Source organism: Photobacterium pectinilyticum, from assembly GCF_024357955.1.
Classification (GTDB): Bacteria; Pseudomonadota; Gammaproteobacteria; order Enterobacterales; family Vibrionaceae; genus Photobacterium; species Photobacterium pectinilyticum.
Genome location: NZ_JANEYT010000012.1, coordinates 12,727 through 70,397 on the forward strand (window position 1 = coordinate 12,727; position 57,671 = coordinate 70,397).

At 51.5% G+C, this 57,671-nt stretch carries 56 protein-coding genes, 3 tRNA genes and 1 pseudogene (1 of these 60 running past the window's edge); 38 read left to right on the forward strand and 22 right to left on the reverse strand.

The window, feature by feature from the left end:
* Positions 1-7 precede the first annotated feature (7 nt).
* The 9 genes from NHN17_RS07370 to hemB all read left to right on the forward strand — a co-directional run bounded on the left by NHN17_RS07370 (position 8) and on the right by hemB (position 8,307).
* Positions 8-83, forward strand: a tRNA-His gene (locus NHN17_RS07370).
* Between the two features lie 126 nt (positions 84-209).
* Positions 210-286 (forward strand) — tRNA-Pro (locus NHN17_RS07375).
* A gap of 99 nt (positions 287-385) precedes the next feature.
* Positions 386-461, forward strand: a tRNA-His gene (locus NHN17_RS07380).
* 528 nt (positions 462-989) lie between these two features.
* A complete protein-coding gene (locus tag NHN17_RS07385) occupies positions 990-2,708 on the forward strand; it encodes an ABC transporter ATP-binding protein (protein ID WP_255041574.1) in 1,719 nt (572 codons plus the stop codon).
* A gap of 92 nt (positions 2,709-2,800) precedes the next feature.
* On the forward strand, positions 2,801-4,357 hold the full coding sequence (locus tag NHN17_RS07390) for an ABC transporter substrate-binding protein (protein WP_255041575.1): 1,557 nt from the start codon (positions 2,801-2,803) through the stop codon (positions 4,355-4,357).
* A 68-nt stretch (positions 4,358-4,425) separates the two neighbouring features.
* The gene (locus tag NHN17_RS07395; RefSeq protein WP_255041576.1) at positions 4,426-5,403 is read left to right on the forward strand and encodes an ABC transporter permease; all 978 of its coding nucleotides are present in this window, start codon (positions 4,426-4,428) and stop codon (positions 5,401-5,403) included.
* 3 nt (positions 5,404-5,406) lie between these two features.
* The gene (locus tag NHN17_RS07400; protein ID WP_255041577.1) at positions 5,407-6,348 is read left to right on the forward strand and encodes an ABC transporter permease; all 942 of its coding nucleotides are present in this window, start codon (positions 5,407-5,409) and stop codon (positions 6,346-6,348) included.
* 64 nt (positions 6,349-6,412) lie between these two features.
* A complete protein-coding gene (gene tatD / locus NHN17_RS07405) occupies positions 6,413-7,210 on the forward strand; it encodes a 3'-5' ssDNA/RNA exonuclease TatD (RefSeq protein WP_255041578.1) in 798 nt (265 codons plus the stop codon).
* A 47-nt stretch (positions 7,211-7,257) separates the two neighbouring features.
* Positions 7,258-8,307, forward strand: coding sequence for a porphobilinogen synthase (gene hemB, locus NHN17_RS07410; protein ID WP_255041580.1), 1,050 nt, complete (start codon positions 7,258-7,260; stop codon positions 8,305-8,307).
* A 100-nt stretch (positions 8,308-8,407) separates the two neighbouring features.
* On the opposite strand, the gene asnC is transcribed toward hemB, so the two are convergent.
* Complete coding sequence (gene asnC, locus NHN17_RS07415) at positions 8,408-8,869, reverse strand: transcriptional regulator AsnC (RefSeq protein WP_255041581.1); 462 nt, start codon at positions 8,867-8,869, stop codon at positions 8,408-8,410.
* A 119-nt stretch (positions 8,870-8,988) separates the two neighbouring features.
* Between asnC and NHN17_RS07420 the strand changes: the two genes are divergently transcribed.
* From NHN17_RS07420 to NHN17_RS07430, 3 genes are all read left to right on the forward strand, one after another.
* Positions 8,989-9,348, forward strand: a complete 360-nt coding sequence (locus NHN17_RS07420; RefSeq protein WP_255041583.1) for a hypothetical protein — start codon at positions 8,989-8,991, stop codon at positions 9,346-9,348.
* Between the two features lie 60 nt (positions 9,349-9,408).
* The gene (locus NHN17_RS07425) at positions 9,409-10,179 is read left to right on the forward strand and encodes a class I SAM-dependent methyltransferase (RefSeq protein ID WP_255041584.1); all 771 of its coding nucleotides are present in this window, start codon (positions 9,409-9,411) and stop codon (positions 10,177-10,179) included.
* An 81-nt stretch (positions 10,180-10,260) separates the two neighbouring features.
* On the forward strand, positions 10,261-10,749 hold the full coding sequence (locus tag NHN17_RS07430) for a hypothetical protein (protein ID WP_255041585.1): 489 nt from the start codon (positions 10,261-10,263) through the stop codon (positions 10,747-10,749).
* 351 nt (positions 10,750-11,100) lie between these two features.
* Here NHN17_RS07430 and NHN17_RS07435 read toward each other — a convergent pair whose 3' ends face one another.
* The 4 genes from NHN17_RS07435 to hemC are packed head-to-tail and all read right to left on the reverse strand — an operon-like array spanning position 11,101 to position 15,212.
* Complete coding sequence (locus NHN17_RS07435; protein WP_255041586.1) at positions 11,101-12,288, reverse strand: heme biosynthesis protein HemY; 1,188 nt, start codon at positions 12,286-12,288, stop codon at positions 11,101-11,103.
* Positions 12,285-13,520 (reverse strand): uroporphyrinogen-III C-methyltransferase, encoded by a 1,236-nt coding sequence (gene hemX, locus NHN17_RS07440; RefSeq protein ID WP_255041587.1) that lies wholly within the window; start codon positions 13,518-13,520, stop codon positions 12,285-12,287. The genes NHN17_RS07435 and hemX overlap by 4 nt, the downstream gene beginning before the upstream one ends.
* Entirely contained in the window at positions 13,513-14,280 is a 768-nt protein-coding gene (locus NHN17_RS07445) for a uroporphyrinogen-III synthase (protein WP_255041588.1), read from the reverse strand. Before NHN17_RS07445 ends, hemX begins: the two co-directional genes overlap by 8 nt.
* Complete coding sequence (hemC, locus tag NHN17_RS07450; protein WP_255041589.1) at positions 14,280-15,212, reverse strand: hydroxymethylbilane synthase; 933 nt, start codon at positions 15,210-15,212, stop codon at positions 14,280-14,282. Before hemC ends, NHN17_RS07445 begins: the two co-directional genes overlap by 1 nt.
* Before the next feature lie 411 nt (positions 15,213-15,623).
* Here hemC and NHN17_RS07455 point away from each other — a divergent pair, with 411 nt between their 5' ends.
* Complete coding sequence (locus NHN17_RS07455) at positions 15,624-18,182, forward strand: class I adenylate cyclase (protein ID WP_255041590.1); 2,559 nt, start codon at positions 15,624-15,626, stop codon at positions 18,180-18,182.
* A gap of 74 nt (positions 18,183-18,256) precedes the next feature.
* Here NHN17_RS07455 and cyaY read toward each other — a convergent pair whose 3' ends face one another.
* Positions 18,257-18,568: an iron donor protein CyaY gene (gene cyaY, locus NHN17_RS07460; protein WP_255041591.1), complete on the reverse strand. Its 312-nt coding sequence runs from the start codon at positions 18,566-18,568 to the stop codon at positions 18,257-18,259.
* Between the two features lie 78 nt (positions 18,569-18,646).
* Between cyaY and lptM the strand changes: the two genes are divergently transcribed.
* Genes lptM through yigB form a run of 6 tightly spaced genes read left to right on the forward strand, consistent with a single transcriptional unit; the run spans position 18,647 to position 23,251 of the window.
* Positions 18,647-18,766: an LPS translocon maturation chaperone LptM gene (lptM, locus tag NHN17_RS07465; protein ID WP_255041592.1), complete on the forward strand. Its 120-nt coding sequence runs from the start codon at positions 18,647-18,649 to the stop codon at positions 18,764-18,766.
* Between the two features lie 26 nt (positions 18,767-18,792).
* Positions 18,793-20,046, forward strand: coding sequence for a diaminopimelate decarboxylase (lysA, locus tag NHN17_RS07470; RefSeq protein ID WP_255041593.1), 1,254 nt, complete (start codon positions 18,793-18,795; stop codon positions 20,044-20,046).
* A gap of 14 nt (positions 20,047-20,060) precedes the next feature.
* Entirely contained in the window at positions 20,061-20,891 is an 831-nt protein-coding gene (gene dapF / locus NHN17_RS07475) for a diaminopimelate epimerase (RefSeq protein WP_255041594.1), read from the forward strand.
* The gene (locus NHN17_RS07480; RefSeq protein WP_255041595.1) at positions 20,888-21,592 is read left to right on the forward strand and encodes a DUF484 family protein; all 705 of its coding nucleotides are present in this window, start codon (positions 20,888-20,890) and stop codon (positions 21,590-21,592) included. Before dapF ends, NHN17_RS07480 begins: the two co-directional genes overlap by 4 nt.
* Positions 21,589-22,500: a tyrosine recombinase XerC gene (gene xerC / locus NHN17_RS07485; RefSeq protein ID WP_274126252.1), complete on the forward strand. Its 912-nt coding sequence runs from the start codon at positions 21,589-21,591 to the stop codon at positions 22,498-22,500. The genes NHN17_RS07480 and xerC overlap by 4 nt, the downstream gene beginning before the upstream one ends.
* A gap of 28 nt (positions 22,501-22,528) precedes the next feature.
* Positions 22,529-23,251 carry a 5-amino-6-(5-phospho-D-ribitylamino)uracil phosphatase YigB gene (gene yigB, locus NHN17_RS07490; RefSeq protein ID WP_255041596.1) on the forward strand — a complete coding sequence of 241 codons (723 nt, stop codon included), beginning with the start codon at positions 22,529-22,531 and terminating at the stop codon, positions 23,249-23,251.
* A gap of 94 nt (positions 23,252-23,345) precedes the next feature.
* Here yigB and NHN17_RS07495 read toward each other — a convergent pair whose 3' ends face one another.
* From NHN17_RS07495 to NHN17_RS07515, 5 genes are read right to left on the reverse strand one after another with little or no spacing between them, the layout of a single operon-like run.
* A complete protein-coding gene (locus NHN17_RS07495) occupies positions 23,346-23,801 on the reverse strand; it encodes a DoxX family protein (protein WP_255041597.1) in 456 nt (151 codons plus the stop codon).
* A complete protein-coding gene (locus NHN17_RS07500; RefSeq protein ID WP_255041598.1) occupies positions 23,795-24,583 on the reverse strand; it encodes an HvfC/BufC N-terminal domain-containing protein in 789 nt (262 codons plus the stop codon). Before NHN17_RS07500 ends, NHN17_RS07495 begins: the two co-directional genes overlap by 7 nt.
* On the reverse strand, positions 24,561-25,430 hold the full coding sequence (bufB, locus tag NHN17_RS07505; protein WP_255041599.1) for an MNIO family bufferin maturase: 870 nt from the start codon (positions 25,428-25,430) through the stop codon (positions 24,561-24,563). The genes NHN17_RS07500 and bufB overlap by 23 nt, the downstream gene beginning before the upstream one ends.
* Entirely contained in the window at positions 25,431-25,691 is a 261-nt protein-coding gene (locus NHN17_RS07510) for a BufA1 family periplasmic bufferin-type metallophore (protein WP_255041600.1), read from the reverse strand.
* Positions 25,692-25,738: 47 nt separating this feature from the next.
* The gene (locus NHN17_RS07515) at positions 25,739-26,005 is read right to left on the reverse strand and encodes a BufA1 family periplasmic bufferin-type metallophore (RefSeq protein ID WP_255041601.1); all 267 of its coding nucleotides are present in this window, start codon (positions 26,003-26,005) and stop codon (positions 25,739-25,741) included.
* A gap of 338 nt (positions 26,006-26,343) precedes the next feature.
* On the opposite strand from NHN17_RS07515, the gene uvrD reads away from it, so the two are divergent.
* On the forward strand, positions 26,344-28,515 hold the full coding sequence (uvrD, locus tag NHN17_RS07520; protein ID WP_255041602.1) for a DNA helicase II: 2,172 nt from the start codon (positions 26,344-26,346) through the stop codon (positions 28,513-28,515).
* Between the two features lie 121 nt (positions 28,516-28,636).
* Here the strand turns inward: uvrD and ggt are convergent, their stop codons facing one another.
* The 3 genes from ggt to rarD all read right to left on the reverse strand — a co-directional run bounded on the left by ggt (position 28,637) and on the right by rarD (position 32,110).
* Positions 28,637-30,406, reverse strand: a complete 1,770-nt coding sequence (gene ggt, locus NHN17_RS07525; protein WP_255041603.1) for a gamma-glutamyltransferase — start codon at positions 30,404-30,406, stop codon at positions 28,637-28,639.
* Positions 30,407-30,527: 121 nt separating this feature from the next.
* Positions 30,528-31,184, reverse strand: coding sequence for a LysE family translocator (locus NHN17_RS07530; RefSeq protein WP_255041673.1), 657 nt, complete (start codon positions 31,182-31,184; stop codon positions 30,528-30,530).
* Positions 31,184-32,110 (reverse strand): EamA family transporter RarD, encoded by a 927-nt coding sequence (gene rarD / locus NHN17_RS07535; RefSeq protein ID WP_373689548.1) that lies wholly within the window; start codon positions 32,108-32,110, stop codon positions 31,184-31,186. The genes NHN17_RS07530 and rarD overlap by 1 nt, the downstream gene beginning before the upstream one ends.
* A gap of 243 nt (positions 32,111-32,353) precedes the next feature.
* On the opposite strand from rarD, the gene recQ reads away from it, so the two are divergent.
* From recQ to NHN17_RS07560, 4 genes and pseudogenes are all read left to right on the forward strand, one after another.
* The gene (gene recQ, locus NHN17_RS07540) at positions 32,354-34,198 is read left to right on the forward strand and encodes an ATP-dependent DNA helicase RecQ (RefSeq protein ID WP_255041606.1); all 1,845 of its coding nucleotides are present in this window, start codon (positions 32,354-32,356) and stop codon (positions 34,196-34,198) included.
* Between the two features lie 311 nt (positions 34,199-34,509).
* Positions 34,510-34,795, forward strand: a pseudogene (locus NHN17_RS26035) (DUF3630 family protein).
* A 118-nt stretch (positions 34,796-34,913) separates the two neighbouring features.
* Positions 34,914-35,609, forward strand: a complete 696-nt coding sequence (locus NHN17_RS07555) for a 7-cyano-7-deazaguanine/7-aminomethyl-7-deazaguanine transporter (protein ID WP_255041612.1) — start codon at positions 34,914-34,916, stop codon at positions 35,607-35,609.
* An 88-nt stretch (positions 35,610-35,697) separates the two neighbouring features.
* A complete protein-coding gene (locus NHN17_RS07560; RefSeq protein WP_255041613.1) occupies positions 35,698-36,144 on the forward strand; it encodes a GNAT family N-acetyltransferase in 447 nt (148 codons plus the stop codon).
* Between the two features lie 244 nt (positions 36,145-36,388).
* Here the strand turns inward: NHN17_RS07560 and elbB are convergent, their stop codons facing one another.
* A complete protein-coding gene (elbB, locus tag NHN17_RS07565; protein ID WP_255041614.1) occupies positions 36,389-37,039 on the reverse strand; it encodes an isoprenoid biosynthesis glyoxalase ElbB in 651 nt (216 codons plus the stop codon).
* Between the two features lie 324 nt (positions 37,040-37,363).
* Here elbB and polA point away from each other — a divergent pair, with 324 nt between their 5' ends.
* Positions 37,364-40,135, forward strand: a complete 2,772-nt coding sequence (gene polA, locus NHN17_RS07570) for a DNA polymerase I (RefSeq protein ID WP_255041615.1) — start codon at positions 37,364-37,366, stop codon at positions 40,133-40,135.
* 187 nt (positions 40,136-40,322) lie between these two features.
* Entirely contained in the window at positions 40,323-40,370 is a 48-nt protein-coding gene (gene spfP / locus NHN17_RS26125) for a small protein SpfP (RefSeq protein ID WP_438616993.1), read from the forward strand.
* A 725-nt stretch (positions 40,371-41,095) separates the two neighbouring features.
* Here spfP and yihA read toward each other — a convergent pair.
* Positions 41,096-41,752, reverse strand: a complete 657-nt coding sequence (gene yihA, locus NHN17_RS07575; RefSeq protein WP_255041616.1) for a ribosome biogenesis GTP-binding protein YihA/YsxC — start codon at positions 41,750-41,752, stop codon at positions 41,096-41,098.
* A gap of 158 nt (positions 41,753-41,910) precedes the next feature.
* On the opposite strand from yihA, the gene NHN17_RS07580 reads away from it, so the two are divergent.
* From NHN17_RS07580 to hemN, 6 genes are all read left to right on the forward strand, one after another.
* On the forward strand, positions 41,911-42,528 hold the full coding sequence (locus NHN17_RS07580) for a c-type cytochrome (protein ID WP_255041618.1): 618 nt from the start codon (positions 41,911-41,913) through the stop codon (positions 42,526-42,528).
* A 220-nt stretch (positions 42,529-42,748) separates the two neighbouring features.
* Positions 42,749-42,985: a hypothetical protein gene (locus NHN17_RS07585; protein ID WP_255041620.1), complete on the forward strand. Its 237-nt coding sequence runs from the start codon at positions 42,749-42,751 to the stop codon at positions 42,983-42,985.
* Positions 42,986-43,403: 418 nt separating this feature from the next.
* Positions 43,404-44,045, forward strand: a complete 642-nt coding sequence (locus tag NHN17_RS07590) for a class I SAM-dependent methyltransferase (protein ID WP_255041622.1) — start codon at positions 43,404-43,406, stop codon at positions 44,043-44,045.
* On the forward strand, positions 44,045-44,584 hold the full coding sequence (gene yihI, locus NHN17_RS07595) for a Der GTPase-activating protein YihI (protein ID WP_255041623.1): 540 nt from the start codon (positions 44,045-44,047) through the stop codon (positions 44,582-44,584). The genes NHN17_RS07590 and yihI overlap by 1 nt, the downstream gene beginning before the upstream one ends.
* Before the next feature lie 3 nt (positions 44,585-44,587).
* Positions 44,588-45,073 (forward strand): DUF2489 domain-containing protein, encoded by a 486-nt coding sequence (locus NHN17_RS07600; protein ID WP_255041624.1) that lies wholly within the window; start codon positions 44,588-44,590, stop codon positions 45,071-45,073.
* Positions 45,074-45,224: 151 nt separating this feature from the next.
* Positions 45,225-46,598, forward strand: coding sequence for an oxygen-independent coproporphyrinogen III oxidase (hemN, locus tag NHN17_RS07605; protein ID WP_255041625.1), 1,374 nt, complete (start codon positions 45,225-45,227; stop codon positions 46,596-46,598).
* A gap of 87 nt (positions 46,599-46,685) precedes the next feature.
* Here the strand turns inward: hemN and NHN17_RS07610 are convergent, their stop codons facing one another.
* Entirely contained in the window at positions 46,686-46,814 is a 129-nt protein-coding gene (locus NHN17_RS07610; RefSeq protein ID WP_255041626.1) for a hypothetical protein, read from the reverse strand.
* A gap of 43 nt (positions 46,815-46,857) precedes the next feature.
* On the opposite strand from NHN17_RS07610, the gene NHN17_RS07615 reads away from it, so the two are divergent.
* Positions 46,858-47,064, forward strand: a complete 207-nt coding sequence (locus tag NHN17_RS07615) for a hypothetical protein (RefSeq protein ID WP_255041627.1) — start codon at positions 46,858-46,860, stop codon at positions 47,062-47,064.
* A 29-nt stretch (positions 47,065-47,093) separates the two neighbouring features.
* Here the strand turns inward: NHN17_RS07615 and glnG are convergent, their stop codons facing one another.
* The 4 genes from glnG to glnA form a co-directional block, all read right to left on the reverse strand.
* Entirely contained in the window at positions 47,094-48,509 is a 1,416-nt protein-coding gene (gene glnG, locus NHN17_RS07620; protein ID WP_255041628.1) for a nitrogen regulation protein NR(I), read from the reverse strand.
* A 10-nt stretch (positions 48,510-48,519) separates the two neighbouring features.
* The gene (gene glnL, locus NHN17_RS07625) at positions 48,520-49,569 is read right to left on the reverse strand and encodes a nitrogen regulation protein NR(II) (protein ID WP_255041629.1); all 1,050 of its coding nucleotides are present in this window, start codon (positions 49,567-49,569) and stop codon (positions 48,520-48,522) included.
* 120 nt (positions 49,570-49,689) lie between these two features.
* Entirely contained in the window at positions 49,690-50,244 is a 555-nt protein-coding gene (locus tag NHN17_RS07630) for a DUF4124 domain-containing protein (protein WP_255041631.1), read from the reverse strand.
* A gap of 122 nt (positions 50,245-50,366) precedes the next feature.
* On the reverse strand, positions 50,367-51,776 hold the full coding sequence (glnA, locus tag NHN17_RS07635; protein WP_255041632.1) for a glutamate--ammonia ligase: 1,410 nt from the start codon (positions 51,774-51,776) through the stop codon (positions 50,367-50,369).
* A 485-nt stretch (positions 51,777-52,261) separates the two neighbouring features.
* Between glnA and typA the strand changes: the two genes are divergently transcribed.
* Positions 52,262-54,091, forward strand: a complete 1,830-nt coding sequence (gene typA / locus NHN17_RS07640) for a translational GTPase TypA (RefSeq protein ID WP_255041633.1) — start codon at positions 52,262-52,264, stop codon at positions 54,089-54,091.
* Between the two features lie 91 nt (positions 54,092-54,182).
* Complete coding sequence (locus tag NHN17_RS07645) at positions 54,183-54,713, forward strand: AAA family ATPase (RefSeq protein WP_255041635.1); 531 nt, start codon at positions 54,183-54,185, stop codon at positions 54,711-54,713.
* Between the two features lie 9 nt (positions 54,714-54,722).
* Here NHN17_RS07645 and NHN17_RS07650 read toward each other — a convergent pair whose 3' ends face one another.
* Complete coding sequence (locus tag NHN17_RS07650) at positions 54,723-55,364, reverse strand: DUF2959 domain-containing protein (RefSeq protein ID WP_255041636.1); 642 nt, start codon at positions 55,362-55,364, stop codon at positions 54,723-54,725.
* A 65-nt stretch (positions 55,365-55,429) separates the two neighbouring features.
* Here NHN17_RS07650 and NHN17_RS07655 point away from each other — a divergent pair, with 65 nt between their 5' ends.
* The 3 genes in view from NHN17_RS07655 to NHN17_RS07665 are tightly spaced (at most 43 nt apart) and all read left to right on the forward strand, a layout consistent with a single transcriptional unit that may run on beyond the window.
* Positions 55,430-56,407 (forward strand): virulence factor BrkB family protein, encoded by a 978-nt coding sequence (locus tag NHN17_RS07655; protein WP_255041638.1) that lies wholly within the window; start codon positions 55,430-55,432, stop codon positions 56,405-56,407.
* A complete protein-coding gene (gene dtd / locus NHN17_RS07660; protein WP_255041639.1) occupies positions 56,404-56,841 on the forward strand; it encodes a D-aminoacyl-tRNA deacylase in 438 nt (145 codons plus the stop codon). Before NHN17_RS07655 ends, dtd begins: the two co-directional genes overlap by 4 nt.
* A gap of 43 nt (positions 56,842-56,884) precedes the next feature.
* A protein-coding gene (locus NHN17_RS07665) for a bifunctional GNAT family N-acetyltransferase/hotdog fold thioesterase (protein WP_255041640.1) crosses the window boundary here: on the forward strand, positions 56,885-57,671 show its 5' portion. 134 nt of this gene lie beyond the right edge of the window; only the first 787 of its 921 coding nucleotides appear in the window; it begins with the start codon at positions 56,885-56,887; the stop codon falls past the right edge of the window.

The window sequence follows — 57,671 nt, forward strand, 5'->3', positions numbered from 1 at the left end:
AACAATGGTGGCTATAGCTCAGTTGGTAGAGTCCCGGATTGTGATTCCGGTTGTCGCGGGTTCAAATCCCGTTAGCCACCCCATTATTAAAGACTTCATTATTGAAGCATTTGTCGTGAATCGCCTAGTTTGATAGTGCATCATGGCTCTTGGAATAGCGGACCAGAGGTTAACCCTCTTGGAGCAAAGCCAAGTAAAAAGAATTTTGTCGGTGAATAGCGCAGCTTGGTAGCGCATCTGGTTTGGGACCAGAGGGTCGGGGGTTCGAATCCCTCTTCACCGACCACTCTTCGAAAGCCTCGTCAGAAACGGCGAGGCTTTTATACATCCTATAGATGTATTCGGTTAGTAGGAATTTAGTCCTTTTAACTAACCACAAACAATGGTGGCTATAGCTCAGTTGGTAGAGTCCCGGATTGTGATTCCGGTTGTCGCGGGTTCAAATCCCGTTAGCCACCCCATATTGGAAAGCCCCGTCAGAAATGACGGGGCTTTTTTCGTTTTTGTGATTTTCCCCTTCCTTTAACCCCTTCAGTAAAAGTGTGATCTGCTGTCAATAATGTCTATTCTCAGCTTAGATCTCTGGCATGTGACTATTTCACGAGATATAGGTTTACATTAAGGTGTTGAAATGGTTTATGTTTCTACAATGTTAAATGGGGCGTTCTTGCTCTCTGTATATTTATGCAAAATTTAAAAGTGTTAGCTATATCATATAACTGTAATTACAGCTGCTTTCACTGCTAAATGCGGATGTTGTGTATAGGGGTTATATCTGTTTTCTCTCTTGTTTTCTTACTCTTCCTCCATTTTATGTGATTATTTATTCTTTTTTTATTCGTTTTCCTGGTTTTTACTTGCGCGTTGTTGATTTATTGTGAAATATTTGACAGATTATGTCCTGAACATACATTCAGCAAATTATGCTGAAAGAAGGGATTCAATTTTTCAGACAGGGCAGAACGCTGCCAAGCAGTTGGGGTCTGGTAATGGCTTTATTGGAAGTGAAAAACCTGCGTATCGAATACCCATCACGACATGGGGTTCATGCTGCAGTGAAGTCGCTCTCGTTTTCAATTGAACGAGGCGAGATTGTCGGTGTGGTCGGTGAGTCCGGCGCCGGTAAGTCGACCGTGGGCAATGCAGTCATTGATTTGCTTAGCCCGCCAGGACGAGTTGCGAGTGGAGATGTTTACCTCGATGGTGAGCTTATCTCGGGGTTGAAGCCGGAGCAAATGCGCTCAGTGCGCGGATCGAAAATTGGTTTTATTTTTCAGGATCCGATGACCTCGCTTAATCCACTCTTTACGGTTGAGCAGCAGCTGACCGAAACGATTGTGACAAATCTGAAGGTGAGCCAGAGTGAAGCGGTGAAACGGGCCATCAACTTGATGGAACAAGTCGGGATCCCGCAGCCAGAAATACGTATCAAACAGTATCCGCATCAGTTTTCAGGTGGTATGCGTCAGAGGGTAGTGATTGCTATTGCCTTGGCTGGCGAACCGGATTTAATCATTGCCGATGAGCCAACCACTGCGCTGGATGTGTCGATTCAGGATCAGATCCTGAATCTTATTCGCGAACTGTGTCGGAAGAAAAACGTCGGTTGTATGCTGGTGACCCATGATATGGGTGTTGTTTCCAACGTGACCGATAGGGTTGCTGTGATGTATCGCGGTGATTTGGTGGAAATCGGTGATACGGAGCAGGTGTTGTGCCGCCCGAACCACCCGTATACACAAAGCTTAATTTCAGCTGTTCCGCGTTCCGATATTAAACTCAAGCGTTTCCCGCTGGTAAGCTATATCGAAGACGCGAAGGAAATGAGCCAGCTTGATGTGAAAAATCATTGGCTGGGCCAAAGTGAAGATCAACGTCGTTATACCGGTGCCTTGCTGCAGGTTGAGAATGTTAATCTACGCTTTGTTACCAAGGATTCATTTTTCGAAAGCCGTCGTGAATACGTCCAGGCGAATAATGACGTCAGTTTTGAGATCTTTGAAGGGGAAACGTTCGGGTTGGTGGGAGAGTCGGGTTCAGGTAAGTCGACGATAGCCCGAGCGATCACTGGCTTGTATCCGCCTAACTCCGGTAAAATTACCTTTGAAGGTGTCGATCTTACTGCACTCAAAAATGAAGCCGAGCGCCGTCCGCTGCGTCGCCAGATGCAGATGGTGTTCCAGAACCCTTATACTTCAATGAATCCGCGAATGAAGGTTGCCGATATCATCGCGGAACCTATTCGTTTCCACCGACTGACTGAAAATGAAAGCCAGACTCGTCAAATCGTTAATGATCTGCTTGACCACGTAGGTTTAGGTAGTGCATCTGGTGTGAAGTACCCGCATGAATTTTCGGGTGGCCAACGCCAGCGGATTTCGATTGCACGGGCATTGGCTACCCGCCCCCGCCTATTGATTTGTGATGAACCGACATCGGCATTAGACGTGTCAGTCCAGGCACAAATTCTTAATCTACTCAAAGATCTCCAGGATGAGCTGAATTTGACCATGCTGTTTATCAGTCATGATCTCCCGGTGATCCGCCAGATGTGTGATCGCATCGGTGTGATGCAGAAGGGCACCTTGCTAGAGGTTGCCCCGACCGAGCAGTTGTTCACTGCACCACAGCATGAGTACAGTCGTCAGCTGATCTCTCTGATGCCTGAGTTCAAGGGCATGAGTCAGGAAGGACTGAAGTTAGCTTAATCATTTCATGCCGCTGTCTACAGCGGCATAGGACACAACAAAAGCAAATACAACAGCAAGGGAGTTACCTCCCCGCATAAAGGAGCTATGCAATGAAAACCCTCAAGACCAAGTTGGCCGTGGCCTTAATGGCTGCCGGCCTGAGCTTTAGTGCCGCCGCAGCTGACATCAAAGTCGCCTATGATGCTGATCCAGTATCACTTGATCCGCATGAGCAATTATCTGGTGGCACTCTGCAGCTATCGCACATGGTCTTCGACCCATTGGTGCGCTTTAAGCAAGATCTCGACTTTGAGCCACGCTTGGCAACGAAATGGGAGCGTGTTGATGATGACACTTTCCGTTTTCACCTACGTCAAGGCGTGAAGTTCCACTCAGGTAATACCATGACGGCAGATGATGTCGTGTGGACTTTCCAGCGTCTGAAAGATTCACCTGATTTCAAAGCGATTTTCGACCCTTTCTCTGCGATGGAAAAAGTGGATGATTACACGGTTGATCTAAAAACAACGGGTCCATACCCGCTTGTTCTACAAACAGCGACATACATCTTCCCAATGGACAGCAAGTTCTATACGGGCACCACAGAAGACGGTCGTGATAAAGCTGCGATTGTTAAGCACGGTAACTCGTTTGCATCGACGAACATGTCTGGCACCGGCCCATTTATCGTGACGAGTCGTGAGCAAGGCGTGAAAGTAGAATTTGAACGTTTTGATGGTTACTGGGATACCGCCTCTCCAGGCAACGTTGACACTATCACTTTGCAGCCTATCAAAGAGAATGCCACTCGTGTTGCAGCACTGCTTTCTGGTGGTGTCGATATGATTGCTCCTGTCGCACCTAATGATCACAAACGTGTTGAATCTTCGAAGGACTTGGATTTGGTGACCCTACCAGGCACACGTCTTATCTCGTTCCACATGAACCAAAATAGCAACGAAGCGCTGAAAGATGTCCGTGTGCGTCAGGCGATTGTTCACGCGATCAACAACGACGGTATCGTACAGCGTATCATGCGAGGCTTCGCGACAACGGCCTCTCAGCAGAGTCCGGTTGGTTACGCTGGCCACAATGAAGCGTTAGATGTCCGTTTTGATGTTGCTAAAGCGAAAGAGTTAATGAAAGAAGCGGGCTATGAAGATGGCTTCACTTTAACCATGATGGCACCAAACAATCGTTACGTGAACGATGACAAGATCGCCCAAGCTGCCGCCCAGATGCTTTCTAAAATCGGGATCAAAGTTGACCTTAAAACGTTGCCAAAAGCGCAATACTGGCCGGAATTTGATGTCTGTGCGGCTGACATGATGATGATCGGTTGGCACGCAGATACAGAAGATTCAGCGAACTTTACCGAGTTCCTAACAATGACGCGTAATGAAGATACTGGTCGCGGGCAATACAACTGTGGCTATTACTCAAACGCCGAGGTGGATGGTTTGATTGAGGCATCAAACGTTGAAACTGATCCAACCAAACGTTCTGCTCAGCTGAAGAAAGTTGAAGAAATTCTGTATAACGATGCGGCATACGTTCCGTTGCATTGGCAAAACCTAGCGTGGGCTGCAAAGTCTAACGTGAAGATCGCGCCGATTGTGAACGCAATGAACTTCCCGTACTTCGGTGATCTGGTAGTTGAAGAGTAATTCTTCACTGCAACAACGTCAGGCCAAGGTTGGCCTGACGTTTCTTTAGTTTATGAAAGGGATAAGAAATGTTTACGTTTCTGGTTAAGCGCCTGTATCAGGCACTGATAGTGATGTTTGTGATCAGTCTGGTCGCGTTTGCAATCCAGGATAACCTTGGCGATCCGCTGCGTGAGTTGGTGGGGCAATCTGTCTCAGAGGCAGAACGACAAGCACTTCGTGACGAACTGGGCCTGAATGATCCATTTGTGACTAAATACGCTCGCTTTGTTGGTAATGCGGTTCAAGGTGACTTAGGGACATCTTACTTTTTTAAACGTCCGGCACTGGACGTGATAATGGATAAATTGGTGGCGACGCTCGAATTGGTATTTGGCGCCTCCGTGATTATCGTCTTGCTCTCGATACCACTGGGTGTTTATTCTGCGATTAACCCCAAAAGCTTTTTTACCAAAGTGATTATGGCCTTCAGCAGTGTGGGTATATCCATTCCGGTTTTCTTAACCGCTATTATGCTGATGTATGTATTTTCAATAGAGCTCGGTTGGCTACCTTCGTTTGGACGAGGCACTACCACTAGTCCATTAGGTTGGGAATCGGGTTTGTTTAATTTAGATGGACTGGCGCACCTTGTTTTACCATCGATTGCTCTGGCATCGATTATGCTGCCGTTGTTTATTCGCCTCGTGCGCTCTGAAATGCTGGAGGTTTTGAGCTCGGAATATATCAAGTTTGCCAAGGCGAAAGGATTAGCGCTGAACAAAATTTATTATCAGCATGCGCTGAAAAACACCATGTTGCCAGTGATCACTGTCGGTGGTGTGCAGATCGGTACTATGGTTGCTTATACCATTTTGACCGAGACGGTTTTCCAATGGCCGGGAACGGGTTTCTTGTTCTTAGAAGCAATTAACCGGGTCGATACCCCTCTTATTACGGCATATGTGATTTTTGTTGGTTTGATATTTGTGGTCACTAATACCATTGTGGATCTGCTTTACGGTCTGATTAACCCGACTGTTAACCTGACTGGAAAAGGAGCGTAATCGATGTCAATGACTCAAACGACAACACCTAGCCGCTTGCAGCGCTTTCTAGATTCTGATTTCATCTATCACTTCAAGCGCGATAAAGTCGCGATGCTGAGTTTTGCGGTCTTTTTAGCATGCGCACTGAGTGCCGCTTTCGCTCCGTTGCTAGCACCGGTTAACCCTTATGATCCAACCGCCATTGACATCATGGATTCTGAGATGGCACCAATCTGGATGGAATATTCAGACCCGCGTTTCTTGCTCGGTACCGATCCGCAAGGGCGCGACATTTTATCGACCATTCTTTATGGCATGCGCATCTCATTGATCATCGGTATTTTGGCGGTTGCTGTACAGATGGTTCTGGGCGTGGTTATTGGCCTTAGTGCGGGTTACTTCGGCGGCCGTATTGATAGTTTCTTAATGCGCTTTGCCGATATTCAGCTATCGTTCTCTACCATGATGGTGGCGATCATTGTTTCGGCTATCTTCCGCGCTGGTCTTGGTACTCAGCTATATAGTCAGTATGCAGTGGTGATGCTGGTGGTGATTATCGGTATTGCTGAGTGGCCACAGTATGCGCGAACCATTCGCGCTTCCGTATTGGCTGAAAAGAAAAAAGAGTATGTTGAAGCGGCGAAAGTGATGGGCTTCAAGGCGCCACGGATCATGTTCCGCCATATTCTGCCTAACTGCTTGTCACCGATTTTGGTTATCTCAACCGTACAGGTTGCCAATGCCATCATGTCTGAGGCTGCCCTCTCCTTCCTTGGGCTCGGGCTGCCAGTGGACCAACCGTCGTTGGGCTCGCTGATAAGTATCGGCTTTAACTATATCTTCTCTGGCTCCTGGTGGATCACCGCTTTTCCTGGGATGGTATTGGTTGTGTTGGTGTTGGTCATCAACTTGCTAGGTGACTGGTTGCGTGATGTGTTTAACCCGAAAATTTACAAAGGGTGATAGCAAAACGTAGCGATATTCATTAAGTTGTTCCCATTGCTTAGAAAATTAAGTGGGAACAGCGATGATTGATATCGGGGTCAACTTGACTAACAGCCGGTTTGATAAAGACCGCCACGAGGTCGTGGAGCGCGCCAAAACAGCGGGTGTCCACGGCCTTATTCTTACCGGTACCAGTATCGAAGAAAGCCGACAGGCGGTGGCAATGGCCCGTCAGTGGCCGGGCTATACTTACAGCACCGCAGGGGTGCATCCCCATGATGCCAAAAGTGTCCAAGACTTGGCGCTGACCGATCTCCGCGAACTGGCTGCTCACCCTGAAGTGGTGGCCATCGGTGAATGTGGACTCGACTTTAATCGGGATTTCTCTCCAAGACCGCAGCAGGAAGCCGTATTCGAGGCCCAGTTGGCGTTGGCTGCTGAGCTTAATATGCCTGTTTTCATGCACTGCCGTGATGCCCATGAGCGCTTTATGGCAATTCTCAAGCCGTGGCGCGATAAGTTACCGGCAGCAGTATTGCATTGTTTCACCGGTACCCAAGAGGAGCTTCGGGACTGCTTGGCGCTGGACTTGCACATCGGGATCACCGGTTGGGTCTGTGATGAGCGCCGCGGCACCGAGTTGCGTGAGATTGTTGCCGACATTCCAGATAACCGCTTGATGGTGGAGACCGACTGTCCTTATCTGCTGCCGCGGGATTACCGGCCCAAGCCAAAATCGAGCCGCAATGAACCCAAGTTTCTGCCCCATATCGCGTCCGTGATTGCAGAGTGTCGCGGTCAGCAACCTGAGCAAGTGATGGCCAATGCGTTTGTTACCACCCAGGCATTTTTCAATATCGGATCAACAGCCACCGAATGAGGGTGGTATGATCCACATAAGCGATTTAACCCAAAAAGGAGTATGCAGTGTCTGTATCTATCCAGGGCGCGTTTCCGGCACGCCGTATGCGTCGTATGCGCAAGCATGATTTTAGTCGCCGTTTAATGGCCGAAAATCAGATTTCTGTGAATGACCTGATTTACCCAATGTTTATCCTGATGGGTAAGAACCGTCGTGAAACCGTCGATTCCATGCCGGGGATAGAGCGTCTGTCTATTGATCTTATGCTTCAGGAAGCCGAGTACCTGGCTACGTTGGGTGTCCCTGCGATAGCCTTGTTCCCAGTGGTATCGCAGGACTTTAAGTCAACCTGTGCTGCGGAAGCCTTCAACCCGGAAGGTCTGGTCCAGCGAGCAGTCCGTCTGCTGAAAGAGCATGTGCCACAGATAGGCGTGATCACCGATGTTGCCCTCGATCCGTTCACCATCCATGGGCAGGACGGCATCATCGATGAAGACGGCTATGTGATCAATGATGTCACCACCGAAGTGCTGATCAAGCAAGCCTTGTCTCATGCTGAAGCGGGTGCTGACGTTGTTGCTCCGTCGGACATGATGGATGGCCGTATCGGTGCAATCCGCGAAGCGCTGGAAGAAGCCGGTTATGTTCATACTCAAATCATGGCTTATTCTGCTAAGTATGCGTCTAACTACTACGGCCCGTTCCGTGATGCGGTCGGCTCGTCAGGTAACCTGAAAGGTGGTGATAAGAAAAACTATCAAATGGATCCGGCCAACAGCGACGAAGCACTGCATGAAGTGGCCATGGACGTCAACGAAGGCGCTGACATGGTGATGGTCAAGCCGGGTATGCCATATCTGGATGTGGTGCACCGGGTGAAAAATGAACTGCAGGTACCGACCTTTGCCTATCAGGTCTCGGGTGAGTACGCGATGCACATGGCAGCGATCCAGAATGGTTGGCTCAAGGAGCGCGAAACTGTGATGGAATCCTTGCTGTGCTTCAAGCGTGCGGGCGCCGACGGTGTCCTTACCTACTTTGCTAAATCAGTTGCCGAGTGGTTGGCAGAAGATGCCGCTGCCCGCCAGACTGAGCTGGATAACCTAAGCGAATAATCTGAAAGAAGAGTAGGTAAGTCTTTACTTATCGGCTGTGATAATCAGGGCCTGCACTATGGTGCAGGCCCTTTTGTTAGCGCTGAATAATCGCAGATGGTCAGGGGTGGACGTTGCGGTTGATTGGGTTTTGCAGCGAGATCAGGGTCTCGGTTGACTGGACTTCGTCGATTGCCTGCAGCTTATCAATCAGCACGTACTGCAGCTCTTCTATCGATTTGCACATCAACTTGACGAAGATATTGTACGCCCCGGTGGTGTAGTAGGCCTCGACCACCTCGTCAAGCTCATTGAGCTTGGTCAGTGCCGAGTGGTAGTCCCGTGCTGCGTTGAGGTTGATACCGATAAAGCAGCACACGTCGTAGCCGAGTAGCTTGGGGTTGATGATCACTTCGGTGCCGGTGATGATTTCAGCTGCACGCATTTTTTCGACCCGGACATGGACGGTAGCAGGGCTGACGTTGAAGCGCTTGGCCATTTCGGCATAGGGGGTACGGGCATCGCTCATCAGGGTATTGAGGATTTCCCGGTCGAGATCATCAATTCGAATTTGGCTGGTCATGGTGGAAGCAATCCTTGGTTTATACGTGCTTGGTCATATCTTATACTGACACCACGCTATGTCGCTAAATTATATTAAAAAATAGCCGTTTGGCTAGTTACTGTCCCTTATGCGCTTGATTGTTATTTTTTCTTCTCAGCGGGTTACCGCTCAAGGCGTCGACCTACGATACTTTAGTGATCCATTCTTACCACAAGGGCATTCGCTGGACGGATGGTTTTCAGGCCGGGCTGGAGTCGGCCGCCAGTATGCAAGGGGGTCGCTCCATGTTAATTATATGGACAGTAAGTGCTATCAGTCACCGGCTTATCTCAATGAAGATGGGCAAGCAGACGGTAGATGAATGTGTCGAGAATGAAGCGAACCTTGCCAAGCTCGGTGAATTGGAAATGGATTATGCCCTGGGCTATGTGTTTGGCTACCCACAGCCGTTGCCTAAGCTGGTTGCTCAATTGAGCCAGCGTAAAGAGGTGTTATAATCCGCAACTTAATGCCTGCCGTGTTTGGCTGGCAGGTGCTGTATTTACCGGAGTGTGTGTGTGCAACTAGCCTTAATTTCTGAGTCCCCTGAGCGTCAACATGAACTTGATCTGTTGGCTGAACGCTGGGGACTATCCCATGACCCAGACAGCGTGTTTGCATTGGTCCTGACAACTGAGCGGCTGGAGCTTCGCAAGCTTGATGAGGCTAAATTGGGCGCGGTATATGTCGACTTGGCGAGTGGCGCCGTGGCACATAGGCGTAAATTCGGTGGTGGCCGGGGTCAGGCGATTGCCAAAGCGGTGGGTCTCAAGGGAGGCGTGACACCAACCGTGGTTGATGGTACGGCAGGATTGGGACGCGACGCGTTTGTTTTGGCCTCGCTCGGCTGCAAGGTACAGATGGTCGAGCGCCACCCAGTAGTGGCTGCGTTGCTGGACGACGGTTTGGCCCGCGCCAAAGCGGATAGCGAAATCGGTGGCTGGATCAGCGAGCGGATGACACTGCTGCATGCCTCGAGCCATAACGCGCTGGAGTTGCTGGCTGCCGATCCGGATTTTGTGGCCCCGGATGTGGTGTACCTTGATCCGATGTACCCACACAAGAAGAAATCGGCGTTGGTGAAAAAGGAAATGCGGGTGTTCCAAACTTTGGTCGGGGCCGATCTTGATGCTGATGGTTTGCTGGCCCCAGCGTTAGCTTTGGCCACCAAGCGGGTGGTTGTCAAGCGGCCGGATTATGCCGAGTTTTTAGCAGGGCAAAAGCCTGCGACAGCCATCGAAACCAAGAAAAACCGCTTCGATGTGTATGTGAAAGCAGCAATGAAGTAGCAGTTGGCGGTTAGCAGCGGTATATTGTAATGAGAATAGTTACTCCGGCCTGACAGGGGTCGGACGGCCGGAGATGAGGGAATGGCAAAGTCGTTATGTAAATATCGCCGGGTTGAGATCACGGCCCAGTTTTCCACCATTAGCCGGATGGTCAGTACGGCTAATTATATGTGCAGTAGCTGTGCCCGTGTGGCCTCGGAAAAAGGCTACCTGTGTAAGCCTAGTGCCCTGAAGCGTCCGACAGATATGGCTCATGTGATCAAACCGAGTTTGGCGGCGGTCGAAGCGGTAGCCGTTGATACGGCGGCGGTTTCCGAGGTGACCAACGTGTCCTCTTTAGCGAGGGCTTCTGCCCCGGCCCCTGTTTTGGCTACCAAGCTGGATACGCCAGTGCCAGTTATTGCTTCGCACCCAGCGGTGGTTGCGTGCCGTAAAGTGGCAAGGAAGAAAGCCAAGCAGCTTAAAAAACTGAAGAAACTGGCAAAGAAGCAGAACAAGCAGTTGAAGAAGGCCATCAAGGCGACCCGTCGCTATCACAAGGCTATAGAGAAGGCTCAAGCTTCGGTGTAGCGAGCTATTGACGGGTATAAAAAAACCTCCTGGCGGAGGTTTTTTTGTTCTGGGCAATTATGATTCTTTGATCAGTACTGCTGTCATCAGGCAGGTGATCACAGAAACAATGATGCCAGAAACGATTAACCAAGGAAGCATATCCATAGTTAGGTATCCATCTGTTGAGCAACATGAGCCCCTATTGAAACCTGTTTACAAAATGCTAGCAATGGGATGGATATAGCTTGAAACGCCTGTTAACAAATGGAAACGAATATTCGCTCTGGGACACATAATTCATTGTCTTTAAGTATAAAAAAGCACCCTCTTGGGTGCTTTTTAATTGCTGGATGTTATGTTGCTTTTTTGTTAGCTTTTGGCGGGTAGTGCCAGAGTCAGGGCTTGTCGTGACAATGCGGCAGCGCCTTGTTTGTCATCTAGCTGCTCCATCACTTCAACCAAATAGCCGTAGTCAGCGACATCGCTGCGCAGAGCGATGGCTTTCTCGAAATGCTCTTTAGCTTCTTCCAGCTTGCCTTCACGCATAAACAATTGGCCTAGTGCGCTATGGGTGCTCGGGTTGTTGCTATCATAGCGGAGTAAATCCTGCAGGCGAACAATTGCTGGGTGGCTGTCGGCCAGTTTTAGGGTCGGGATAAGGTTGATCAACGACTCGTCAATGTTCTTTTTCAAGGCATCACGCAGCACGGTATAGGCTTCACTGTCGGCGTTGTATTGGCTCATTAGTTTGACGAAACACGCCACGAGATCCGGGCGTTGCTTGGCCTTGCGGCTCAAACTGTTCCAGTGACCCATCAGGCCTTCACTGCCTTGTTGCTTAGCGATGTGGCGCATGATGCCGCATTCGGCTTTCGCTTCGAGTTTGGCTGCCTCTTCAGTATCTACCACACCAGATTTCTCCAGTTGAGGAAGCAGTGCTAGCAAGGGTTTCCAGTCTTCAAGACGGACGTAGCAGTCTTTCAATAGGGTCAGTAGCACGGGGTTGCGGCTATGGTCGTGCTTGATATCTTGCAGAGTGGCAACAGCCTGCTCAAATTGCTGCTGGCGGAACTGAAGCTTGGCGCGGGTCAGGGCAACAGCCAAGCTCTGGCCATCAAGGTCGGCAGCCAGTCTCAGGTATTCGTCCCGTTGGCTGGCATCGCCTTGGCCTTGTGCGGCTTCGGCTGCTGCTAAGTAGTTCAGCAGTGGTGCATCGCTGTGCTTGGCTGACTTGACCACCAGTTTTTCAGCCTGTTTCCAGTCACCTTCGATCACCTTAGTCAGGCCTTCAGATGTCTGTAGGCGGGCTTTGCGGGTTTTACGGCCTGAGAACCAGCCGCGGGTCGAGCTACCCAGTGAGAACAGGCGTTTGAGGATATTCTCCAGCAGGAAAAAAGCACCGAACAGCACGACCACGAGGATGATCAGTGTCGTCAGGCTCATTTCCACGGTTTGGTTGGCCGCCGAGATAAGCACATAACCTTGGTTTCCGGCCAGCATCGGGCCGACAACGATGCCGGCAATCAGTGCGGCGACCAGCAATAGCAATTTGATCATGCAGGGTTCTCCTCTGTGCTAAGCGGTTTCACCTGCTGGCGTAGACGATCGCTGATAGTATCGGTGATCAGTGCTTGCGACTGCAGCTTGCTCGGGTAGTCGGCTTCGATGTTTTCTTGGCCGAGTGCCTCGAGTGTGGCGATGAAGCTCTGAACGGCAGGATCGTCCATATTATAGAACTGCTCAGCCCAGTCTTTGGCCATGGCCAATGACGTGATATATAGCTCGCCCTGCTCGCGGTATACCGACTTGATCGCGGTTTCCAGCTTAGACTTGATGTTTTCCTGCAGGTAGAAGTCTTGCTTCGGAGTCAGCAAAGGGATAACACTGCCATCGCGCTGGCGGTAGGTGATGAAGTGATCGCTGAAGTTCTTCAGTGAGGTCATCATGTTTTGCTTCCAATCGTCGACGGAGGTAGACACTTCGGTGGTCTCTACAACTTCGGCTTCTGGCAGAATAGCGTTGGCCAATGGTAGCTTGCCAATTTCTTCCTGGAGGCTAGTAAGGCGCAATACCAGGCCATCACGGTCAATACGGGCAACCGCTTTCAGTGCTGTGATATCAGTATGCATCGCCTGGCGGATAGGCGTTAGGCTTGGATCGTTAAGCTCAGCGATACGGTGATCGGCAGATTCGAGCAAAATAGTCGCACTGGCGGTGTCATGTTCCAGCCACAGTTTTCGGCCCGCCATCTTGACCAGGTAATCGGCCTCCGCCAGCAGCCAGTCGTTTGGACGGCGGCCTTTCATTTCTGATAGGGCCATCTGCAAACCGGTAATCGACTTTTCCTGCTGCTCAATCGACGTTTCGGTGCGCTGCAGGCTGGAATTAACTTGGCTTAGGGTTTCTTGCTGGGATGTTTTGAGAGATGACTGAAGCTGGGATTGAAGTTGTGAGACTTCTTGCTGCAAAGCCGCCATTTGGCTGTTTTGGGTTTGGGTCTGTTGGTGCCCGTGGTAGTAAAGACCGGCACCGAGAGCGATGACCAAGGCGATAGCAATTGCACCGGTTTTGCTGCCACCCGGCTTTTCGCTCGGTTGACTGGCTGGTGCTGCGGCGGCCGGTTGTGCTGGCTGCTCTGCTTTTACCTGTTTTTCAGGAGTTGGCTTTTTCTCAGCGGCTGGCTTTGGCGCTTGCGCTTTGGCGCTTGCTTGTCCTTGCTTATTGGTATTGTTTGCTGCGGATTGTTGTTTATCTGCAGGGTTTTCATTATTGGTTTTTTTATCAGTCATCCGATTTTCCCATTGTGCCTATTTTGCTTAGGGTCGTGAACAGCGGGCCATTGGCCGCACTTCCCACATTGGAAATTAAACGAAAACCAAGCCCATGGGCTTGATCGGCGATTCGCTGGCTTGGTACGAATAGCTGGCAGTTAAGAAACCAAGCCATAGCGCTGTCTGGTATAAGCTTGACCAGTTGGTCAAGTTGCTCACTGCTGGTGACGACCAGGGTGTCAACTTTGGCCTGCTGCCAACTCCGGCTCAAGGCCGGGCCATCAAGCGGTAACCAGTTGCGCTGGTATGTCTCGCAATAGGAGACATCTGCCCCACCTTGGCACAGGCGCTGGTAGATCAATTCGCGCCCGCCATTGCCGCGTAAGATGAGCACTTGTCGCTCAGCTACATCAGACAATATTGGCAAGGCCAACAGTCCCTCACTGTCGCAACGCCCGGACGGGGACAAAACAGTTTGTCCTGTATAGTCTTGCAGCGCTGCGGCGGTTTTCTGGCCGACCGCTATATAATGCACGTTTTTTGGCCAACTGGCACCTACTGACATCATGTAATTGTGCGCTAGATTGGCGGCGTGAACACTGACGGCAATCAGAAAATCGCCATTTTTCAGGTGAGAGAGTGCGTTAGGTAGGTGCTGAAGTTGCTGCCCCGGCTGAATTTCCAGCAGGGGCTGCGCAATTGCGTTGATCCCCGCAGCGATCAGCTGCTGTGTTAGCTGGTGGCATTCTGGTGCCGGGCGGGTGATCAGTATGGTCATCAGGCGTTGCCGTAAAGCTCGTCGAGAATAGTCTTGGCCCCATCGGCCAACAGCTGATCGGCGAGTTCAAGGCCCAATTTTTCGGCGTCATCGCGAGGGCCGCGGACTTCACCGCGAACAATCTGGCTTCCGTCAGGCTCACCGACCAGAGCGCGCAGCCAGATCTGATCGCCTTCCAGTACCGAATAGCTGCCGATTGGTACCTGGCACCCGCCTTGTAGGCGGTTGTTCATGGCGCGCTCGCACAATACGCGGGTTTCCGTATCTTGGTGGTTCAATGCAGCCAGTAGTTTGCATACACGCTCGTCGTCAAGGCGACATTCAATGCCAACAGCGCCTTGGCCTACCGCCGGTAGGCTGGTTTCCGGGGCAATGGCCTCGCGGATACGATCTTCCATTTTTAGGCGCATAAGGCCAGCACAGGCAAGGATGATGGCATCATATTCGCCGTCATCCATTTTGCGCAGGCGGGTGTTGACGTTGCCGCGCAGATCTTTAACCACCAGATCAGGACGTTGGGCACGCAGCTGGCATTGGCGACGCAAGCTTGATGTCCCTACTACGGCACCGGCTGGCAGTTGCGCCAGATTTTCATAGTGGTTGGAGACAAACGCATCACGTGGGTCTTCTCGCTCACAGATGGTGACGAGGCCCAACCCTTCAGGGAACTCTACCGGGACGTCTTTCATTGAGTGTACGGCAATGTCGGCACGGCCTTCCAGCATCGCCACTTCGAGTTCTTTGACAAATAGCCCTTTGCCACCCACTTTTGCCAACGGAGTATCGAGAATAATATCGCCTTTGGTGACCATAGGAACCAGTTCGACTTCCAGGCCGGGGTGGGCTTGCTCTAGAGCTGCTTTGACAAATTCGGCTTGCCACATTGCGAGTGGGCTCTTGCGCGTGGCAATACGGATTGGGGTATCGGTCATAGGATCGGGTCCATATATGTAATTGAGCACTATTATTATTGTTTCTAATCCTACCACTACTGGGCAGGGATGGTAATTGATGTGTGGCTGCGAGTGCGTTGGGGCAATATTGTCTTGCTATAAACTGCAATTAATGTGATATTGGTCACATATGTTCTCGGTGGTATACAGATAACCGATCGCAAAGTGGCGGTTTGGTGAGCTTGTACTAATTTGTGAGAAAGTGACTACGGAAAGGTCCGCTGGCAACATTTCAGTCCATTAATAACCTGTCATAAAACGGCGCTATCTTTACGGTTAATACAAAAACTGTTAGATTGATCACGTTTTTACTCCTGGTTCGAGCCATCTCAACCGCTTTAATGACAAGATTTGGGCCGCTCTTAAGCTGGTAGCTCTTGGAAGAGTAATTTGCAGAACTATATTGAAACGCTTAAAGGTAGATTAGATAAGCTCAATGAGCTAAGACTCGAGCGGGCGCGTGCCGCCATGACACCGCAGTCTGTACAGGTGTTCAATCTGTTGCCTATCTTACTTCACTATAATCACCCGGCGGTACCTGGCTATCTTGATCAGGAAGTATCGGTGGGGATTGCGTCTTTTACTGCCACCAAACAGCAGCAACAGTTGATCGATGACTGTGGTTTGGCCAGTTCTACTCCGATTTATACTCCTGCAAATGATATGCACCCTATCCAGGGGCTTTATGCGATGGGCAGTACCGCCTCGTTGGGGCAGAGTCTAACCAGCGATCTTGATATTTGGGTCTGCATCCGGACCGACATGCCAGCTGAAAACCGTCAGGCTCTCGATGCCAAGTGTGCGGTGATCTCTGAATGGGCCATGGCCCAAGGAGTTGAGGCAAACTTCTTTCTGATCGACGAAAACCGCTTCCGTGAAAACTTCTCTGAGCAGATGACCGGTGAAAACTGTGGTTCAAGCCAGCATTTATTGCTACTTGATGAGTTTTACCGTTCAGCCGTTAATCTGGCTGGCCAGCGCCTGCTATGGTTTATGGTGCCGCCGGAAATGGAGGAGTGTTACGATGATTACATCTGCTATCTTGAAAATGGCGGGTATATCCATCGTGATGAATGGATAGATTTTGGCGGTGTGTCCCGCATTCCGGCCGAGGAATATTTTGGTTCCAGCTTGTGGCAACTCTATAAAAGTATCGACTCGCCGTATAAGTCAGTACTAAAAGCCATCCTGCTTGAAGCTTATTCTTGGGAATATCCTTATACCCAACTGCTTAGTGTTGACGGTAAACGGCGTTTCTTCTCCATTGACCGTACAGAATTCTGCATGGATGCCTATTACCTGATGCTGGAGAAGGTGACCCGTTACCTTGAGCGTATCAATGATCACCGTCGTCTGGATCTGGTTCGTCGTTGTTTTTATCTCAAGACCCATGAAAAGCTGACCCGCGCGCCTGCGTCTGGCTCGGTACCGTGGCGCCGTAAGGTGTTGCAGGAGCTGACCGACGAATGGCAGTGGCCGCAAGAGGTACTTGTAGAGCTCGATCGTCGCCGCGACTGGAAGGTCGAGCAGGTCAAGAGTGCGCACAACGAACTGCTCGATGCCTTGATGCTCAGCTACCGTAACCTGATCCGTTTTGCCCGCCGTAATAACATTACCTCGGCAATCAGTCCGGAAGATATCAGTATTTTGGCCCGTAAGCTGTATGCGGCATTCGAGGTACTGCCGGGCAAGGTGACCTTACTCAACCCGCAGCTGTCCCCGGATTTGCATGAGCAGGATTTGAGCCTGATCCAGGTACCGGCCGGGCGAACTAATACTGCTGGATGGTACCTCTACAAGCAGTCGCTCGATCCGATGGCTATCATGGGCCGCCCGGCACTGGAGCATAACCGCTACCTCAGCAAGTTGGTGGCATGGGCCTATTTCAATGGACTGTTGACTGAATCGACCTGCCTGCACAACGTAATACGCGACTCAGCGGTTGATATCGACAAGCTTTACCAGCTGGTCAGTGATATCCGCAATACTTTCCCAATCCGTCGTCCGCAACCGAGTTTGCAGGCGCTGTCGAGCCCGTGTGAAATTCGCCAGCTTGGCCTGTTTGTCAATTTGGAGAACGACCCTACCACCCGGCTGCGTAACCGCTCGGTCAAATTTGATTTCAAGAATACTGATATCTTCAGTTATGGCCCAGACCAAATGTGCTTGGTCGGTAGTGTCGATTTGGTGTACCGCAATTCGTGGAACGAAGTGCGTACCCTGAACTTCACCGGTGACAGTGCCATGCTGGATGCATTGAAGACGGTATTGGGCAAGATGCACCAAGATGCGTTGCCGCCGGAGTCGGTGGACGTATTTTGTTACAGCAAGCACATGCGTGGCTTGATCCGCAACTTGGTGTACCAACTGGTGGCCGAGTGTATCGAGATGCGCCTCAAGCCAGTTGAGCAGGAAAAGCGTCGCCGTTTTAAGGCGATCCGTATTGCCCGTCAGACCCACGGCCTGTTCTTTGAGCGTCGCGGCGTGTCGGTGCAGAAACTGGAAAACTCCGTCGACTTCTACAGCTGTATCTCGACCAACAAACTGCTGGGCTCGGCTAATTTGGTGATGGGCAAGACCGACGAGCCACATCCGCCGGAAATTGTCGATGCTTATGCCAGCGAAGGTTTGATCCAGTTTTTCTTCGAAAATTGTGATTCAGGGTTCAACATCTATATTCTGGATGAGTCCAACCGTATTGAGGTTTATCGCCAGTGTAGCGGTGACAAGGATGAGATGGTGCATGGGGTGAACCGTTTTTACACTTCGGCCCATGATCGTTTTAGCTATAGCGCTAATTTTATCAATTTCAACCTGCCGCAGTTTTACGACATTGTCCATAGCGAAAATGGCGCGCCGCAGGTACTACCGTACAAGAGCGGTCAGCAGCCGTCGCGACGACCGGAGGTAACTCCTCAGCCGTTGATGAACGCCAACTTTTCGCGCTAAGTCGCTGAAAATAAGCAAAGAAAAGCGGGAGCCTAGGCTCCCGCTTTTTTGTTTGGGCAGGTTGATGATTAGGCTTACCAATCGACAGCTTCACCGGCGTGTAGTGAGCATTCTTTTTTGACCAGGGCGATAAGTTCGTTGCCACTACGGGTACAGTGCCACTCGCCATCCTTGTACTTGAAGTGATAACCGCCTGATTTTGATGCCAGCCAGATTTCATGTAATGGCTCTTGGCGGTTAATCACAATTTGGCTGCGGTTTTCAAATTCCAGTGTCAATACGTTGCCAGTGGTCTCGTATTCGATGTCGACACCAGATTCGTCGATGCCTTCTTCGATGCTCATCAGCACTTCATCTGCTAACTTATGAAATTCTGTATCATTCATCCCCGATCGTCCTATTGCTTTTCCTAGTGTGGGTGCGATTATAGAGGGCAATGAAATGATAATCACTGGCTTTCAAAAATGCGTAAAGGTTTATTAGCAATTTTGGTGTTGGGCGTACTGGCCCTTACCGGTTGTGGTCAGAGTGGGGCTCTCTACATGCCTGACGACAGCGAGCAGCAGCAACAGAACGATCAATAAACGGTTCAGACAGGGAAGAGACTACATTGGATTATTTTAATTATCAGCAAGATGGCCAGCTATGGGCCGAAGAGATTCCACTGGCCGATTTGGCTGACCGTTTTGGCACACCGCTCTATGTCTATTCGCGTGCGACGCTCGAACGTCATTGGCATGCTTTTGACCAAGCGGTGGCCGAACATCCCCACCTGATTTGTTATGCCGTAAAGGCAAACTCCAATATCGGCGTGCTTAATGTACTGGCGCGACTGGGTTCCGGTTTCGATATCGTTTCGGGTGGCGAGCTCGAGCGGGTAGTCGCCGCGGGTGGCGATCCGGCCAAGGTCGTGTTCTCCGGGGTCGGTAAGACCGCCGCGGAAATGAAGCGGGCCCTGGAACTTGGCATCAAATGCTTCAATGTAGAATCCGAACCTGAGCTGGAGCGGCTTAATCAGGTTGCCGGTGAGTTGGGCAAGGTAGCGCCGGTATCACTGCGTATTAATCCGGATGTCGATGCCCAGACCCATCCGTATATTTCAACTGGCCTGCGCGACAATAAATTCGGCATTGCCTTTGAGCGAGCGCCAGAAGTGTACCGTTTGGCCCATCGCCTGCCGCACCTAGCTGTAACGGGGATGGATTGCCATATCGGCTCGCAGTTGACAGCCATTGACCCGTTCATTGATGCCACCGACCGCCTGCTGGCATTGGTTGATACCCTTAAAGCCGAAGGCATTGTTATTCATCATCTTGATGTGGGTGGCGGCTTGGGTGTTACCTACAGCGATGAGCGTCCGCCTCAGCCTTCGGAGTATGCCAGAGCGTTGATGGCGCGCCTGACCGACCACCGTGACTTGGAGCTGATTTTCGAGCCGGGCCGGGCGATTGCTGCCAATGCTGGGGTGATGTTGACGCGAGTGGAATACCTCAAGCTTACCGAATACAAGAACTTTGCCATCGTCGATGCGGCGATGAACGACATGATCCGTCCTACCCTTTACCAAGCGTGGCAAGATATCGTGCCAGTTATCCCGCGTAATGGTGAGAAGGTGTCTTATGATCTAGTCGGCCCTATCTGTGAAACCGGTGACTTTATCGGTAAAGATCGCGAGCTGTGCCTAGAGACTGGTGACTTGCTGGCGGTACGTTCGGCAGGGGCTTATGGTTTTGTGATGTCGTCGAACTACAACACCCGCGTGCGCGCAGCGGAGATCATGGTTGATGGCGGCCAGGCCCACGTAGTGCGTGAACGCGAAGAACTCGCGCAGCTGTGGCAATCAGAGCAGCTGTTGCCAGAATAACGAGAAGGAACAACATGCAGGTTAATTTTTCGAAAATGCATGGGCTAGGTAACGATTTTATGGTCGTCGACTGTGTGACCCAGAATGTGTTCTTCTCGCCGGATGCGATCCGGCGTTTGGCTGACCGCAACCGTGGGGTTGGGTTTGATCAGCTATTGGTGGTAGAGCCGCCCTATGATCCCGAGACGGATTTCCATTACCGGATCTTCAATGCCGATGGTAGTGAGGTGGAGCAGTGTGGTAATGGTGCCCGCTGTTTTGCCCGTTTTGTCTGGATGAAGGGGCTGACCAACAAATACCATATTTCGGTCAGCACCAAAGGCGGTAAAATGGTACTCAAGCTGGAGAACGACAACCAGGTCTCTGTGAATATGGGGGTGCCTGAGTTCGATCCGGGTAAAATTCCTTTTCGTGCCAATCAAAGCGAGAAAACTTATATCCTGCGGGCGGGTGAAAAAACCGTATTTTGCGGGGCCGTCAGCATGGGCAACCCACACTGTGTCACAGTGGTGGATGATGTCGAGACTGCAGCGGTCGAGACCTTGGGGCCGATCCTTGAATCCCACGAGCGTTTTCCTGAGCGGGTGAATGCCGGCTTTATGCAGGTGATCAATCGCAACGAAGTGAAGCTGCGGGTTTATGAGCGTGGTGCTGGTGAAACCCAGGCATGTGGTAGCGGGGCTTGTGCCGCGGTGGCGATTGGCCGGATGCAGGGGCTGCTGGACGACAATGTGAAGGTGTCGCTACCGGGGGGGGATTTACAAATCCGCTGGCCGGGAGAGGGCAAGCCTTTGTATATGACAGGTGCGGCAACGCATGTGTTTGATGGACAAATTGTATTATGACCGATATATCTCAGCTTGACGTTTGTGCCCCCGATGAGGATGCCGTCTCGTTGAACGAGCAGGAGGTAGCGGACTTTTTGTTGGCTAACCCTGACTTCTTTGCCCGCCATCCAGAGTTGTTGAGCCGGATCCAGGTCCACCATGCCGACCGTGGCGTAGTGTCTCTGGTTGATGTCCAGCTTGAGCGCTTGCGCAGTAATGTTGGTGAGTTGGAAGAGAAAATTACTGGCTTGGTTGGGGCGGCGACCCACAACAGCCAACTTTTCCATACCTTTGCCAAGGCCCAGCAACAGTTGTTCCAGACTCATAATATCTACCAGGCATTGTGTGTACTGGAAACACTGGCCGATGAGCTGAATCTTGACATCAGCCTGCGTCTGTTTGATAGCCTGGATGATAACCTGTTCCTTGACCGCCGCAGCTTCGAGAGCTTCAGCCGTTCGCGGCTGTCATCGCGCCCGGTCTATCTGGGTCGGTTGCGGAAGCTTGAAGCGGATCTGCTGTTTGACCAGCCGCCGCAGCTGGGGTCGTTCTTGATCTTGCCGCTTGGCAATGACAGGCCGTTTGGGGTACTGAGCTTTGCCAGTGTCGATGGCGGTCATTTCCAGCCGGAGATGGACACCTTGTTTGTCGAGCAGTTGGCCATGGTCCTCGCCAAGCTGATCCACCACTGGGAATATACCCGTGAGGTGATTGAGTGAGCTTGCCAGCTGGCTTGGAAAAGCCGCTGCAGCGATTTTACGAATACCTGCGCAGTGAACGGGAGCTTAGCCTTCATACCCAACAAAACTACAAGCGCCAGCTGACAACGTTGGCCGAGCAGCTGGTGGCGTTGGGCGTCGATAACTGGCAGGCCGTCGATGCCGGTTGGGTCCGCCAGTTGGCCTCCAAGGGGATGCGAGATGGTCTTAAGGCCAGCAGCCTGTCGATGCGATTGTCAGCACTACGTAGCTTTTTCGATTACTTGGTCCGGCAAGGTGTCCTCAAGGCTAACCCGGCTAAGGGGGTGTCTGCACCGCGTAAGGCCAGGCCGCTGCCGAAGAACCTGGATGTTGACGAGATGGATCAGTTGCTCAGCGTCGATGAGGACGATCCCTTGTCTATACGCGATCGGGCGATGATGGAACTGATGTATGGCGCTGGCTTGCGCTTGTCGGAGCTGGTGAGTCTCAATGTCAAGGATGTCAGCCTGCGCAAAGGCGATTTGCGGGTGATCGGTAAGGGCGACAAAGAACGTGTTGTACCGTTTGCCGGGCTGGCCCGCGAATGGGTTGGACACTGGCTGAAGGTGCGGGGCCAGTTGGCTGCGGCTGGCGAGCCCGGGTTGTTTGTGTCCAAACTGGGCCAGCGTATTTCTAACCGCAATGTCCAGAAGCGGATGGCGGAATGGGGCCAGAAGCAGGCGGTATCGAGTCATATCAACCCGCACAAACTGCGCCATAGTTTTGCCACCCATATGCTTGAGTCCTCGGGGGATCTGCGGGCGGTTCAGGAATTGCTGGGCCATGCTAATCTCTCGACCACCCAAATCTATACCCATTTGGACTTCCAGCACCTGGCACAGGTGTATGATGAAGCCCATCCCCGAGCCAAACGCAACAAGCGTTGAGCTGGGGTGTTTTTGAGAGTAGCCGCTGATGCAGTTTTACCGACCTTTTTCCGCGCCCAAGGCACTGACCTTTGATCTTGACGATACCCTCTATGATAACCGACCGGTGATACGCCGGGCTGAGCAGTCAATGCATGATTGGTTGGCGGTTAACCACCCGCGGTTGAAAGGGATAGGGGGAGCTGGTTGGCTGCAATTGAAAAAGCGTCTTGCCAAAGCCGATCCCATGCTGCGCCATAATGTGACTCAATGGCGGTTTGAATTGCTCAAGATTGGCTTTATGCAGCTGGGCTATTCCCTTTCAGCTGCGGAACAGGCCGCTGGCGAAGGGGTCGCGGTGGTTCTTGAGGTCAGAAATCAAGTGGATGTCCCTGCAGAAACGCACCGGGTATTGGCGATGCTCAAGCAACAGTTGCCGCTAGTGGCGATTACCAATGGCAATGTCGATGCGGAAAAAATCGGGCTCGCGCAGTATTTTGATGGGGTGCTGATGGCGGGCCGTGATGGATTAGCCAAACCTGAGCCCGATTTGTTTGTCAGCGCGGCGGTAGATCTAGGCATCCCCCCGAGTGATATTCTCCATATTGGCGATCACTTGGTGACCGATGTCGGTGGCGCCAAGCAAAACGGTTTCAAGGCCTGCTGGTTCAATGATCAGCTCCGTGTGCTGAGTCGTGAGCCACGCGCCAAGTGGCTACCGGATGTCGAAATCAGCCAGCTGTCACAGCTGTTGGCATTGGTGTCTGAGTGAGGCAAACCCACATATAGCCGGTTATTTGAGCGATCAAAAAAGGGACAGCATGCTGTCCCTTTTCTGTCTTTATCTGTTTCGCCCTGAAATAGGTTTACTGCAATAAAGACTGCTTCGGCTTGCTGCTGATGAGATGGTCGACAGAAATCATCCCGGCGCCCCAGAACACGTTGATCAGCATCATCATGCCCCATAACTGGTGGTCGAAGAAGCCCTTCTCCCACAGCAGCGGGTAGGACACTACCGCAATGATATTGAATACGAACAGTGCCAGTGCCATTGGTCGGGTGAACAAGCCGAGTGCCAAGAAAACGGGCAGGATCAGCTCGGCTGCCGTGCCCGAATAGGCGGCGAATTGCCAGGGGAACAGGGGCACTTGGTATTCATACTCGAACAGGTAAAGGGTGCTGTCCCAACTGCTGTATTTCACCATCCCGGACTTGAAAAATACCCATGCCACCCACAGTCGGGTGAACAGCAGGAACAGAGGGATCAGGGGCTCGGTGATCCGCTGGGCCGTGATATCGATTTGTTTGAGAAAATTCAGCATGCACACTCTCCCTCAGGCAAGCCGTGGATACGGGTGAAAAGTTGTTGTTGGATCAGCTCGCCTAGAATGGCCAGCATGGTACCGTCAGCGTCGCCCAATGCACGACCTTGCTGGCACAGGTGTAACAAAGCTGTCGCCGTCGTGGTTGTTGCCATCACCAGCATACCTTGTGAGCGGTGCTGGATAATGACCGACTCCGGCTGATTCATATCAATCGGCTCAACCTGATCATCGGTGATCATCTGCCACAGGCTGGCGACAGGGTAATGGGCATCGAAGCTGTAGATAGGCTCAGCAACTTCCATTACCAACTGAGGCAGGTTGTCCTCGGTGATCAGTGTTAGTTGCTCGAACGGAAAATCTGTACTGACCGGAGCATGCTGGCTAGCTCGGTCGACAAGCCACTCCAACTGGGCCAGTTCGGCTAGATAAGGAACCGCCTCAATTACTGACGGCTGGCCGGAAATTGTATCGGCAAAGCCGTCGCCGTAATCGGTCACATTGCCTTCCCCTAGCGGGTAGGCCAGTACATGCTGGCGGGCGAGTTGGGCGAAACACTCGTCACCGACCACGGCCTTGCAGCATGGATAGGAGGCTTCCAGCACTTCCGACAGGCTGATAATAAAGTTGTTACGGTAGATTTGTATCAGTTGTTCCGGGGCAAACTGACCGGTCGTAACGGTTTCATTAGCAGGGCTTGGCCGGTAGTGCAGCGCTTCGGCGAAATCCTGTTGTAGTTTATGTAGTTGGTGCGGCTTTTTAGGCTGCGGAGATCCCATCATTGGCCTCCTCCGCAATAATGTATCGCGCCTTGTCGGCTTCCCCAAGTAGCACGTCGAGCGCAGGAATATCGAGATCCCATTCAATCAGCGTTGGCACCCCGCCAAGCGCGGTGAAGTGCTGGCGTACCCACTGGCGATAGAGTTGCCATACTGGTTCGCTAACGGGTTTGCTGTGGGTGTCTATCCATATTTCGCCTTGTTCGAACTGTTTGACGGTAAAGCCCGCCAGGTGGATCTCTTTAACCGTGCGAGGGTCAATAGCATCCAGATAGGTTTGGCAATCGAAGCCGTGGTTGAAACTGCTGACGTAGATGTTGTTGAGGTCGAGCAGCAAACCGCATCCGGTGCGTTGTTGGACAGCTCGCAGAAATTCCCATTCCGGAATCGTGGAGTGGTTGAAACTCAGGTAACTGGATGGGTTCTCGACCAAGAGCTGACGGCCGAGCGTGTCTTGTACTTGTTCAACCTTGTGGCAGAAGTGGGCCAGTGCCTCCTCGGTATAGGGCAGGGGCAACAGATCATTGAAGTACTGACCGTCAACCGAACTCCAGCTGAGGTGGTCGGATACCGCAATCGGGTCTATTTCATCCACGAGCTGCTTGAGCCGGGATAGGTGCTGTTTATCCAGCGCATCGGCAGAGCCGAGAGACATCCCGACCCCATGGCAGCTGATCGGGTAGTGGTTGGCAATGTCCCTGAGTTGCTGGCGGGCCGTCGAGTGAGGCGTAAAAAAATTCTCGCTGTGGATTTCCAGCCAGCTGATATCTGGCTTGTCGGCGAGAAATTGATGGATGTGGGGGGAGCGAAGCCCCACCCCTACCATCTTGTCAGGAGACAACCTGCTCAATTACTCGGCCTCTTTAGAACTACCGGCCAAGCGATCGCAAAGGCCTTTAGGCACCATGACGAAAGCATCTTTCTGGCCATCGGTTTTCGAGGTGCCGGCACAAGAGCTGGTTTTGGTCGCACAGTCATTTTTACCGGCTTTGACCACCCCGTAGCATTTTTCCTTTTCTGCCGCGACGGCCACAGAAGGTGTTAGTGCCGTACCCGCAAGGGCAAGTAAACCAGAAACCGCAGTAGCAACAGCAAGATTAGACTTTTTCATAATGATTCCTTCATTTGAGTGTTATCAAGTTGGTAGGTGATTAAAGGTTATGATGAGCTGGTTGAGCCGCCAGCAAGACGATCACACAAGCCTTTAGGAACCATCACGAATGCATCTTTCTGGCCGTCGGTTTTTGAGGTACCGGCACAAGAGCTGGTTTTGGTGGCACAGTCATTCTTGCCTGCCTTGACTACGCCGTAGCACTTTTCTTTTTCCTCAGCAGCGACCGCGGCGGTGGTGGTCATGGCGGTTCCGGCTAGTGCAATCAGGCCTGTTACTGCAGTCGCGAGTGCAATGTTGGTGGTCTTTTTCATGTTTAATCCTCTTAAATACGCTGACTGTTGCAGGAAAATGCAACGTTTCCTTTTGGGTTAACTGACACCTTGTTGGTGCTCTCGGTACATAAGAAAGGGCGAGTTAGGAATAACTTTCATGCTTTCTTAATTTTTTTAACTTTTCGTTAACTTTGTGTAGTTCCAAGCATAGAACAAAACAATCTGGCAAGAGGTTGATAAGGTGAAATTTTTGTCACGCTTTATTGATGGGTTTGTCATCTGTTGGCTGGGTGGTGTGGCAGAGGGGAGGTTTCTCGCATCACGGTGGGCTTTGTGGTTATAATCATCACCATTGTATAAATAACCAGTAGAGAGCGATGGACGTTTCACTTCTGTTAGATGGCCTAAATGACAAGCAACGCGAGGCGGTGGCGGCACCGTTGGGTAACCACCTGGTTTTGGCCGGCGCCGGGAGTGGTAAAACCCGGGTTTTGGTCCATCGCATTGCCTGGTTGATGACGATAGAGCAAGCCTCGCCTTACTCCATCATGTCGGTAACCTTTACCAACAAGGCAGCCGCTGAGATGCGCGGCCGGATCAATGAGTTGATGCACGGTTCGTCGGCAGGTATGTGGAACGGCACCTTCCATGGCCTGTGTCACCGCATGCTGCGCGCCCACTATTTGGATGCCAACTTGCCGGAAGATTTCAATATCCTCGATTCTGACGATCAGATGCGTTTGATGCGCCGTTTAATCAAGGCCCAGAATCTTGACGAGAAGCAGTGGCCGGCCCGCCAGGCAGTGTGGTATGTCAATGGCAAGAAAGACGAAGGTCTGCGTCCACAGCACATTGACTCGTTCAATGACCCGGTCGAGCAAACCTGGCTGCGTCTTTATACTGCCTATCAGGAAGCATGTGATCGTGCTGGTTTGGTCGATTTCGCCGAGTTGCTATTGCGTGCCTTCGAGTTGCTGCAGCGTAGCAAGCATATCCGTGAACACTATCAGGCTCGCTTTAAGCACATTCTGGTGGATGAATTCCAGGATACCAACAACATCCAGTTTGCCTGGTTGCGCCTGATGGCCGGTCCGGACTGTAATGTGATGATTGTGGGTGATGATGACCAGTCAATTTACGGCTGGCGTGGCGCCAAGGTGGAGAACATCCAGCGCTTCCTCAATGATTTCAAGGGGGCTAGTTCGATCTTCCTTGAGCAAAACTACCGTTCGACCGCTAACATCCTGAAAGCGGCCAATGGCTTGATCGCCAACAACAACGAGCGAATGGGCAAGAATCTGTGGACCGATGGTGCTGAAGGTGAGCTGATCTCTATTTATTCGGCCTTCAACGAGCTCGATGAAGCCCGCTTTGTGGTTGGCAAAATCAAAGAGCTGCGCGATCAGGGCGGAGCCTTGAGCGATGCAGCCATGCTTTATCGTAGCAATGCCCAGTCGCGGGTATTGGAAGAAGCGTTGATCCAGTCGGGAATGCCGTATCGGATTTATGGCGGTATGCGTTTCTTCGAGCGTCAGGAAATCAAAGATTCCCTGTCGTATTTGCGACTGATTGCCAACCGTAATGATGATGCCTCGTTTGAGCGGGTAGTGAATACCCCGACCCGTGGCTTGGGCGATCGCACACTGGAAACAATCCGCATGACAGCCCGTGACCGCGGAGCGACCATGTGGCAAGCCAGTGTTGCCTTGCTGGAAGAGCAAGTGCTGGCTGGCCGTGCAGCCAATTCGCTGCGCCGCTTTATCGAACTGGTCAATGCTCTGGAAGATGATACCCGCGAGCTGCCGCTGTATCAGCAAACCGATGAAGTGATCCGTAATTCTGGCCTACGTGCGATGTACGAGCAGGAAAAAGGCGAGAAAGCCCAGGCACGAATCGAAAACCTTGAGGAACTGGTCACCGCAACCCGCCAGTTCGAGATCCCGGAAGAAGCCGAGGAGATGAGCCCGTTGTCGGCGTTCTTGTCCCATGCTGCGCTGGAAGCGGGCGAAGGTCAGGCTGATGAGTTCGATGATGCTGTCCAGCTGATGACCATGCACAGTGCCAAGGGGTTGGAATTCCCGGTGGTATTTATGGTTGGCGTCGAAGAAGGGATGTTCCCGAGTTCGCGCACTACCGAGGAAGTGGGCCGCTTGGAAGAGGAGCGCCGCTTGTGCTACGTGGGTATGACCCGTGCTATGCAGAAGCTCTACATTTCCTATGCGGAGATGCGTCGTTTGTACGGCAAGGACAACTTCCATAAACCGTCGCGTTTTATCCGCGAGATCCCGGAAGAGTTTATCGAAGAAGTACGGATGAAGGCCAAGGTGTCACGACCTGCCAGCAGCGGTCGCTTCAGCCAGACCCAGGTCAACGATAACTTTAACCAAACGGGTTATACCCTTGGTCAGCGGGTCAAGCACCCGAAATTTGGTGAGGGGACCATCATCAACTTTGAGGGAAGCGGTGCCCAGAGCCGGGTACAGGTAGCCTTCAATGGTGAGGGCATCAAATGGTTGGTGACCCAATATGCCAAGCTTGAGCCGATGTAAACGCTCAAAAGAGCAATCGCTGGTTCGATGTTAGTCAAATGACGAAAACACAACCCGTGGCATCTGCCACGGGTTTTTTTATGCCGGTTTACTCAGTGGTGCTGTGTATCCAGCGGTGATCTTATTTTGCGATGACTTTGCCTTCTCGGCGCGGATCGGCAGCACCGGTCAGGTTTTTGCTGTTGAGCTTGATGGCCTGAACACCAGAGTTGAGCTCCTTGACCTGTACCTCGAAGCCGAGGGTTTCCAGCTGTGGCGCCCAGCTTTCTGCATCGGTACCGGCTTCCAGCTCAAACGGGCCGAAGCGGTTGTTCATGTTAGGCAGGTTGATGGCTTGTTGCAGCTCCAGCCCCCAATCGAGGTGGGCGACTAGGGTCTTGGCAACGTAACCAATGATTTGACTGCCGCCCGGTGAGCCGATAGCCAGGTAGGGCTTGCCTTTTTGCATCACGATGGTCGGTGCCATGGAGGATCGGGGGCGCTTGCCGGGCTCGACCCGGTTGGCAATCGGCTTGCCGTTGTCATGGCTACGGAAGGAAAAGTCGGTCAGCTCGTTGTTGAGCAAAAAGCCGCGCACCATTACCCGGGAGCCAAACCCGTTCTCGATGGTGGTGGTCATGGAAATCACGTTACGGTTCTTATCGACGATTGAAAAGTGACTGGTCGAGGGCAGCTCGATTGATTCATCCATGGCATAGCGCATGGCGTGATCCCACTGCGGGGTGCCCGCTTCGGCTTTGGCCAAGGTTTTGTCCGTGTTGAGCAAGGCTGCCCGCTGTTGGAGGTAGTCACCCGCTAGCAACCCCTTGGTGGGCATTGGTACATAATCGCTGTCGGCCATATAGTGACCGCGGTCGGCAAAGGCGAGGCGGGAGGCATCGCCGAGCAAGCGCCAGCTGGTCAGGTTGTCCGGCCCCAACTCCGCAAGCGGATAGTGGCTGAGCATTCCCATGATCTGACCCAGCGTCAGGGCGCCAGAGCTTGGTGGCCCCATCCCGCAGATCTCGTACTGGCGGTAAGGCGCGCAGATGGCAGGCCGCTCCTTGACCTGATAAGTGGCGAGATCCATGGTGCTGAGGACGCCCGGGTTGCCAGGTGCCGTACGTACCGCCTTGACGATATCTTTGGCTATCTCGCCGGTGTAGAAGGCGCTGGCTCCGCGCTCGGCGATTTGGCGCAAGGTATCGGCATATTCCTGGTTCTTCAGCGTTTGGCCGGCCTGAATCGGTGAGCCATCGTTATTGAAGAAATAGGCTTTGGTTGCCTCGAAGCGTTGCAGGTGGGTTTGGTCTTTTTCGACCAGTGACGCCAACCTTGGGCTGACGGTGAAGCCGTCTTTGGCAAGCTGGATCGCTGGTTCGAACAGTTTCTTCCAATCCAATTTACCGTGACGCTGATGGGTATACCACATCAGTCTGACGGTGCCCGGGGTGCCGACCGAGCGGCCACCGACGACGGCATCGAAGAATTGCAGAGGCTGGCCCTTGTTATCCTGAAATAGCAGGGGAGTGACGGCGAACGGTGCCGTTTCTCGGCCATCAAAGGTGGTAAGGGCTGCCTTTTTTTGATCCCAATACACCATAAATGCTCCGCCACCGATACCGGAGGATTGGGGCTCGGTCAGGCCCAGTACCAATTGGGTGGCGACCATGGCATCGATAGCGTTGCCGCCCTGACGTAAAATGTCAGCGCCGGCTTCACTGGCGTATGGATTGGCAGAGGCGATCATCCAGTCTTTGCCCGTCACTGCTTTCTGTTCGGTGAGTCCGGTGGCAGCTTCCGGGGCGAGTTGATCCGTACTTTGTTGGCTGTCTTTGGCAAAGGTGGATGTCGGCAGGGTCAGCAGGCAGGCTGACAATAGGACGACCCGGTGTCGGTGATTCCATTCCATGGGGGAGTACTCCTTACTTAAGCTGTAGCTAGCCTAAGTAAGGTAAGTGGTGGTGTCTAACGGTTGACTGTTTTTTGTGCAGCGGGTCAACCTGTGTGAGGCATTCTAGTCGTCGCGTTGACTACGCGATAATGCTGATCAGGATCAGGCTACCGATAAGGGTGAACAAGGCGCCACAGGTGGCATCAATCCATGGTGTCCATCGCTGCAGCTTTTGTTGTAGGCGAGCACCGGTCAATAGCCAGGCCAGCAGGGCAAACCACAGAAACGAGGTTCCCCACAACAAGCCGATTGCCGTCGCTTTGCCACCCAAAGACATACTGGCGGGCACCAAGGTTGATAATAAGCTGATAAAGAAAACCAGAGCTTTGGGGTTGAGGATATTGGTGGTAAAGCCCTTGGCCAGTGCTTGTTTACGGTTAGCAAGCACTTGCTTATCTTGTTTGGCTGTTTGTTGTTCTGCTGGCTGATAGCGCTGCTGGTAGTGTTGCCACGTGCCTTTGAGCGCGCCGATCCCAAGCCACAGCAGGTAACTGCCGCCAGCAGCTTGCAGCAGTGTAAATAACATAGGGTGCTGGTGGATGAGCAAACTCGCACCGGTCAGGCTGAGGATAGAATGGAGCAGGATCCCCAATGACAAGCCGAGGGCGATCATAATCCCGGTCTGGCGGCCGTAGCGGCCGGCATTTTGTACCACCAAGGCGAAGTCGGGCCCCGGACTCATCAGGGCGACGATATGGACAGTTACCAGAGTGGCGAGGGTGGTCATTTCATTGATCATGCTTGCTTAGCCTTGCTCTTTTGTTGTTTGCGGGTATTGCGATGGTGTCTCAGACCGTCTGAACTGAATAAGATCAGCGCCGCCCAGATAAAGGCAAAGGTATAGCCTTTATCGACAGTAAATTTTTCGTCATAGACAGTAATCGCCAACAGGAACATCAGGCTCGGGCCGATGTACTGGAAAAAGCCTAGCGTTGAGAGCTTGAGCTTGGTGGCTGCACCAGTAAAGCACAATAGTGGCACAGTGGTGACTATGCCGGCTGCCATTAGCAGCAGATTAGTGGTCATCGGGTTGACGGACCAGTCCGATGTTGGACTGGTGGCAAAAAGAAAGACGTAGCCGAGCGCCAGAGGCAACAACAAGCTGGTTTCCATAAACAGCCCCGTGGCCGCATCAAGGTTAACTTTTTTGCGCAGCAGGCCGTAGAGGCCGAAGCTAGCAGCTAATGCCAGTGCGATCCACGGTAATGAGCCGAACTGGATCAGTTGGACTGCCACACCAGTTGCTGCCAGTGCTACAGCAACCCATTGCAGCGGCCGTAGGCGCTCGCCGAGGAAAAGCATCCCGAGCAAGACATTGAGCAGTGGGTTGATGTAATACCCCAGGCTGGCATCGAGCATGTAGTTGTTGTTGACTGCCCAGATGAAAATCAGCCAATTTCCTCCGACCAGCAATGAGGTTGCCAGCAATAGCATGACCACTTTCGGTCGACCTAATACGGCCCGTACTTGCCCCCATCCCTTGCTAACCATCAATATTAGTGCAAGAAACACGAACGACCAGATCACCCGGTGGCTGAGGATCTCCATTGCACTTACATGCTGGAGGGACTTGAAATAGATCGGGGCGACACCCCACATGGTGTAGGCCGACAGGGCGAGGATGACGCCGCGCTGGGTCCGGGTATTTTGCGCTTCCATGATTACCTGAAAAGTTGGTGCCGAGCTGGCAGGAGAGAAATAAATATTCAGTTGTGTATGCAGGCGCAGTATAAATCGTGATCGATCCCAATACTATTGTCTTTTTCATCAGCAAACTCAGCCTCGGGCTACGGAAATGAATTGAACCAGGGGTGACTCCCATCGGCGATCTGAATGGTATAGAATAGCCAGCCTTGTCCATCTTCAGGTGCCCCGTGTCGGGTCACCCGCGCCAATGAGAACGTTATGCCAGCAAGCCAGCCGTGCAAGACCGAAAGCCCTATGACCTGTGAACAGGTGCTGCAGGATGTGTTCGGCTACCAGCAGTTCCGCGAGGGTCAGCAATCTGTTATCGAGGCGGCGGTGTCCGGGCAGGATTGTTTGGTGATCATGCCGACCGGTGGCGGCAAGTCGCTGTGCTACCAAATTCCGGCCTTGTTGCGTGATGGGTTGACACTGGTGGTGTCTCCCTTGATTTCCCTGATGAAAGATCAGGTGGACCAGCTTAAGGCCAACGGGGTGGCTGCCGCCTGTATAAATTCCACCATGTCGTGGGAAGAAGTACAGGGTACCTTTCAGGCGATGGAACAAGGCCAGATCAAGTTGGTTTATGTCTCGCCAGAGCGCCTGCTTGGCCGTGATTTCTCCGAGCGGCTGGCCAGCTTGCCATTGAGCATGGTTGCCGTGGATGAAGCGCACTGTATCTCGCAGTGGGGGCATGATTTTAGGCCGGAATACGCCGCTCTTGGCAGTATGCGTCAGGCATTTCCCGATGTACCAGTGATCGCCCTGACGGCAACAGCGGATGATACCACTCGGCAGGATATCATTGCCCGTTTGGCCCTACAGGCCCAGCATACCTATCTCGGCAGTTTCGACCGGCCGAATATCCGTTACACCCTGCAGGAAAAATACAAGCCGATGGCCCAGCTGACCCGCTATTTAGCTGGGGTGCGCGGCCAGTGCGGTATTATCTACTGCAATAGCCGCAAACGGGTGGAGCAGATCAGCGAAAAGTTAAATGAGAGTGGGATCCGTGCTGCTGGCTATCATGCCGGGATGGGTCATGACGAGCGAGCTTGGGTACAGGAAGCTTTCCAGCGTGATGATGTGCAAATTGTGGTGGCGACGGTGGCATTCGGCATGGGGATCAACAAGCCCAACGTCCGTTTCGTGGTTCATTATGATATCCCGCGTAACATTGAATCCTATTATCAGGAAACCGGACGGGCAGGCCGAGACGGCTTACCGGCTGAAGCGATCCTGTTTTACGACCCGTCAGATTTAGCCTGGCTACGGCGCTGCCTGGATGAGAAAGAAGACGGTGCCCAGAAGTTGGTGGAAAGCCACAAGCTCAATGCCATGGGAGCCTTTGCCGAGGCCCAAACCTGTCGGCGGCAGGTGTTGCTCAATTACTTTGGTGAAGCGCGGGAAGAACCTTGCGGTAACTGCGATGTGTGTCTCGACCCGCCCAAGCATTTTGATGCCTTGGAAGTGTCGCAAAAGGCACTTTCCTGTGTCTACCGGGTTAACCAAGGTTTCGGTATTACCCATGTGGTGGAAGTGCTGCGCGGCATGCAGAACCAGCGTATTCGTGAATATGGCCACGATAAACTGAGTACTTATGGTATTGGCCGCGAGCATAGCCATGAGTTTTGGGTCAGTATTTTACGCCAGCTGATCCACCGTGGTTTCCTGACCCAGAACATTGTCCGCAGTTCGATATTGCAGCTGACGGCCAAAGCTCGCGAAGTACTGCGCGGGGAAATCCCCCTTGAGCTGGCCGTGCCGAGGCTGGATATTGCTGCCCGCAGTGCCAAGAGCGACAAAATGGCCAACCGCCAGTACGACAAAAAGCTGTTCGCTAAACTACGTAAGCTACGCAAGGCCATTGCCGACGAAGAAGATTTGCCGCCGTACGTGGTATTCAATGATGCCAGTTTGATGGAGATGGCTGAGCGTTTGCCGACTTCGGCGGGTGAGCTGCTGTCGGTCAATGGTGTTGGCCACCGCAAGTTGGAAAAATACGGCAACGTCTTTTTGGGACTGATTGAAGATCATCTGACTGCAGGTGAAGAGGTCGGTTTCTGAACCGTTTTCTAAGTCGGTGGGTGTGAAACAGGCAAAAAAATACCGGACAATCTGCGCCCGGTATAAAATGCGTATTAGATACAAACAGGGGCTTGGCCCCAGCATGATCTGTTCGCTACAAAACAGCTTGCGTATTTGGTGAGAATGTTAAATTCACCGATTGCTTACCGGGTCTCCCCAATCAGCAACACTTTCATAAAACCATGAACCTCCCCCCCTTGGCTAGGGGCTAGTTATTGCTTGATACTCACAGAAACAATTGGTTACAGGAAATTTCCTGCAGCTAAGCATTGCTAAAAGGAATACGCGCTATGGCAATAAGTTCGCACTATTGGTGTCGACGGTTGGATACCGCAGTAAGACTGTTAGAGCTCGGCGGGCCTGAGTTCGACTATGATAGCTTTACCGAAGTGGCAGATATGTTGCTTCAGGGGCTGGGGATCACGGTTAGACTTGCATGTATGGCTGGTGGACTTTGAAGGCTGCCGTTTGCTGCTGAAAGGTGAGCACTACAGTGGCCAGATGTGGCTAGAAGGGCTCGACAGTGAAGCACAAGAAACACTGTTATTCCTCGCTGGATTGCTGGGTGAGCGGTGATACTCTAGGCAAAGCGGTGGTTTGCTGTATAATCCCCGCCTTCGGTTGCTACTGGCGGTGTGAGAGCTGGCGGTAGTGTTTTGGGTTCCCTCTCCCCCAATGACAAAAAGGTCTGACAATGACGACTTCTCAATTTTTGCCTGTGCAGCAGCGCAAGGCCCTTTCTTTTTTGGTGGTTTTCCACCTGTTGATCATCGCATCAAGCAACTATTTGGTTCAGCTTCCCTTTACAGTCATGGGATTGCATACCACATGGGGCGCCTTTACCTTTCCGTTTATCTTTCTTGCGACTGACTTGACGGTACGTATTTTCGGTGCGGCAATGGCAAGGCAAATTATTCTCAGGGTAATGATGCCAGCGCTGGTGATTTCCTATGTGCTGTCGGTTCTCTTCTATCAAGGGGAGTATCAGGGCCTAGGCCACCTCGCTGAGTTCAACTTGTTCGTTGCCCGGATTGCGATTGCTAGCTTTATGGCTTACCTGCTGGGGCAAATCATGGATGTGTCGGTGTTTAACCGGCTGCGCCAGACCAAGCAATGGTGGGTCGCCCCGAGTTGCTCGACCTTGTTCGGTAATGCCCTCGATACCTTAGCCTTCTTCGCTATTGCATTTTATAACAGCCCAGATGCATTCATGGCAGAGAACTGGGTCGAGATCGCTCTGGTGGATTATGGTTTTAAATTGCTGATCAGCCTTGGGTTGTTTGTGCCTATGTACGGGGTGTTGCTCAATTACCTGATTAACAAGCTGACGACCGTGCCGCCAGCCCGACAGAGCAGTGACAAGCAACCGCGCAGCACCTTGGGCGTCTAGCTTTCCCTTATCAGGGTTTCGCACCATAATAAGCACAGTTTAAGGCCAGCATTGCTGGCCTTATTCAGTTTGGTATATAGGAGGAATTATGCATATCCGTGAGGCCAGTACTGAAGAAGCCGTAACGGTGTTGGTCGCGATCACCGAGTTTGCTCGCCCCGCTACCGAAGACGAGCTAAAGCAGAGACTCCGTGTCCACCGGGCTTTGATTTTAGTGGCTGAGATAGATGGCGAATTGGCTGGGGTCAAGATCGGTTATCAGCTGTCGGAGGATTGTTTTTACAGCTGGCTGGGTGGCGTTGCACCAGCTGGACGCCGTAGTGGTGTGGCACAGGCCCTGCTCGAGGCTCAGGAGGCATGGGTACTGGCTCAAGGTTATCAGACGCTGAGAGTGAAATCCCGAAATCGGTTTCCAGCCATGTTGCGCTTATTGTTGAGAAATGGTTATCAAATCGAGCACTTAGAAAAGAAAGACGGTATTGAAGACTTCAGGTTGCATTTTGTTAAACAACTAAATGACAATAATTCTCAATAAAATGCTTGCATCTCAAATGAGAATGGTTATTATTAGCTTGCGCTCAACGAGAAAGGTTTAAACCGGTTCTCATTGAAGGCACGACATTGCTCACATTGCTTCCAGTGTACTTTAGCTAGGGTGGGTTTTTAGTGTAGGGCTAAAAACGGCTATCCCTTCTGCTAAGCGGCAGCTACTTCCGGCTTCTAGCTGGAGAGTAGTGCCGCTTTTTCTTTATCTAGCGCTGATTGCCTGATCGGCGGCCTTAGGCGATCTTCACCAACTCCCTGACCAGCTTATTGATCCCTTCTGCGGCTTCAGACACGCTGCCCGCTAGCATATACGCAGGGGTAGTCAGCAGCCGGCGCTTCTGATCCAGGACGAAATCATCGACCGGGCATTTGATATGTTCACCGCCCATTTGGTTGAAAGCTTTTGACGTATCGGGATCCGTACCTATCGTCCCTTTGGCTCCCGGACCGTAGATCAGTGGGATCATTGCAGGTGCGATGCAAAGGTAACCGGCGGGTTTCTCTTCCTCGGCAAATTGCTGGCAGACCCGTTTGACCTCAGGGTGGATGGAGCACTCACTACCCTTGAAGGCAAAGTCTGACAGGTTTTTGGCTGCGCCAAAACCGCCGGGGAGCAGTAGAGCGTCATACTGGCTGGGATCCAACATGGCCAGATCATCGATTTGACCACGGGCGATCCGGGCTGCTTCGATCAGCACATTGCGTGTTTCCGCCATTTCTTCACCGGTCAGGTGGTTAATCACATGGTGCTGATCCATATTCGGGGCAAAGCAATGCCAACTCGCCCCTTCTTGTTCGATAGCCAGCAGGGAGAGGACGGCTTCATGGATTTCGGCACCGTCAAACACCCCTGAGCCGCTCAAAATAACTGCAATTTTCTTCATAATGGCTCCCTTTATCGTCAGATTTGTCTATTTTTACTCTCAGTTCATCTTATTTAAGAACGCACTGTTAACTTTTTCCACAATTAACGATCATTGCTGGATCGTGGATCAAATGAGCTATATAAGTCTAAGTTGTTGTATTTTATTTGTTTTATTTGTGTTTTTTTTGATTATTAAAAAATTGATCAACACTTAAAAATGAACTACCAACAAACTTATCCACAGATGTAGGGCCTTGATTGGAAAACAGCAGTTAACAGTTGATGGTAGTCATGGCATCCTAGGGTCCTCACTCTTTCATCCCCCGGATATAAGACTATCTTTATGGCAACTATCCCAGAAAACCCACTTATTCTGATTGATGGATCATCTTATCTTTATCGTGCCTACCATGCTGCGCCTAACTTCACTAATTCAGACGGTGAACCAACCGGTGCAGTCTACGGTGTGGTAAATATGCTGCGCAGTATGCTGCGCCAGTTTTCCACCGAGCACATTGCCGTCATCTTTGATGCGAAAGGAAAAACATTCCGAGATGATATGTATCCGGAATATAAGGCCAATCGTCCGCCGATGCCGGATGATTTGCGTAGCCAGATCGAACCCCTAAACGCCGTTATCAAGGCTATGGGCTTACCGCTGATTTCGATCCCCGGGGTTGAGGCCGACGACGTGATTGGTACCTTGGCCAGTCAGGCATCAAAAGCCGGTATGCCGGTCTTGATCAGTACCGGTGATAAAGATATGGCTCAACTGGTTGATCAGAACGTTACCCTGATCAACACCATGACGGATGTGGTGATGGATCCGGCCGGGGTTGTTGATAAGTTTGGTATCGGCCCTGAGTTGATCATCGACTACCTTGCCCTGATGGGAGACAAGGTCGATAACATTCCGGGAGTACCGGGCGTTGGTGAGAAGACGGCCAAGGCCTTGCTGACGGGGATCGGCGGTCTGGATGCGCTATATGCCAACCTCGATGATATCCCGCCATTGGGTTTCCGTGGTTCGAAAACCATGCCGAAAAAACTGCAGGACAACAAAGAGGCAGCATACCTGTCTTACGAGTTGGCAACCATCAAGCTGGATGTTGAGCTCGATGTGACGCCAGAGCAGTTGGTGAAAAGCACACCGGATACCGATGCGCTGACCAAGTTGTTTGGCCAGCTGCAGTTCCGTCGTTGGTTGTCCGAAATGCTCGACGGCAGTGACGGCCGTATTGTTGCCGATGAAAAAGCGGCATCGCCTGCGGCAGACAGTAAACCGGTGGCACCGGTAATAGACCGCAGTGGTTATGAAACCGTATTGGATGAAGCGGCGTTTAATCAGTGGCTGGAAACACTGAACTCTGCTGACGTTGTTGCGTTTGATACTGAAACCGACGGCCTCGATTACATGACGGCAAACTTAGTGGGTGTGTCGTTCGCGGTCGAAGAAGGCAAAGCGGCTTATGTGCCGGTTGCCCATGACTACCTTGATGCGCCAACCCAGCTGGACCGTGACTGGGTGTTGGCTCAGCTTAAGCCATTGCTGGAAGACCCCGAGCGTGCCAAGGTGGGCCAGAACCTCAAGTTCGATGCCAGTATTCTTGCCCGCTATGGTATTGACATGCAGGGGATCCGTTTTGACACCATGCTGGAGTCTTACGTATTCAACAGTGTGGTTGGCCGTCATGACATGGATAGCCTGTCGCTGCGCTACCTTGAGCACAAAGCCATTAGTTTTGAAGACATTGCCGGCAAGGGCAAGAAACAGCTGACTTTCAATCAGATTGATTTGGAGCAAGCCGGCCCTTATGCGGCAGAAGATGCCGATATTACCCTTCGCCTGCATAACCTGCTGGTTGAAAAAGTGAATGCCGATGAAAAGCTCAAGTCGGTGTTTGAAGACATTGAAATGCCATTGGTACCGGTATTGTCGCGTATAGAGCGTACTGGTGTGCTGATTGATAGCATGCAGCTTGGCGCACAGTCTACCGAGATCGCCGTCCGTCTTGATGAGCTGGAGAAGCAGGCTTACGAGATCGCAGGTGATGAGTTTAACTTGAGCTCGCCAAAGCAGTTGCAGGCTATTCTGTTTGAAAAGATGGGTCTACCGGTGCTGAAGAAAACGCCTTCTGGTACGCCTTCGACCAATGAAGAAGTGCTGCAGGAGCTGGCATTGGATTACCCACTGCCTAAACTTATCTTGGAATACCGTAGCCTAGCTAAGCTGAAGTCGACCTATACCGACAAGTTGCCGAAGATGGTGAACCCGGCAACAGGCCGCGTCCATACTTCCTACCATCAGGCCGTGACCGCGACGGGGCGTTTGTCATCGAGTGATCCAAACTTGCAGAACATCCCGGTACGTAATGAGGAAGGGCGCCGTATTCGCCAGGCCTTCATTGCACCAACTGGCTACAAAGTACTGGCGGTCGACTACTCGCAAATCGAATTGCGTATTATGGCCCACCTGTCGGGTGATCAGGCCCTGTTGGATGCCTTCCGGCAGGGCAAGGATATCCATGCCGCGACGGCTGCTGAGATCTTGGGGATCCCGCTGGAGTCGGTATCTACCGAGCAACGTCGCCGCGCTAAGGCGATCAACTTCGGCTTGATCTATGGTATGAGCGCATTTGGTCTGGCTAAGCAGCTGGATATGGGGCGTAACGAAGCTCAGGAATATATGAATGTGTATTTCGAGCGATACCCAGGTGTGCTCGAATATATGGAGAGCACCCGCAATCAAGCCAGTGAACAAGGGTACGTGGAAACCTTGTTCGGGCGTCGTTTGCACCTGCCTGATATCAAGTCGCGCAACGGTATGCGCCGCAAAGCGGCTGAGCGTGCAGCGATCAACGCCCCTATGCAGGGAACTGCCGCTGATATTATCAAACGTGCGATGGTGTTAGTGGATGAGTGGGTTGGCCAGCAGCCTGAAGGCCAAGTACGTTTGCTAATGCAAGTACATGACGAACTTGTATTTGAAGTACAAGAGTCGGAGGTCGAAAGCGTATCTGTTGAAGTTCGCCGCCTGATGGAAATGGCGGCTGAACTGGCTGTCCCGCTGATTGCAGACGCCGGTATTGGTGATAACTGGGACCAGGCGCACTAAATTAGCCCGAGAGCTTATAATGGTATGAAAATAGCCAGCATTGCTGGCTATTTTTTTGCTTAAATTATTCGTTCAGTGAGTTACGAATGTTAGAAACTACTTACGAAATCCTGAAAAAAAACTACAAAAATACTTTTCAATACTGAGCAATTGATATACAGTTATAGGCGTAGGGTACAGAGGTAAGATGTTCTATCTTTCAGACCTTTTGTTTCACGTTATTGGATTTGGCTGATTCAGCCGCCCTGGTCATTTGGCCAGGGCGTTTTTTATTGTGCCGCCAAAAATTCCATCCCTCCGAATTATCCCGTTTACATTTTGACCATCTTGGCACTGATTTGTTGCCATCTCATCTCGTTAGATAGCGAATAACTTACTGGAAGGTTATGTTTCCAGCGTTTACTGTGTATACCGTAATCCTTCGTTACTCATTTTTAGAGTAATTACTTTAATTTTGTTTTTCAGAGCGCTATACTCTTGTTTGCTTCTTGTTCATATTTGTTTTCGGTAGTGGGCTCCAAGCCGGCTAGCCAACAAATACATGAAATAGCCATCCTGGATTTGGGGTGGCTTTTTTTTATCCGGCCAATCATAAAACTGTAATTTTATTCCATTTTGGGATGTCTTTATTGGACTGCAGTACGCTTTATTTTTAATAAAAAACAACTTCACCCACTATTAGTCGCCAACAGCTTAAAACTGGTGGTTATCCTCTGGAACCTAAGATGTAACCTGTGGTTAAGTGTTGCCGGATACACAATTATGGGAGAAAAAACTTGCGTTGGTGGGGGAAATCACTGATGCTTTCTGGACAAATATAATAACCTCCTATTTCTCTCCCATTGCCCCGCCTTGCTGGTGGGGTATTTTTATGCCTGTGTCCCGTGATATTTGTGCCGCGTCCGTAGGCAAAAAAAAGCTCCCAGGCGGGAGCTTTATTTAGTGTTGATTTGTAAGTCGTTACTCTTTGTCTTGCGCTTCGTCTTCTTCGAGCATCGCCAGTTGTCGCTCTAGCTCAGGGGCAAACCATTCATCCAATTTACGGCGGACCTGATCTACGCCGATCCCCTTGAGTGACGAGAAGGCTTCGACCTGTACATCGCCACCGAATGTCTTGACGCTGTCGCGTACCTTCATCAGTTGCTGTTTACGAGCACCGCTCTTTAACTTGTCAGCCTTGGTGAGTAGAACCAACACTGGCAGGCGGCTTTCGATCGCCCACATGATCATCTGTTGATCAAGATCCTTAAGCGGGTGGCGGATGTCCATCAGCACGACTAGGCCCTGCAGGCACTCGCGCTTTTGCAGGTATTCACCCAGTGACTCCTGCCACTTTAACTTCATTTCCAGCGGAACCTGGGCGTAGCCATATCCCGGAAGGTCAATCAAGTTACAGCCGGGGATCACCTCGAACATGTTGATTAATTGGGTACGTCCGGGGGTTTTAGAAGTGCGGGCGAGGCTCTTTTGGTCGGTGATGCGGTTTAGTGCACTCGACTTACCTGCATTGGAGCGGCCAGCAAATGCGATCTCAACGCCTGTGTCGTTCGGCAAGTGTCGGATTGTAGGTGCACTTGTGATAAATCCTGTGTTTCTATAGTTGAGAGGTTGATTCACTGTTAACTCCGTCAAGTCTTGATGTAGTCGACTGATTACTTTTATGTGAAATTGTGTAAAATGTATGAAAACCGAGCTCGGTTAGTGGTCGCATTGTATACCATGTCACTGAGCATTACTTGTGGTACTGGAAGCTCTATAATTATAAACGGAATGTCATGAAGAAATTAGCACTGATATTGACTCTGCTGGCCAGTTGCTCTGCCTGGGCCCAGGGAGATGCAGAAGCCGGAAAGGCAAAAGCCGCAACATGTGCCGCCTGCCATGGTGCAGATGGTAATGGGATAATGGCTCAATACCCGAAAATTGCCGGTCAGCACCAGGGTTACTTGGAAAAGCAGCTCAAAGATTTCAAACTTGCTATGAGCACTGGTGGTGCTCAAGGCCGTAACGATCCTGTGATGGGCGGTATGGCCATGCCACTGACCGAACAGGATATGGCTGATTTGGCTGCCTTCTATGCCTCATTACCTATCTCAGATAACACCACTGCCGAGTCGTCGATTGAACTTGGCCAGGCGCTCTACCGGTTTGGTGATGCCGAGCGCGGCGTGACCGCATGTACGGCTTGTCACGGCCCTCGGGGTAATGGGACCAGCCTGTCTGGTTTTCCTAAGATCTCCGGCCAGAATGGTGAATACGTCAAGTTACAGCTTGAGAAATTCCGCGACGGTCAGCGTGGCAATGATATGAATGCCATGATGCGTGCGGTGGCCGCGAAGCTGACGGACGACGAAATTACCGCTTTGTCGCAGTACGTCGGCGGTTTGCACTAAATTTCCATTCAGCCAGACTTCCAGTGGTGGTGAAAAAGAGGCAGCGTCGGCTGCCTTTTTTATTGCATAGAGAGTGGCTACATCTGCAAGAAAATAACAGCTTTATTGAGGCAAAACGCAAATGGCTTGGGGGCTTATGAGAGATCGGCTATTTGTATCGGTAGATGTTGATGAAGTTGTTAATAGTTTTTGCCTTAAAAGCAAGAGATAACAGAACCTTGTGATTGCTGAAATAAAGTTACAACCAAGTCGCCGGTGTTGGTACATTGCTTCAAGCCTAGATTGGCGTAAAGTATCCCTTGTCGACAGGGAGTTGGCACCGGAACGGAAAGCGCCAATGACGGCATGGGCAGGGCGCTCGAAGGAATACAGGATGTCCGGCAAGGAGCTGGGTAGGCCGCAAGATGTGGTAAGGATTGTCAGGAAAGACACTTACGGAAAAGAAAACACAACATAGGAATCAGCATTCTAGGGATGGGGTGCACACACGGATGGTGAACTGGTTGCCAGATGGCAACATGCTGATGGAAGCAGCCGGTTAAGGATAGCCGTTTAAACAGGGATAATTGTTCAAGGACGGAAAAAACACATCAGGATGATGAAGAACAACACGTTGGCATGGAAGCACCAATAACAAAGGATATTGTCAAACCGGGATGTTATATAACTGGTTACGGACAGACTCGACAGGATATAGCCAGCAATGGCGACCCTACATAGCGACAGGTTGAATAACCTGTCGCTTTTTTCTTTTCAGACACTTACCTCCCTCCTACCTTAGTAGTGCACATTTCTCCATCAAATCTGCTATGATACCCGGCTTCATTGAGCGCTGTGGCAATGCCCTGTGCGATAGATTTTACCGGAGAGCGAAGATGAGCCCTTGTCCGCTGTGCCATAGCCAAAGCACTGCGCTGTTTTTTGAAGATCGGCGTCGGCAGTATGTCCGTTGCGGTGAGTGCGCATTAATTTTTGCTGATCCCGAGTCGAGATTGTCGTCAGAAGAAGAGAAAGCGCACTATGATTTGCATGAGAATAACCCGGAAGACTTGGGCTACCGGCGCTTTCTCGCCCGGCTTGCTGAGCCACTGATGGAGCGTCTTGGCGCTACCTCGCTTGATGGTTTGGATTTTGGTTGCGGCCCCGGCCCGACCTTGTCGCTGATGTTGGCTGAAGCGGGCCACAAGATGGCAATTTATGATCCGTATTTTGCCAATAAGCCAGAGGTGCTGGACACGCAATATGACTTTGTGACCTGTACCGAGGCAATAGAACACTTTTATACGCCTGCGAAGGAGTGGGGGCAGCTGGTTGGTATGGTAAAATCCGGTGGTTGGCTGGGCTTGATGACCAAACTGGCAAAAGATGCAGATGCCTTTGCGCAATGGCATTACAAGAACGACCCAACGCATGTGAGCTTTTTTAGCCGCGAGACGTTCCAATATTTAGCCCAAAGAGATGGCTTGGACGTTGAGTTTGTTGGGAATGATGTAATTTTGCTGAGGAAAACCCAGTAATGACCCGTAAGAAAAGAAGTCGTGCTACCGGATCATCCGATCAGGTAGTCACCATTAAGACCCGTACTCAGAATGATGTCGATGGCCTACAACGTAAGAAAGATCGTAAGCGTAAGGGCCTGAAGTCAGGTAGCCGCCACTCGATGGTATCGCCAGACGATGCTCGTAAGGCCGCGCAGCGTAAAGATCCGCGTCACGGTAGTAAGAAGGCTATCCCTTTGGTTGTTGAACCGAAAAAGCCGATGACTAAGCAACAACGCCGCATGAGCGCTGAGCAAGAGCTACAAATGCTGGAAAATGATGCCCAGCTGATGGTACTGCTTGACCGTATCGAAGCCGGTGAGAAACTGGGTGCTGGCTTGCAGAAGCAAGTTGACCAGAAGCTTGATCGTATCGAACAGCTGATGAACCAGCTTGGCCTAATGGAAGAAGACGAGCCGGAAATGAACGAAGTAGATACCCCTCGTGGTCCTCGTTCAGATGATGACCTGCTCGATCAGTTCGAAAACATGGACTTTGACGGTTTAGACAAGGAGTAACCCTTGCAGGATTTGACATTGTGGCTAGGGCTGGCCGGCTTGATTGTGGCGGTATTGGCAAGTTATGCCGGCTATTTGTTGTTTAAACTCTACCAGCAGACCCAGCGCCATAAGGCATTTCTCGCTCGCGCCCAGCGTCAGCAGGAGGAAGGGATTAAGCAGCGCAATGCCAATATCATGGAAAGCGTGTTGATCATTGCTGCCGCCGGCAAGCAAGATGAATGTGATATGTCGGAAATTGCCATTCGTTTGTACAAGCTGATGGAAGTGCTGCAAGGTGATCATCGGGTGGACTTTTCCAACCAGTATCCGGCTATGCATGAGCTTTACCAAGTGGTGAAGGACATGCCACGCGGGGATGCGCGTAAGACCCTGGCCAAGCAAGAGCGCATGCAGCTGGACTTGCTCCGGATGAAGGCCGAAGCGCGCTTGGTTGAAACTATCAAGTCTGAGCTGGATCTGATCTTGGCTGCCAAGCCAACTGTCTGATTTTGGTTCCTGTTTTCCCCTGTCTATACTCAGAGACAGGGGAATACTGATCGGGGTAGCAGTTTAGTTATCTTCTATCTACATCTTTACCAAGTTGTGTCACACTTGGTGATCAATATTCTCTCCCCCTCTAATTTAGTGGAACTAAGTCATGTCAAATGAGCAAATTATTTGGGATCAGGCCTTAATCGAAAAATATAACTATTCGGGGCCGCGTTATACCTCATACCCAACAGCGCTGGAATTTCACGAAGCGTTTACGCCTGCGGAATTTGACATGGCGTGTGCCCAGTATCCTGAACGCAACCTGTCGCTGTATGTCCACATCCCGTTCTGCCACAAGCTGTGTTATTACTGTGGCTGTAACAAGATCATCACCCGTCACCAGCACAAAGCTGATCAATACCTTGATGCGTTGGAGCAGGAAATCCGCCAGCGTTCGACATTGCTGGGTGAGCGAACTGTTAGCCAGCTTCACTGGGGCGGAGGCACCCCAACGTTCCTGACTAAGCTGCAGGTGAGCCGCTTGATGGGCCTGTTGCGCGAGCAATTTACGTTTACCCCCGATGCCGAGATCAGCATCGAGGTTGACCCGCGTGAAATCGAACTAGATATGCTTGACCACCTGCGTGGCGAAGGCTTCAACCGCCTTAGCATAGGGGTGCAAGACTTCAATAAAGAAGTGCAGAAGCTGGTTAATCGAGAGCAGGATGAAGCGTTCATTTTTGCTATGGTAGAGCGTGCCCGCGAACTGGGTTTCCGTTCGACCAACCTAGATTTGATCTACGGCCTACCAAAGCAGACCCCGGATCTGTTTGCCCAAACACTCGATCAGGTGCTGACCATGCGCCCGGGTCGTTTGTCGATTTTCAACTATGCCCACATGCCGACACTGTTTGCCGCCCAGCGTAAGATCAAAGATGCGGACTTGCCGCAGGCCAATGAGAAGCTGACGATTTTGCAGCAAACCATTGCGACCCTGACTGGTGCCGGATACCAGTTCATAGGTATGGATCACTTTGCCCTGCCGGAAGATGAGTTGGCGGTGGCCCAGCGTGAAGGTATCTTGCACCGTAATTTCCAAGGGTATACCACCCAGGGAGATACTGATCTGCTGGGTCTTGGGGTATCGGCAATTTCGATGATTGGTAATTGTTACGCCCAGAATCAGAAAGAGCTCAAGCAGTATTACGCCAGTGTGGATGAAAAACGTGAGGCGCTCTGGAAAGGGGTTTCGCTGGATGCCGATGACTTATTGCGCCGTGAAGTGATCAAGTCGCTGATTTGTAACTTCCACCTGGATAAAACCGCGATCGAGCAACAGTTTGATATCGACTTTGATAGCTACTTTGCTGAAGATATCGAATTGCTACAGACCTTTATCAATGATGATCTGGTTGAGGTGAGTGATACCGCGATTGATGTCGCGCTGAAAGGTCGCCTGCTGATCCGAAATATTTGCATGTGCTTTGATAAGTATTTGCGCCATCGTGCTCGTCAGCAACAGTTCTCGCGGGTGATCTAAAACCAGTATTGGTTTTATCGTCCAGATAAACAAAAAGCCCTCGAGCCGTTATGCTCGGGGGCTTTTTGATATTGGCTAGCTCAAGGATTAGCCGTGAAACATGTTCACCGCGGCAATCAGTGCCAGGATACCGGCAGCAAAATGACCAGGGCCATTGGCTGCGATTTCACTGACAGCAGGCATTGCCACGCTGAATGAAAATAGACTTTCCAGCATGGTGGGGATCCAACTGTGTTTTTAGTGTTATGTGGTTTAAGTGATGATTGAAGCCGGGGGTATTGTACGCAAAATGAGCGAAGATGGAATGGGGGGAGGTCAAAAAGCGACCAGTAGTGGCATTTTATTTGCATCTCACCGCCCTCGCTATGCTGCGGTCGAGTTGTCATCTCGATGGCTTTCACATGCGGTTTTGGTCATCGCTGGGGACAAGTTGTTGATGCGGAAAGAAACCCTGTGGTGCTGTTGAATGCCTTTCCGCATGAAAGGTGTGCAGGATTAATCGGTCATGACATTGAGCTCTTTGAGTTTGCGGGTCAGGGTGTTACGGCCCCAGCCCAGCAATCGCGCGGCTTCCTGTTTATGGCCATGGGTGTGCTCCAAAGCCGCTTCGAGCAGGATTTTTTCAAATTCCGGCAATGCTTCACCGAGCAGGTTTTGGTGCCCTTGTCGAAGGTTGTCGAAGGCCCATTTTTCCAATGCATTATGCCAGTGTAGATGGCCACCTTCGCTGGTGTCCGGCTCGCTAGGGGCAACCAGCTCCGGTGGCAGGTCAGCAGGTAGGATTTCCTTACCGCTGGCCATCACAGTGAGCCAGCGGCAGGTATTTTCCAGTTGGCGGACATTGCCCGGCCAGTCCAGCATCGTCAACGCTTCTTCGGTATCCGGGTGCAAGGTCTTGACCTCGACTCCGAGCTCGTTAGAGGCACGCATCAGGAAGTGGCGGGTTAGCTGCGGAATATCCTGGCGGCGATCTTTGAGCGCGGGAAGGTGAACCCGGATGACATTTAGGCGGTGAAACAAATCTTCGCGGAAGTCTCCGGCGGCAACCAACCTTTCTAGGTTCTGGTGGGTCGCAGCGATGATCCGGACATCAACATTGACTGGTGAATGGCCACCCACCCGGTAGAACTGGCCATCTGCCAGCACCCGCAGTAATCGGGTTTGGATATCTAGCGGCATGTCTCCTATTTCATCAAGAAACAAGGTGCCGCCGTTGGCCTGTTCAAAGCGGCCTTGGCGGACACTATTGGCACCAGTAAAAGCGCCTTTTTCGTGGCCGAATAATTCCGATTCAATCAAATCTTTGGGAATGGCTGCCATGTTGAGGGCAATGAATTCCTTGTGGCTGCGCGGGCTATGGCGGTGCAGCGCATGGGCGACCAGCTCTTTACCGGTACCCGACTCACCGTTGATCAGCACTGAGATGGACGAGCGGGATAGGCGGCCGATAGCGCGGAATACCTCCTGCATTGCCGGGGCTTCACCGATGATTTCCGGGGCGTTTTTTTCAACTGTTTCAGGTTGTTGTTGGCGCTTCTGCTCCTGGCTGTGGGTTACTGCACGTTCTACTAAACTAACGGCTTCATCAATATCAAACGGCTTGGGCAGGTATTCGAAGGCCCCTTCCTGATAGGCATTCACCGCAGCGTCAAGATCGGAGTGGGCGGTCATGATGATTACTGGTAGGGTCGGGTAGTCTGCCTGTAGCACCTTGAGTAAGGTAAACCCGTCCATACCTGGCATGCGGATATCAGACACCAGTACATCGGGTACGCTGCGCTCCATTGCCTCGACCACGCTATCGGCATTGGCGAAAGTTTCACATTTCAGTCCGGCGGCATTGAGGGTTCGCTCCAGTACCCAACGGATTGAGCTGTCGTCATCAACGACCCAAATTAGTCCTTTGCTCATGGTGAATCCTCTACATAATCGGTAAATACAGGGTGAATTTGGTATGGCCTGGCCAGCTGACGACTTCAATCTTGCCTTGATGCTGGTCGACCAGGTTCTGTGCAATAGACAGTCCCAGCCCGGTTCCGCCCTCGCGTCCGGTGATCATGGGGTAGAACAGGGTGTCCTGGATATCACTCGGGATCCCTGGGCCATCGTCGATGATGTCGATTTTGGCGGCAACCCGGTATCGCTTGCCGTGGATCAGTGTCTGATGGGCGATACGGGTCTTGAGGGTAATATTACCGCCACTGTGTTGCTTGAGCGCCAATGAGGCATTGCTGACAATATTGAGGATAGCTTGCTCGAGTTGGTCGGCATCCATGGTGAAATCGGGCAGGCTGGGATCATAGTCGCGGTGCAGATGGATATCCTCGCCACAATCAATACTGATCAGCTGACGGACTTTTTCCAGTACCACGTGAATATTGTCTTGCTGACGGTTGCCTGGGCGCTGCGGCCCGAGTAGGCGATCGACTAGGTTGCGTAGTCGGTCGGCCTGCTCGATGATCATCTGGGTGTATTCGGTGTAGCTCGGATCGGGCAAGGTTTTTTCCAGCAGCTGGGCGGCACCGCGCAAGCCACCCAGTGGGTTTTTGATTTCATGCGCCAACCCGCGCACTAATTCCTTGGCGGCTTGTTGCTGGGCGTGCTGGCTGAGCTCTTGGCTGATCCGACGTTGTTGATCAATAGGCTTGAGCTCGAGCAATATCAACAACTCGCGCTGCCATGACAGCGGACTCGCATTGAGCTCGAGGGTATGGTGGCGACCGTCGATGACAAAGGTGAGATCGCTGTCAGCCAACCCTTGCCCACTTTGAAGGGTGTCGGAAATAAGGCCCAGATCTAACGATGTGTGCTGGAGCAGATCTGGGAAGCGGGTGTTGTTGAGTCGACGCTTGCTGAACGACAGCAGTTGCTCGGCTGCCGGGTTGACATAGCGTATGGTCAGCGACTCATCGAGTAATACGATTGCCGTGACTTGGTTGTCCAGGATCAGGGAAGAAAAGTCAGCCGTCACAGTTACCATCCTTGTTGGTGCAGTTCATCATGGTGCACTGAACTGCCAATGCACCACATTGGTGCAATCAAGTGTAGCCTGTCTGCCTGGTATCGTGAACGAAAAAATGGCAAGCGCCTGTTATTTGGGCACTGGGAGTGGTGCCGGGCGCTGGTTGATACGGGCACGGTGCAAGAAGACAGTTATTTCTTCAGATGATGCAATAACCTTGCCGTGTTTTAGCAACTCTACCTGTAGGGTATGGCTGCCGCGGTCAATATTGGTGAGAGGCCAAATTAGTTGGGCCTGCGGGCGGTCGTAGATTTCACCATCGAGGCGCAACCGGGTGCTGTGGCCTTGGTTGAGTTTGCGGTTACTCGAAGCCATGACTGTTAGGTTGCCCTGGTTGTCGCGTACGGTTTGCTGATCGGACGGACTGGTCAGCTGAATGCTTGCGGCTGGCAGGGTCGACTCGTTTGGTTGCTCAGTGTCGAGGTCTGTTTCTGCGACGAGAGGTTGGGGATCCGTTGATTCTTGGGGGGCCTGAATGCTTATCACCGATGCGCCAGGGAAGGGCTGGTCGGAAAAGTGGGTAACGCCATCTTCATCTTGCCAGGTATACATTTCGCTGGCGGCTGTGGTGGTTGAAATTAGCAGTACTGCTGTTAGCAAGCGGGATATTCTAGTTCTGTACATTTTTGTTATCAGACGGTGGATGATCCCTCATTGTTGGCATTGGGGTTGGTCGGTAACAAGATCAAAAAGGCCAGCTTGTGAAGCTGGCCTAAATCTATAATGTCGAGCTGTTTATCAGTTACTTAAACTGAGTAGTACAGTTCGAACTCTAGTGGGTGCGTGGTCATGTTGATTTTTTCAACATCCTGAGACTTCAAGCCGATGTAAGAATCGATGAAGTCGTCAGAGAATACGCCGCCAGCGGTTAGGAACTCACGGTCATCGTCAAGAGCTTGTAGTGCGCCCTGTAGAGATTCGGCAACGGTTGGGATTTCTGCTGCTTCTTCTGCTGGTAGGTCATACAAGTCTTTATCCATCGCTTCACCCGGGTGGATCTTGTTCTGGATACCGTCAAGGCCAGCCATCAGCATTGCTGCAAATGCTAGGTACGGGTTAGCGGCTGGATCACCGAAGCGAACTTCGATACGGCGTGCTTTCGGGCTTGGTACCACTGGGATACGGATAGAAGCCGAACGGTTACGTGCAGAGTAAGCCAGCATTACTGGTGCTTCGAAACCAGGAACAAGACGCTTGTACGAGTTTGTCGCTGGGTTAGCGAAGGCGTTGATTGCACGTGCGTGCTTGATGATACCGCCGATGTAGTAAAGCGCCATTTCAGAAAGGCCGCCGTACTTGTCGCCAGCGAACAGGTTAACACCGTCTTTCGCCAGTGACTGGTGAACGTGCATACCGCTGCCGTTATCGCCTACTAGTGGCTTAGGCATGAATGTCGCAGTTTTACCAAATGCGTGAGCAACGTTGTGTACAACGTACTTGTAGATTTGGATTTCATCCGCTTTGGTTGTTAGCGTGTTGAAACGGGTAGCGATTTCGTTCTGGCCTGCCGTTGCAACTTCGTGGTGGTGCGCTTCAACAACCAAGCCCATTTCTTCCATGATTAGACACATGGCTGAACGGATGTCTTGTGAAGAATCAACCGGTGCTACTGGGAAGTAACCACCTTTCACGCCAGGACGGTGGCCTTTGTTACCGCCTTCGAAATCTGAACCTGTGTTCCAAGCCGCTTCTACGTCGTCGATCTTGAAGAAAGAACCAGACATATCAGTGGCAAACTTCACGTCATCGAACAGGAAGAACTCCGGCTCAGGACCGATCAATACAGTGTCTGCAACGCCAGTTGCACGCATGAAGTCTTCAGCACGCTTGGCAATAGAGCGAGGGTCACGGTCGTAGCCTTGCATTGTTGCAGGCTCTAGGATGTCACAGCGGATGTTCAGTGTTGCATCTTCTGTGAATGGGTCTAGTACCGCGCTAGCTGCATCCGGCATCATTACCATATCTGACTCGTTGATACCTTTCCAACCAGCAACAGAAGAACCATCAAACATCTTGCCTTCTTCAAAGAAGTCAGCATCGATCTGGTGGGATGGGATAGAGATGTGCTGCTCTTTACCTTTGGTATCGGTAAAGCGTAGGTCAACAAACTTAACTTCATTTTCCTGGATCAGCGCTAGTACACTTTCTACTGACATCTTGAATAACCTCCGGTGTTAGATTGGGCATCAGGCCGCAATAAATTAGGAATGAGCGTGTTTCGCTCTATTGCTAAAAGACAATGCGATAACTGTGCCAACTTTTCAAAGCCCCAAAATAGCGCACTTAGCAGGTATCTGAGGCTGAATTTGTCCATCGCTTGCACTGTTATGGGGATTCCTTGCACCAAGTTGGTGCAGTATGGATTGTTATCCCTTTAATGGTGCGCGTATCTACATTAGCCCAGCGCGATATATTGTCAATTGGCTCGGCCGGGAAAAGTTGATCGAAAAGGCGTTCGGAGGGGGGGCTTTACTGGCCTGCGATGAAGCAAAATGCCTGGTTAGAGCAAGTAGAACGAAAAAGGCGGTGATATAAATCACATATTACGTGGGTTTTGGCGTAAAATCTGTTAGATTATGAGCCGTTTTTTTAACCAAGTAGCGCCATCCGGTTGCTGCATGTTCTGAGTGAATGTGAATCCATGTCTAATCCACAGATCGATAAATTAAGAAATATCGCAATTATTGCGCACGTTGACCACGGTAAAACCACCCTGGTTGACAAACTGCTTCAGCAGTCTGGCACGTTAGAGTCTCGCGGTGACGTTGAAGAACGCGTAATGGATTCCAACGACATCGAAAAAGAGCGTGGTATTACCATTCTTGCTAAGAACACAGCAATTAACTGGAATGATTACCGCATCAACATTGTAGATACTCCAGGACACGCCGACTTCGGTGGTGAAGTTGAGCGTATCATGTCGATGGTTGACTCTGTATTGTTGATTGTTGATGCTGTTGACGGCCCAATGCCTCAGACGCGTTTCGTAACTCAGAAAGCGTTTGCCCACGGCCTTAAGCCTATCGTTGTTATCAACAAGATCGACCGTCCGGGCGCACGTCCTGAGTGGGTTATGGATCAAGTATTTGACCTGTTTGATAACCTAGGTGCAACAGATGAGCAGCTAGACTTCACGACTGTTTATGCTTCAGCTCTTAATGGCTGGGCAACAATGGATGAAGGTGAAGTTGGCGAGAACATGGAGCCATTGTTCCAAGCGGTTGTTGATACGGTTGACGCCCCAAGCGTTGACGTTGATGGCAGCCTACAGATGCAAATCTCTCAGCTAGACTACAGCTCTTACGTGGGTGTTATCGGTGTTGCTCGTGTAACCCGTGGCTCTGTGGTACCAAACCAGCAGGTTACTATTGTGGGTGCTGATGGTAAGACACGTAACGGTAAAGTCGGTACGGTATTGGGTTACCTTGGCCTTGAGCGTCACGAAGTTGAAAAAGCAACGGCGGGCGATATCATTGCAATTACAGGTCTTGGTGAACTGAAAATCTCTGACACTATCTGTGATGTGAACGCGGTTGAGGCTCTGCCTGCTCTGTCTGTTGATGAGCCAACTGTAACCATGACGTTCCAGGTCAACACGTCTCCGTTCGCAGGTAAAGAAGGTAAGTTCGTTACTTCACGTAACATTCTTGAGCGCCTACAGAAAGAATTGGTACACAACGTTGCACTTCGCGTTGAAGAAACGGATAACCCAGATCGTTTCCGTGTTTCAGGTCGTGGTGAGCTTCACCTGTCTATCCTGATCGAAAACATGCGTCGTGAAGGTTTCGAGCTAGCAGTATCACGCCCAGAAGTTATCATCAAAGAAGAAGATGGTCAGCTAATGGAACCGTACGAAACGGTTACCATCGATGTGCTAGAAGAGCACCAAGGTGGCATCATGGAGAACATCGGCCTACGTAAAGGTGAGCTGACTGATATGTCTCCAGATGGCAAAGGCCGTGTACGTATGGACTTCATGATGCCTTCACGTGGTCTGATTGGTTTCCAAACGGAATTCCTAACGCTAACTTCAGGCTCTGGTCTGATGTACCACACGTTTGACCACTACGGTCCACACAAAGGTGGCGTAATTGGTCAGCGTAACAACGGTGTTCTAATTTCAAACGCAACAGGTAAAGCGCTAACTTATGCGTTGTTTAACCTGCAAGAGCGTGGCCGTCTGTTTGCTGAGCATGCCGACGAAGTTTACGAAGGCCAGGTTATCGGTATTCATAACCGTTCTAACGATCTGACTGTAAACTGCCTGAAAGGTAAGCAGCTGACGAACGTACGTGCGTCTGGTACCGATGAAGCGCAGGTGCTTTCGCCACCAATCAAGCACACACTTGAGCAAGCGCTAGAGTTCATTGATGAAGATGAGCTAGTAGAAGTAACACCAGAAAACATTCGTATCCGTAAGAAACTGCTTACTGAAAACGAACGTAAGCGTGCAAGCCGTACAGCAAAATAATTGCTAACTGATTGCCGTTAATCAATCCCCCCATCGGTGCTACCATGGGGGGATTGTTGTATCTGGCCCTACAAAAAAAGAAGAACAGACTATGCAGCCCATAATTATTACCGGGGGACCGGGATCCGGGAAAACCTCGCTGCTGGATACGTTGGCACAGCGAGGATATATGACTTTTCCTGAAGTCTCCCGTAGCCTGATCCGTGAGCAGGCCGCTTTGCTTGACGGGGTTCTCCCCTGGACCGATTTGCCGCGCTTTGCTGCGCTGTGCCTTGAGATAATGAACAACCAGCGCGAGCAGGCCCGGCGAGGGACCATGCCGGCATTTGTCGACAGGGCGATTGGCGATATTTGTGCTTACCTGACTATTGGCGGCGAGAGGGTTGACGAGCACTATTGGGCGATGGCTAAAGGGTACTTTCCAACGGTTTTCGTCTGTGCCCCGCATGCCGATATTTATGTACAGGATGACGAGCGGCCGCACAGTTTTGTCGAGGCAGAGCAAATCCATGCCCAGTTGGTATCAACCTACCGTGAGCTTGGCTACGAGGTGGTCGATGTGCCGTGGGACAAGATAGAAGAGCGGGCCAGCTGGTTACTGGCCCGGCTCAAGCAGGAATAAATAGGTAGGTTAGCTGCGCTGCAACTGGGAGATAAAGCGCTCGGACTCGGTGATAGCGGCTTCCATGTCGGTGATCGCCCGCTGGATATCCCGTTGCAGTGACTGGAATTCTCCCTGTAGAGAACCAATTGCGGCTGCATTGAGGTTATGCTTTAAGTACAGGGTGTTATCCCGTAGGGTATCCAGTACCGGATCCATTTTCTGCTCGGCGCGATGCATCGCACTGAGCATGCGCTGGTATGAGGCTTTAGTGCTGTTGAGCTTTGTTTCGCTGTCGCGGCGCAGCTTGCTGTTGCTATACAGGGACAGCTCATCTTGCCATTCAGCAAACAGGGCGTCGGCGACATCTTCAATGGCAGCGATGCGTTCACGTACTTTCTCGGCAGCCTCATCGCTGGCCTCGTACTGATCGTTGACTTGGTTGTAGGCGCTTTCCAGATCGCCGCCGTCAAATTGGTTGAGTGCCTTCACTGCATCGAGTGCACTGGTAAATTGCTGTTGGGCGTCTTGCTGGGCCTCGTTGGCATCCTCGACCCGGTCGACCATGATGTCACGTTTGTGGACGCCGACTTGTTCCATGGCAGAGTAATAGGCACTTTGGCAACCGGTTAGGGCGGTGAGGCTGAGAAAGATCGCAAGCAGGTAGGGCATAGTTGACTCCATGTGTCCTAATATGTGAAAAGTGACTGTGAATACAAGCAAATAATGACATGACTATGGCTGACAAACCAATAACTAGCAAGCATACATGGCGCCAGCGGACGCGGAACTTCATGGCGTTTTCCGGTTATTTATACCACCGGGTCGGGCACGATCGATTGACCGTGACGGCGGGATCGATGGCGTATGTGACCTTGCTGTCCTTGGTGCCGTTGATCACTGTGGTGCTGTCGGCTCTGTCGTCTTTCCCGGTGTTTGCCGGGCAGGGGGAGCTGCTACAGAACTTCGTGATTGAGAATTTTGTTCCGGCCGCGGGCGAGGTGGTGAAACAATACCTCAATGAGTTCGTCGCCAATGCCGGGAAGATGACGGCGGTAGGGGTGGCCGCCCTGTTTGTGGTGGCGATGATGCTGATTTCCTCCATCGATAAATCGCTCAACTATATTTGGCGGGTGCATGAAAAGCGCCGCCCGGTGATCTCGTTTTCGATTTACTGGATGGTACTGACACTCGGTCCGATTTTAGTCGGGTCGAGTATTGCTGTTAGCTCCTACCTCGGCTCGCTCAATCTACTCGGTAGTGAAGCTGTCAACGGCTTGCTGCAGCGATCTCTACGTTGGTTGCCAGTGATCATGTCGAGCATGGCTTTTTTGGTTTTGTATCTGCTGGTGCCTAATACCAAGGTGCATTTCCGTCATGCCTTGGTCGGTGCGGTGATTGCCAGTGTCTTGTTTGAACTGAGCAAGAAGGGGTTCGCCCTTTATATTACCAATTTCCCTTCATACCAGGTGATTTACGGTGCCTTGGCGGTGGTACCTATTTTATTTGTCTGGGTGTATTTGTGTTGGTGTATTGTATTGTTCGGAGCCGAGATCACCGCTAGCCTTGGTGAAAAGAGCCATTGGCACCCCGAAACCAAGGGCTGGCAAACTACGGTACCGACCCAGGCCGAATTATCGGGTATCCAACAGTCTGCAGTTCCAGACACAGACATTCAACAGACTGACATTATAGGAAAAGGTAAAAACGAATGATTGCACTGATCCAACGGGTGAGCGAAGCCAGCGTAACAGTGGATGGCCAGGTGACTGGTGCTATCGGCAAGGGCTTGCTTGTTCTGCTTGGTGTAGAGAAAGGCGACGATGAAGCCAAAGCCAAGCGACTGCGTGAAAAAGTGTTGGGCTACCGGGTATTCGAAGACGAAGACGGTAAGATGAATCTCAATGTCCAGCAGGCGGGTGGCAGTGTATTGGTCGTTTCGCAGTTCACATTGGCGGCAGAGACAAAGAAAGGGATGCGCCCGGGCTTCTCCAACGGTGCCGCGCCACAGGACGCCGAGCGGATGTATGAATATTTTGTCGAATGCTGCCAAGAAACAGGGATCAAAACGGAAACCGGTATCTTTGCTGCTGATATGAAAGTGGCACTGCTGAATGACGGCCCGGTAACCTTCTGGTTGCAGGTATAATGATAAAAAGGCGTATTGCCTAGGAATGCTGGAGAAGGATTTCATGTTTCGACTTGTCACCCCACAAACGGAAGAAGAGCTAGCCAGCTATTACGACTTTCGCTGGCGTATGCTGCGGGAGCCTTGGCATATGCCGATCGGCTCTGAGCGAGATGCCTATGATGGCCTCAGCAGCCACCGGATGATCGTCAGTGACAATGGTCAGACGATTGCCATTGGCCGGTTGTATATGACGCCGGATAATGATGGCCAAATTCGCTACATGGCGGTACATCCGGATCATCGCCATCAGGGGATGGGGGCTATCGTGTTGATGGCATTGGAATCACTGGCCCGAGAAGAAGGCGCAAAGCGACTGGTCTGTAATGCCCGCGAGGATGCGATTCCCTTCTATCTACGTAGCGGTTTTACCAACCAGGGAGAGTTGAGCGAGGAAAAAGGGCCGGTCAGGCATCAGCAGATGCTCAAGCACCTCGAGCCGCTGGCCGAAGTGGTCCGTCATCCTGATTGGTGTCAGGAGTTGCAGGCGTTGTGGCAGTCCCAGATCCCGATCAGTGAAAGAATGGGGGTGAAGATAAGTCAGTACACTGGCTACCGCTTTGAGGTCAGTGCCCTGATCAATGCCAACCTCAATACCAAAGCCAACATGTTTGCCGGCAGTATCTTCACCATGGCGACACTTGCAGGCTGGGGCTTTGTCTGGATGCTATTGAAAGAGCGAAAATACAAAGCTGATATCGTTCTGGTTGATAGCCATATCCGTTATCGATCCCCGGTCAAGGAGCGGCCGCGTGCGGTTGTCACCGTTGAAGATCTCGAGGGGGATGTTG

Coding starts and splice junctions, on each gene's coding strand:
- NHN17_RS07385 (WP_255041574.1), top strand. CDS start 990: ATGGCTTTATTGGAAGTGAAAAACCTGCGTATCGAATACCCATCACGA.
- NHN17_RS07390 (WP_255041575.1), top strand. CDS start 2,801: ATGAAAACCCTCAAGACCAAGTTGGCCGTGGCCTTAATGGCTGCCGGC.
- NHN17_RS07395 (WP_255041576.1), top strand. CDS start 4,426: ATGTTTACGTTTCTGGTTAAGCGCCTGTATCAGGCACTGATAGTGATG.
- NHN17_RS07400 (WP_255041577.1), top strand. CDS start 5,407: ATGTCAATGACTCAAACGACAACACCTAGCCGCTTGCAGCGCTTTCTA.
- tatD (WP_255041578.1), top strand. CDS start 6,413: ATGATTGATATCGGGGTCAACTTGACTAACAGCCGGTTTGATAAAGAC.
- asnC (WP_255041581.1), bottom strand. CDS start 8,869: ATGACCAGCCAAATTCGAATTGATGATCTCGACCGGGAAATCCTCAAT.
- NHN17_RS07430 (WP_255041585.1), top strand. CDS start 10,261: ATGGCAAAGTCGTTATGTAAATATCGCCGGGTTGAGATCACGGCCCAG.
- NHN17_RS07435 (WP_255041586.1), bottom strand. CDS start 12,288: ATGATCAAATTGCTATTGCTGGTCGCCGCACTGATTGCCGGCATCGTT.
- hemX (WP_255041587.1), bottom strand. CDS start 13,520: ATGACTGATAAAAAAACCAATAATGAAAACCCTGCAGATAAACAACAA.
- NHN17_RS07445 (WP_255041588.1), bottom strand. CDS start 14,280: ATGACCATACTGATCACCCGCCCGGCACCAGAATGCCACCAGCTAACA.
- hemC (WP_255041589.1), bottom strand. CDS start 15,212: ATGACCGATACCCCAATCCGTATTGCCACGCGCAAGAGCCCACTCGCA.
- cyaY (WP_255041591.1), bottom strand. CDS start 18,568: ATGAATGATACAGAATTTCATAAGTTAGCAGATGAAGTGCTGATGAGC.
- lptM (WP_255041592.1), top strand. CDS start 18,647: ATGCGTAAAGGTTTATTAGCAATTTTGGTGTTGGGCGTACTGGCCCTT.
- dapF (WP_255041594.1), top strand. CDS start 20,061: ATGCAGGTTAATTTTTCGAAAATGCATGGGCTAGGTAACGATTTTATG.
- NHN17_RS07480 (WP_255041595.1), top strand. CDS start 20,888: ATGACCGATATATCTCAGCTTGACGTTTGTGCCCCCGATGAGGATGCC.
- yigB (WP_255041596.1), top strand. CDS start 22,529: ATGCAGTTTTACCGACCTTTTTCCGCGCCCAAGGCACTGACCTTTGAT.
- NHN17_RS07495 (WP_255041597.1), bottom strand. CDS start 23,801: ATGCTGAATTTTCTCAAACAAATCGATATCACGGCCCAGCGGATCACC.
- NHN17_RS07500 (WP_255041598.1), bottom strand. CDS start 24,583: ATGATGGGATCTCCGCAGCCTAAAAAGCCGCACCAACTACATAAACTA.
- NHN17_RS07510 (WP_255041600.1), bottom strand. CDS start 25,691: ATGAAAAAGTCTAATCTTGCTGTTGCTACTGCGGTTTCTGGTTTACTT.
- NHN17_RS07515 (WP_255041601.1), bottom strand. CDS start 26,005: ATGAAAAAGACCACCAACATTGCACTCGCGACTGCAGTAACAGGCCTG.
- uvrD (WP_255041602.1), top strand. CDS start 26,344: ATGGACGTTTCACTTCTGTTAGATGGCCTAAATGACAAGCAACGCGAG.
- ggt (WP_255041603.1), bottom strand. CDS start 30,406: ATGGAATGGAATCACCGACACCGGGTCGTCCTATTGTCAGCCTGCCTG.
- recQ (WP_255041606.1), top strand. CDS start 32,354: ATGCCAGCAAGCCAGCCGTGCAAGACCGAAAGCCCTATGACCTGTGAA.
- NHN17_RS07555 (WP_255041612.1), top strand. CDS start 34,914: ATGACGACTTCTCAATTTTTGCCTGTGCAGCAGCGCAAGGCCCTTTCT.
- NHN17_RS07560 (WP_255041613.1), top strand. CDS start 35,698: ATGCATATCCGTGAGGCCAGTACTGAAGAAGCCGTAACGGTGTTGGTC.
- elbB (WP_255041614.1), bottom strand. CDS start 37,039: ATGAAGAAAATTGCAGTTATTTTGAGCGGCTCAGGGGTGTTTGACGGT.
- polA (WP_255041615.1), top strand. CDS start 37,364: ATGGCAACTATCCCAGAAAACCCACTTATTCTGATTGATGGATCATCT.
- NHN17_RS07580 (WP_255041618.1), top strand. CDS start 41,911: ATGAAGAAATTAGCACTGATATTGACTCTGCTGGCCAGTTGCTCTGCC.
- NHN17_RS07590 (WP_255041622.1), top strand. CDS start 43,404: ATGAGCCCTTGTCCGCTGTGCCATAGCCAAAGCACTGCGCTGTTTTTT.
- yihI (WP_255041623.1), top strand. CDS start 44,045: ATGACCCGTAAGAAAAGAAGTCGTGCTACCGGATCATCCGATCAGGTA.
- hemN (WP_255041625.1), top strand. CDS start 45,225: ATGTCAAATGAGCAAATTATTTGGGATCAGGCCTTAATCGAAAAATAT.
- NHN17_RS07610 (WP_255041626.1), bottom strand. CDS start 46,814: ATGCTGGAAAGTCTATTTTCATTCAGCGTGGCAATGCCTGCTGTCAGT.
- NHN17_RS07615 (WP_255041627.1), top strand. CDS start 46,858: ATGATTGAAGCCGGGGGTATTGTACGCAAAATGAGCGAAGATGGAATG.
- glnG (WP_255041628.1), bottom strand. CDS start 48,509: ATGAGCAAAGGACTAATTTGGGTCGTTGATGACGACAGCTCAATCCGT.
- NHN17_RS07630 (WP_255041631.1), bottom strand. CDS start 50,244: ATGTACAGAACTAGAATATCCCGCTTGCTAACAGCAGTACTGCTAATT.
- glnA (WP_255041632.1), bottom strand. CDS start 51,776: ATGTCAGTAGAAAGTGTACTAGCGCTGATCCAGGAAAATGAAGTTAAG.
- typA (WP_255041633.1), top strand. CDS start 52,262: ATGTCTAATCCACAGATCGATAAATTAAGAAATATCGCAATTATTGCG.
- NHN17_RS07645 (WP_255041635.1), top strand. CDS start 54,183: ATGCAGCCCATAATTATTACCGGGGGACCGGGATCCGGGAAAACCTCG.
- NHN17_RS07650 (WP_255041636.1), bottom strand. CDS start 55,364: ATGCCCTACCTGCTTGCGATCTTTCTCAGCCTCACCGCCCTAACCGGT.
- NHN17_RS07655 (WP_255041638.1), top strand. CDS start 55,430: ATGGCTGACAAACCAATAACTAGCAAGCATACATGGCGCCAGCGGACG.
- dtd (WP_255041639.1), top strand. CDS start 56,404: ATGATTGCACTGATCCAACGGGTGAGCGAAGCCAGCGTAACAGTGGAT.